General features: G+C 71.7%; 52 protein-coding genes and 2 pseudogenes (2 of these 54 running past the window's edge). 24 read left to right on the top strand and 30 right to left on the bottom strand.

What is annotated here, in order from left to right; all coding sequences use genetic code 11:
- Positions 1-204, bottom strand: partial view of a cupin domain-containing protein gene (locus tag ABZ471_RS16480; protein WP_359066947.1) — the 5' portion only. It extends 171 nt beyond the left edge of the window; the window shows 204 of its 375 coding nt (coding positions 1-204); the start codon lies at positions 202-204; its stop codon lies off the left edge, out of view.
- An 84-nt stretch (positions 205-288) separates the two neighbouring features.
- On the opposite strand from ABZ471_RS16480, the gene ABZ471_RS16475 reads away from it, so the two are divergent.
- Both ABZ471_RS16475 and ABZ471_RS16470 read left to right on the top strand, forming a co-directional pair.
- The gene (locus ABZ471_RS16475) at positions 289-735 is read left to right on the top strand and encodes a MarR family winged helix-turn-helix transcriptional regulator (RefSeq protein ID WP_359066945.1); all 447 of its coding nucleotides are present in this window, start codon (positions 289-291) and stop codon (positions 733-735) included.
- Between the two features lie 170 nt (positions 736-905).
- The gene (locus ABZ471_RS16470; protein WP_359066943.1) at positions 906-1769 is read left to right on the top strand and encodes an alpha/beta fold hydrolase; all 864 of its coding nucleotides are present in this window, start codon (positions 906-908) and stop codon (positions 1767-1769) included.
- A 64-nt stretch (positions 1770-1833) separates the two neighbouring features.
- On the opposite strand, the gene ABZ471_RS16465 is transcribed toward ABZ471_RS16470, so the two are convergent.
- The 5 genes and pseudogenes from ABZ471_RS16465 to ABZ471_RS16445 all read right to left on the bottom strand — a co-directional run bounded on the left by ABZ471_RS16465 (position 1834) and on the right by ABZ471_RS16445 (position 5858).
- Positions 1834-2802 (bottom strand): lytic polysaccharide monooxygenase, encoded by a 969-nt coding sequence (locus ABZ471_RS16465; RefSeq protein ID WP_359066941.1) that lies wholly within the window; start codon positions 2800-2802, stop codon positions 1834-1836.
- 443 nt (positions 2803-3245) lie between these two features.
- Positions 3246-4004 carry a snapalysin gene (snpA, locus tag ABZ471_RS16460; RefSeq protein WP_359066939.1) on the bottom strand — a complete coding sequence of 253 codons (759 nt, stop codon included), beginning with the start codon at positions 4002-4004 and terminating at the stop codon, positions 3246-3248.
- A gap of 510 nt (positions 4005-4514) precedes the next feature.
- A complete protein-coding gene (locus ABZ471_RS16455) occupies positions 4515-4664 on the bottom strand; it encodes a hypothetical protein (RefSeq protein ID WP_359066937.1) in 150 nt (49 codons plus the stop codon).
- Positions 4665-4707: 43 nt separating this feature from the next.
- A pseudogene (locus ABZ471_RS16450) lies at positions 4708-4845 on the bottom strand (VOC family protein); the annotation flags it as partial.
- 602 nt (positions 4846-5447) lie between these two features.
- Positions 5448-5858, bottom strand: coding sequence for a VOC family protein (locus tag ABZ471_RS16445; RefSeq protein WP_359066935.1), 411 nt, complete (start codon positions 5856-5858; stop codon positions 5448-5450).
- A gap of 150 nt (positions 5859-6008) precedes the next feature.
- Between ABZ471_RS16445 and ABZ471_RS16440 the strand changes: the two genes are divergently transcribed.
- Positions 6009-6458, top strand: a complete 450-nt coding sequence (locus ABZ471_RS16440; protein WP_359066933.1) for a GNAT family N-acetyltransferase — start codon at positions 6009-6011, stop codon at positions 6456-6458.
- 20 nt (positions 6459-6478) lie between these two features.
- On the opposite strand, the gene ABZ471_RS16435 is transcribed toward ABZ471_RS16440, so the two are convergent.
- Positions 6479-6613 carry a hypothetical protein gene (locus ABZ471_RS16435; RefSeq protein WP_359066931.1) on the bottom strand — a complete coding sequence of 45 codons (135 nt, stop codon included), beginning with the start codon at positions 6611-6613 and terminating at the stop codon, positions 6479-6481.
- A 138-nt stretch (positions 6614-6751) separates the two neighbouring features.
- Between ABZ471_RS16435 and ABZ471_RS16430 the strand changes: the two genes are divergently transcribed.
- The gene (locus tag ABZ471_RS16430; protein WP_359066929.1) at positions 6752-7372 is read left to right on the top strand and encodes a class I SAM-dependent methyltransferase; all 621 of its coding nucleotides are present in this window, start codon (positions 6752-6754) and stop codon (positions 7370-7372) included.
- Between the two features lie 22 nt (positions 7373-7394).
- Here the strand turns inward: ABZ471_RS16430 and ABZ471_RS16425 are convergent, their stop codons facing one another.
- Positions 7395-7895, bottom strand: coding sequence for a DUF402 domain-containing protein (locus ABZ471_RS16425; RefSeq protein WP_359066927.1), 501 nt, complete (start codon positions 7893-7895; stop codon positions 7395-7397).
- Positions 7876-8805, bottom strand: coding sequence for a GNAT family N-acetyltransferase (locus ABZ471_RS16420; RefSeq protein WP_359066924.1), 930 nt, complete (start codon positions 8803-8805; stop codon positions 7876-7878). Before ABZ471_RS16420 ends, ABZ471_RS16425 begins: the two co-directional genes overlap by 20 nt.
- Positions 8806-8876: 71 nt before the next feature.
- On the opposite strand from ABZ471_RS16420, the gene ABZ471_RS16415 reads away from it, so the two are divergent.
- Positions 8877-9245, top strand: coding sequence for a GntR family transcriptional regulator (locus ABZ471_RS16415; protein ID WP_359066922.1), 369 nt, complete (start codon positions 8877-8879; stop codon positions 9243-9245).
- An 11-nt stretch (positions 9246-9256) separates the two neighbouring features.
- Here ABZ471_RS16415 and ABZ471_RS16410 read toward each other — a convergent pair whose 3' ends face one another.
- Entirely contained in the window at positions 9257-10027 is a 771-nt protein-coding gene (locus ABZ471_RS16410; RefSeq protein ID WP_359066920.1) for a DUF72 domain-containing protein, read from the bottom strand.
- A 29-nt stretch (positions 10028-10056) separates the two neighbouring features.
- Entirely contained in the window at positions 10057-11166 is a 1110-nt protein-coding gene (locus ABZ471_RS16405; RefSeq protein WP_359066918.1) for a DUF5925 domain-containing protein, read from the bottom strand.
- Between the two features lie 110 nt (positions 11167-11276).
- On the opposite strand from ABZ471_RS16405, the gene ABZ471_RS16400 reads away from it, so the two are divergent.
- Positions 11277-12701 (top strand): xylan 1,4-beta-xylosidase, encoded by a 1425-nt coding sequence (locus ABZ471_RS16400; RefSeq protein WP_359066916.1) that lies wholly within the window; start codon positions 11277-11279, stop codon positions 12699-12701.
- A gap of 21 nt (positions 12702-12722) precedes the next feature.
- On the opposite strand, the gene ABZ471_RS16395 is transcribed toward ABZ471_RS16400, so the two are convergent.
- From ABZ471_RS16395 to ABZ471_RS16370, 6 genes and pseudogenes are all read right to left on the bottom strand, one after another.
- The gene (locus ABZ471_RS16395) at positions 12723-16490 is read right to left on the bottom strand and encodes a lipopolysaccharide biosynthesis protein (protein ID WP_359066913.1); all 3768 of its coding nucleotides are present in this window, start codon (positions 16488-16490) and stop codon (positions 12723-12725) included.
- Entirely contained in the window at positions 16483-17283 is an 801-nt protein-coding gene (locus ABZ471_RS16390) for a polysaccharide deacetylase family protein (RefSeq protein ID WP_359066911.1), read from the bottom strand. The genes ABZ471_RS16395 and ABZ471_RS16390 overlap by 8 nt, the downstream gene beginning before the upstream one ends.
- Positions 17284-17525: 242 nt before the next feature.
- A pseudogene (locus ABZ471_RS16385) lies at positions 17526-18506 on the bottom strand (glycosyltransferase family 2 protein); the annotation flags it as partial.
- Entirely contained in the window at positions 18503-19324 is an 822-nt protein-coding gene (locus ABZ471_RS16380; protein WP_359066909.1) for a glycosyltransferase family 2 protein, read from the bottom strand. The pseudogene ABZ471_RS16385 and the gene ABZ471_RS16380, both read right to left, overlap by 4 nt.
- 388 nt (positions 19325-19712) lie before the next feature.
- Complete coding sequence (locus ABZ471_RS16375) at positions 19713-20147, bottom strand: hypothetical protein (RefSeq protein WP_359066907.1); 435 nt, start codon at positions 20145-20147, stop codon at positions 19713-19715.
- A 154-nt stretch (positions 20148-20301) separates the two neighbouring features.
- Entirely contained in the window at positions 20302-21510 is a 1209-nt protein-coding gene (locus ABZ471_RS16370; protein ID WP_359066905.1) for a S8 family peptidase, read from the bottom strand.
- 326 nt (positions 21511-21836) lie between these two features.
- Here ABZ471_RS16370 and ABZ471_RS16365 point away from each other — a divergent pair, with 326 nt between their 5' ends.
- Positions 21837-22646: an SGNH/GDSL hydrolase family protein gene (locus tag ABZ471_RS16365; RefSeq protein ID WP_359066903.1), complete on the top strand. Its 810-nt coding sequence runs from the start codon at positions 21837-21839 to the stop codon at positions 22644-22646.
- Positions 22647-22650: 4 nt separating this feature from the next.
- On the opposite strand, the gene ABZ471_RS16360 is transcribed toward ABZ471_RS16365, so the two are convergent.
- The 4 genes from ABZ471_RS16360 to ABZ471_RS16345 form a co-directional block, all read right to left on the bottom strand.
- The gene (locus tag ABZ471_RS16360; RefSeq protein WP_359066971.1) at positions 22651-24291 is read right to left on the bottom strand and encodes a serine/threonine-protein kinase; all 1641 of its coding nucleotides are present in this window, start codon (positions 24289-24291) and stop codon (positions 22651-22653) included.
- Positions 24292-24318: 27 nt separating this feature from the next.
- Positions 24319-26073 (bottom strand): nickel transporter, encoded by a 1755-nt coding sequence (locus tag ABZ471_RS16355; RefSeq protein ID WP_359066901.1) that lies wholly within the window; start codon positions 26071-26073, stop codon positions 24319-24321.
- The gene (locus ABZ471_RS16350) at positions 26070-27671 is read right to left on the bottom strand and encodes a tetratricopeptide repeat protein (protein ID WP_359066969.1); all 1602 of its coding nucleotides are present in this window, start codon (positions 27669-27671) and stop codon (positions 26070-26072) included. Before ABZ471_RS16350 ends, ABZ471_RS16355 begins: the two co-directional genes overlap by 4 nt.
- Positions 27672-27821: 150 nt before the next feature.
- The gene (locus tag ABZ471_RS16345; protein ID WP_359066899.1) at positions 27822-29360 is read right to left on the bottom strand and encodes a DUF4331 domain-containing protein; all 1539 of its coding nucleotides are present in this window, start codon (positions 29358-29360) and stop codon (positions 27822-27824) included.
- Positions 29361-29568: 208 nt separating this feature from the next.
- On the opposite strand from ABZ471_RS16345, the gene ABZ471_RS16340 reads away from it, so the two are divergent.
- From ABZ471_RS16340 to ABZ471_RS16330, 3 genes are all read left to right on the top strand, one after another.
- Positions 29569-30111: a sigma-70 family RNA polymerase sigma factor gene (locus ABZ471_RS16340; protein WP_359066897.1), complete on the top strand. Its 543-nt coding sequence runs from the start codon at positions 29569-29571 to the stop codon at positions 30109-30111.
- Positions 30108-30926, top strand: coding sequence for an anti-sigma factor (locus ABZ471_RS16335; protein WP_359066895.1), 819 nt, complete (start codon positions 30108-30110; stop codon positions 30924-30926). The genes ABZ471_RS16340 and ABZ471_RS16335 overlap by 4 nt, the downstream gene beginning before the upstream one ends.
- Before the next feature lie 126 nt (positions 30927-31052).
- Positions 31053-31322: a hypothetical protein gene (locus tag ABZ471_RS16330; protein WP_094216730.1), complete on the top strand. Its 270-nt coding sequence runs from the start codon at positions 31053-31055 to the stop codon at positions 31320-31322.
- 53 nt (positions 31323-31375) lie between these two features.
- On the opposite strand, the gene ABZ471_RS16325 is transcribed toward ABZ471_RS16330, so the two are convergent.
- From ABZ471_RS16325 to ABZ471_RS16315, 3 genes are read right to left on the bottom strand one after another with little or no spacing between them, the layout of a single operon-like run.
- Positions 31376-32572, bottom strand: coding sequence for a CaiB/BaiF CoA-transferase family protein (locus tag ABZ471_RS16325; RefSeq protein WP_359066892.1), 1197 nt, complete (start codon positions 32570-32572; stop codon positions 31376-31378).
- A gap of 44 nt (positions 32573-32616) precedes the next feature.
- Positions 32617-33399 (bottom strand): ABC transporter permease, encoded by a 783-nt coding sequence (locus tag ABZ471_RS16320; RefSeq protein WP_359066889.1) that lies wholly within the window; start codon positions 33397-33399, stop codon positions 32617-32619.
- A complete protein-coding gene (locus ABZ471_RS16315) occupies positions 33396-34352 on the bottom strand; it encodes an ATP-binding cassette domain-containing protein (protein WP_359066887.1) in 957 nt (318 codons plus the stop codon). The genes ABZ471_RS16320 and ABZ471_RS16315 overlap by 4 nt, the downstream gene beginning before the upstream one ends.
- A gap of 63 nt (positions 34353-34415) precedes the next feature.
- Between ABZ471_RS16315 and ABZ471_RS16310 the strand changes: the two genes are divergently transcribed.
- Positions 34416-35138 carry a TetR/AcrR family transcriptional regulator gene (locus ABZ471_RS16310; protein WP_359066885.1) on the top strand — a complete coding sequence of 241 codons (723 nt, stop codon included), beginning with the start codon at positions 34416-34418 and terminating at the stop codon, positions 35136-35138.
- A complete protein-coding gene (locus ABZ471_RS16305) occupies positions 35135-35665 on the top strand; it encodes an aminoglycoside adenylyltransferase (protein WP_359066882.1) in 531 nt (176 codons plus the stop codon). The genes ABZ471_RS16310 and ABZ471_RS16305 overlap by 4 nt, the downstream gene beginning before the upstream one ends.
- Here ABZ471_RS16305 and ABZ471_RS16300 read toward each other — a convergent pair.
- The 3 genes from ABZ471_RS16300 to hmgA are packed head-to-tail and all read right to left on the bottom strand — an operon-like array spanning position 35662 to position 38960.
- Entirely contained in the window at positions 35662-36825 is a 1164-nt protein-coding gene (locus ABZ471_RS16300; RefSeq protein ID WP_359066880.1) for a type ISP restriction/modification enzyme, read from the bottom strand. The genes ABZ471_RS16305 and ABZ471_RS16300 overlap by 4 nt on opposite strands.
- A 26-nt stretch (positions 36826-36851) precedes the next feature.
- Positions 36852-37601: a GntR family transcriptional regulator gene (locus ABZ471_RS16295; RefSeq protein WP_359066878.1), complete on the bottom strand. Its 750-nt coding sequence runs from the start codon at positions 37599-37601 to the stop codon at positions 36852-36854.
- 45 nt (positions 37602-37646) lie between these two features.
- The gene (gene hmgA, locus ABZ471_RS16290) at positions 37647-38960 is read right to left on the bottom strand and encodes a homogentisate 1,2-dioxygenase (RefSeq protein ID WP_359066876.1); all 1314 of its coding nucleotides are present in this window, start codon (positions 38958-38960) and stop codon (positions 37647-37649) included.
- Positions 38961-39111: 151 nt separating this feature from the next.
- Here hmgA and ABZ471_RS16285 point away from each other — a divergent pair, with 151 nt between their 5' ends.
- From ABZ471_RS16285 to ABZ471_RS16235, 11 genes are all read left to right on the top strand, one after another.
- Positions 39112-39642 carry a hypothetical protein gene (locus tag ABZ471_RS16285; protein WP_359066874.1) on the top strand — a complete coding sequence of 177 codons (531 nt, stop codon included), beginning with the start codon at positions 39112-39114 and terminating at the stop codon, positions 39640-39642.
- A 64-nt stretch (positions 39643-39706) separates the two neighbouring features.
- On the top strand, positions 39707-40324 hold the full coding sequence (locus ABZ471_RS16280; RefSeq protein ID WP_359066872.1) for a TetR/AcrR family transcriptional regulator: 618 nt from the start codon (positions 39707-39709) through the stop codon (positions 40322-40324).
- A gap of 122 nt (positions 40325-40446) precedes the next feature.
- A complete protein-coding gene (locus ABZ471_RS16275; protein WP_359066870.1) occupies positions 40447-42687 on the top strand; it encodes a molybdopterin oxidoreductase family protein in 2241 nt (746 codons plus the stop codon).
- Positions 42688-42811: 124 nt separating this feature from the next.
- Complete coding sequence (locus ABZ471_RS16270) at positions 42812-44200, top strand: citrate:proton symporter (RefSeq protein ID WP_359066868.1); 1389 nt, start codon at positions 42812-42814, stop codon at positions 44198-44200.
- A gap of 21 nt (positions 44201-44221) precedes the next feature.
- Positions 44222-45466: an MFS transporter gene (locus ABZ471_RS16265; protein ID WP_359066866.1), complete on the top strand. Its 1245-nt coding sequence runs from the start codon at positions 44222-44224 to the stop codon at positions 45464-45466.
- A gap of 101 nt (positions 45467-45567) precedes the next feature.
- Positions 45568-46284, top strand: coding sequence for a hypothetical protein (locus ABZ471_RS16260; protein ID WP_359066864.1), 717 nt, complete (start codon positions 45568-45570; stop codon positions 46282-46284).
- Positions 46271-46903, top strand: a complete 633-nt coding sequence (locus ABZ471_RS16255; protein WP_359066862.1) for a class F sortase — start codon at positions 46271-46273, stop codon at positions 46901-46903. Before ABZ471_RS16260 ends, ABZ471_RS16255 begins: the two co-directional genes overlap by 14 nt.
- A 212-nt stretch (positions 46904-47115) precedes the next feature.
- On the top strand, positions 47116-48468 hold the full coding sequence (locus ABZ471_RS16250) for an ABC transporter ATP-binding protein (protein ID WP_359066860.1): 1353 nt from the start codon (positions 47116-47118) through the stop codon (positions 48466-48468).
- Positions 48469-48520: 52 nt separating this feature from the next.
- Positions 48521-48970 (top strand): DUF3574 domain-containing protein, encoded by a 450-nt coding sequence (locus ABZ471_RS16245; protein ID WP_359066858.1) that lies wholly within the window; start codon positions 48521-48523, stop codon positions 48968-48970.
- Positions 48971-49062: 92 nt separating this feature from the next.
- Positions 49063-50451, top strand: a complete 1389-nt coding sequence (locus ABZ471_RS16240; RefSeq protein WP_359066856.1) for an aldehyde dehydrogenase family protein — start codon at positions 49063-49065, stop codon at positions 50449-50451.
- Positions 50452-50466: 15 nt separating this feature from the next.
- Entirely contained in the window at positions 50467-51549 is a 1083-nt protein-coding gene (locus tag ABZ471_RS16235; RefSeq protein WP_359066854.1) for a zinc-binding dehydrogenase, read from the top strand.
- 85 nt (positions 51550-51634) lie between these two features.
- Here the strand turns inward: ABZ471_RS16235 and ABZ471_RS16230 are convergent, their stop codons facing one another.
- The 3 genes from ABZ471_RS16230 to ABZ471_RS16220 all read right to left on the bottom strand — a co-directional run bounded on the left by ABZ471_RS16230 (position 51635) and on the right by ABZ471_RS16220 (position 54164).
- Complete coding sequence (locus tag ABZ471_RS16230) at positions 51635-52564, bottom strand: DMT family transporter (RefSeq protein ID WP_359066967.1); 930 nt, start codon at positions 52562-52564, stop codon at positions 51635-51637.
- A gap of 201 nt (positions 52565-52765) precedes the next feature.
- The gene (locus ABZ471_RS16225; protein WP_359066851.1) at positions 52766-53476 is read right to left on the bottom strand and encodes a winged helix-turn-helix domain-containing protein; all 711 of its coding nucleotides are present in this window, start codon (positions 53474-53476) and stop codon (positions 52766-52768) included.
- Between the two features lie 46 nt (positions 53477-53522).
- The gene (locus ABZ471_RS16220) at positions 53523-54164 is read right to left on the bottom strand and encodes a TetR/AcrR family transcriptional regulator (RefSeq protein WP_359066849.1); all 642 of its coding nucleotides are present in this window, start codon (positions 54162-54164) and stop codon (positions 53523-53525) included.
- A gap of 90 nt (positions 54165-54254) precedes the next feature.
- Between ABZ471_RS16220 and ABZ471_RS16215 the strand changes: the two genes are divergently transcribed.
- Positions 54255-55241, top strand: partial view of an acyl-CoA dehydrogenase family protein gene (locus tag ABZ471_RS16215; RefSeq protein ID WP_359066965.1) — the 5' portion only. It continues 165 nt past the right edge of the window; only the first 987 of its 1152 coding nucleotides appear in the window; its start codon is at positions 54255-54257; its stop codon lies off the right edge, out of view.

Raw genomic sequence — 55241 nt, 5'->3', positions numbered from 1 at the left:
GTCGAGGGTGATCAGCAGTTCGCCGACGAGCAGATGGAAGATCTCCTCCCGGCTGACGGTGTGCGCGGGGGCCTTGGTTCCTGCGGGGATCTCGCCCCGCCAGGCGCACAGCTCCTTGCTCCCGGTGAGCGGAGTGGCGTACGAGACGAAGCGGGCGCCGTGGATCTCGTGGGTCACGGCCTCGGACGAGCGGACGACGGGCAAGGTGATCTCCGTTCAAGTGGTCAAGTAGATTGACTATATGGTCAAGCAGCTTGACCGGTTCGTCAAGGGTGTTTCAATGCCTCCGTGCAGAACTCCGAAGCCATGGCCCTGTCCGCAGCCCTGCTCGCCGTCGCGGGCGACCTCACGCAGCGCATCCATGAGGGGGTCACGGCCCGCGGCTTCACGGACCTCCGGCCGGCCCACGGCTTCGCCTTCGCGCGGCTCGCGCCGGACGGCGCCACCGTCACCGACCTCGCCGCCCACCTCGGCGTGACCAAGCAGGCGGCCAGCCAGCTGGTGGACGAGATCGTGCGCAAGGGGTACGCCGAACGGCGCCCGCACCCCGAGGACGCGCGGGCGCGGCTCATCGTGCTCACCGGGCGCGGATGGGCCTGCACCCGTGCGGCGGAAGAGGCGGCCGGTGAGGTGGTGGGGCGGTGGGCCGAGTTGCTGGGCGAGGGCGAAGTGGGCGCGCTGCGGGAGCGTTTGGTGCGGATTGCGCCCTACGGCCCGATCAGGCCTGCCTGGTGACGGTCCGCCAGTACTTGAGTGAGTCTCCGGTTATCACTGGAAGTTTTTACTGGCGCGTAACTTCACATCTGCACTACTCGCCCGTAACTTGACGAGTGAACAGCATCCTCGTGATCCGGATCACAGGGTTAGGCCGTCGTACCTCCCTTGAGCCGCAAGGAGATCACCCGATGCTGCCCTGGAAGCGAGTGCTCAGACCCCTCGCCGCGCTGCTCCTGACAGCCGCCGTGGCCGCCGTTCCCGCCGCCACCGCCCATGCCTCCGACGCCGCCCCCACCAGCGGCTGGAACGACTACTCCTGCAAGCCCTCCGCCAGCCACCCCCGCCCCGTCGTCCTGGTCCACGGGACCCTGGGCAACTCCATCGACAACTGGCTGTCCCTCGCCCCGTATCTGAAGGACCGCGGATACTGCGTCTACTCCCTCGACTACGGTCAACTGCCCGGCGTCCCCCTCTTCTACGGCCTCGGCCCCATCGACAAGTCGGCAGAGCAACTGTCCGCCTTCGTCGACAAGGTGCTCGCCGCGACGGGAGCCGCCAAGGCCGACCTGGTCGGCCACTCCCAGGGCGGCATGATGCCCCGTTACTACCTGAAGTTCCTCGGCGGAGCCGCCAAGGTGAACGCCCTCGTCGGCCTAGCCCCCGACAACCACGGCACCGACCTGAACGGCCTCACCAACCTGCTGCCGTACTTCCCCGGCGCCGCGGACCTGATCAAGGCCACCACCCCCGGCCTCGCCGACCAGATCGCCGGCTCCGCCTTCCTCACCAAGCTCAACGCGGGCGGCGACACCGTCCCCGGAGTGCACTACACGGTCATCGCCACCAAGTACGACGAGGTGGCCACACCGTGGCGCAACCAGTACCTGAGTGGCTCGGACGTCCACAACGTCCTGCTCCAGGACCTGTGCCCGCTCGATCTGTCCGAGCACGTGGCGATCGGCCTGTTCGACCGGATCGCCTTCCACGAGGTGGTCAACGCCCTCGACCCGGCCCACGCCAAGGCCACCACCTGCGCGTCGGTCTTCAGCTGACGCGCCGCCGGGGCCTGTCCGACCTGAGCCGCCGGACAGGCCCCGGAGTTCTGCCGGGCGGGGTTCAGCGGCCGTGCCGCCCGCCGCCCGCCGCGCGCCGCCGCACCGAGAGGAACAGTGCCGCCGAGCCGAGCGCCAGCGCCGCGGCGCCGCCGATCGCGACGTACGAGGTGCCGGTGGAGGCGCCGGTCTCGGCGAGGTTCTGCGAAGTCCCGGCGGCCTTCGGCTGGTTGGCCGGGACCGCGGATGCCGCGGTCGACGGCTCCGCGGAGGTGCTCGCATCGTCGTCCCCGTGCCCGTGGTGCTCGATCGTCGACTTGTCGGTACCGTCCGCGATCTGCTCGTCGGAGGGCGCGGAGGCGCTCGGCGCCGGTGCCGTACCGCCGCCCTCCCCGCTGCTTCCGCTGCCGCCGCCGAACTCCACGTCCGAGCAGGAGTAGAAGGCCTCCGGGCTGTCCGAGCGCTGCCACACCGCGTACAGCAGCTGCTTGCCCGTGCGCTCGGGAAGGGCACCCGAGAAGGTGTAGAAGCCACCCGCGGGGACCGGGTCGGTGGCCGTCGCGACCGGGTTCGCCAGGTCCAGGTCGGACCAGGCCAGCGGCTTCGCGGGGTCGTAGCCGGGCTTGGTCAGATAGACCTTGAAGGTGCCCTTGTGCGGGGCGGTCACCCGGTACCTGAAGGTGTACGACCCGCTGTGCACGCTCGTCGCCGGCCAGTCGGCACGGGCCAGGTCCAGCCCCTTGAACTCCTCGTTGCCGGCGCTGCACAGCTTGCCGTCCGGGATCAGCTCCTGGTGCCGTCCGGCGGCGTCGCCGATCCGGATGCCGTTCCAGTCGTACAGCGCCTGGGTGCCGCCGGCCGCCACGGCCGCCTTGCACGCATCCGACCGGGGGCTCTCCGGCCCCTCCGCGTAGCACTGCGAGACCCGGCTGACCGGGTCGCCCATCGAGCCGTGCGCGGAAGCGGGCGAGGCGGAGAGCGCGAGCGCGGCGATACCGAGGCCGGCGACGGCTACCTTGCGGCGTGCGGACATGGGGAACTCCTCGGAACGGTCCTCGGGGGTGGGCTGAATCCCGTGGGGGCGATCAGAAGCTAGCCCCAAGAAACCGTGGAATCGCCTGCTGGGGGCGGGGGGAGGAGATCCTTATGGTGCCGTTAAGGCAGAGCTAACTGGCGGCTCAGGAAGGAGGGTTGGGAAGCCCCGTGCCACCTGCCCGCGAGCGCTGCCGTCGTCCGCTGTAGTCCGCCAAGGTCCGCCGTCGGACGCCTCGGTCGGCTCCCGGAATGGCTCCCAGCGGGGCAGGCTACGTGGCTTGCCCCGCCTGGATGCCACGGTTGCGAAGTCTGATCGACGGAGTATTCGTGGACCTGTACGAGAGACACCGTCACCGGGATTTGCCTGCGCTGTGCGAGCGGTTTCGCCCTCCCGGCTGAAGCCATCCTCGACAGCGGGCCGCTTTCCGCTGAGGAACGCAATCAACTCCAGGGCGCGCTCTGGAGCAGATGCCCCGGACCGTTGCCCGGCACCACGGTCCGTACCGGCGGTGCAGCGCTCAGGGGGTCAGCGGGCCCGGTCGCCGTGCCCGGGGCCTGCGCGAGTCCGGTGGCCCACAGCTGGTCGACACGCGAGCGCTCGGTGACGTTCGGGTAGCGGTTGGTGCAGGACGGGCCGGCGCTGCCGCCCGACATCAGCTCACTGCACGGCCCGCTGTAGTCGTCCGGCAGGCCCAGCACGTGCCCGGTCTCGTGGGTGACGATGCGGACCGAGTCGTACTGCTGGTTCTGGGCGTAGTCGAGGAAGACGTAGCCACTTCCGTGGCCGTTGGTGGAGGTGTAGGACCCGCGCGGGTCGTTGCCCTCCTGGTAGGAGAAGTCGGCACCGCTGGACGCCTCCTGGAGCTTGACGTTGGACTCGGAGCTGTTCCAGATCGAGGCCGCGCTCGATATCTGCGAACGGAAGCTCGGTGCCTGGGAGGCGTTGTAGTAGACAGTCACCGTCTGAGCGTTCGGCTGGGCGGCGCGCTTCTCGGCGACGGACTTGAGCACGGCCTCGAAGAACGCCTTGTTGTTCGCGGCCTCCTCAACCGACCCGGCGTACCGTGCCGCGGAGGTACCGGCGGCAGCGGACGGGGTGGCGGCCGTCTGGGCGCTCGCCGGCACCGCCGCGCCCAGCGCGCTGGAGGCCAGGCCGAGAGCGAGGGCGAGGAGTCTCGCGGACGTTCGGGACGACTTCATGTGGGGGGCTCCTACTCACTCGGTGACGCCGAGCGCCCGGTGCGCGGTCGACTCTGCGTGAACACCGGTTCCGAACTGCGGCGACGTCCTGTGGGTCGTCATTCTTAGAACGGCTCGACAGGGAGCGCAAAGGGTCCCCGCCACTACGTCGCCTCGTAGGTCCCGGGACCTCGCCAGAGCAGTCCACGGGTCTCCGGTCCGCACATGGCGGCAGGGACGGGAAGCTGTCGCGGCGTCAGAAGCCTTACATCAGGGGGCAACGGGCGTGCGGGCCGGCCGGGCAGAATCCCGGGACGCGCGACGGGATCCACATCCGGGCCAAGGCGGACAAATCCTCAGATGTCTGCCATGCCGCATCTACTAAGCGTGCCGGTTTGTTGGTGGGGCGCTGTGACCGACGTCATAGAACATGAGCTTCCGCTTCTTTCGCGCCCCCACCGGCCCCGGGGCACCCCCCAGGGAGTCACCCTCTGCGCTGGGCGGCATCCCTCACCGCTGAGCCGCCGCCGCTCAGTCCCGATCAGGAGGGAGGCCGGGCCCGTCGTGCGGCCCGGCGAGCGGCGTGGCGGAGAGGCCGGTGGGTTCCTCGCCCGCCTCCAGCGGCGTGTCCGCCGCACTCGGTGGCTTCGGGACCATGCGGGCCGGGCTGTTGTCAGCCACGCGAACGAGGTGCGTGCCCGCTCGTAGAGTGCCGGCTGCACTCCGGCCCTTCCGCCGGCACCAGCACCACCCAGTCGTCTTCCATGTCCTTGCCCGGGACGTATACCAGGGCCTGCATCCAGAACGCGGCCGCACGCGGCACATCCGGGACGCCCGGCACGACGGAACCGACTCTCAGCATGCGCCGATTCTGGCGGACGGCAGCGAGCCCAGGCCACCAGTACGCGCGCTACCTTGCTGCCCACGCCGAGGTCCGCACGCAACTGCGGGTCCTCTCCGTCGTCTCCGGCCTGGCCGACGAGGACCGTGGGTACAGAGCGTTCACTGCATACGCCGCCTGCTGCGCCTCCCGCTACGGGCTTGCAGTTCTGGCACCGGAGTCGGTACCAGCGCCAGCGAGGATCCTTCATCGGCACGCTCGGGACCTTCGCGACGTCTTCATCGCAGGCACGGCCACCCGAACCCAAGGCGGTGGACGCATGCAGGGGTACCTGGGCGCCTTGGACCTCGTGCATGCCGCGATCCGGGGCGATCTAGGTGCTGACAACAACAGCTGATCAGGATGTGACCCCACCGTGCGCCGGGCGGAGGGGTGCCGGATGCAGTTTGATTCCGGGGCCATGGCTCCCCGTTCGGCTCCCCACGCGTAGGAGGGCTCTCCAAGGTCTGCCTCTGCACTGCGTGCATGCAGTTCAGAGATGCCTTTGGGCTCTTACGATGCCGCTAGGGCAGAGCTGACTGGCGGCTCAGGAAGAGCGCTGCGGAGGCCGGGCGGGCGAGTGGTCACGTGGTCAGGTTCAATTGCCAGGAGACGCCGAAGCGGTCGTTGACCCAGCCGAACTTGGTGCTGAAGCCATGGTCTCCCAGCGGCATGAGCTCCGCGCCCTGCTCGACGAGGGCCGCGTAGAGACGGTCGATCTCGGCCTCGTTCTCGCATTGCACGAAGAGCGAGATCGCGGGGGTGAAGGTGAAGCCGTGTTGCGCGGGACTGTCGATGCACATGAACTGCTCGCCGGCCAGCGAGAACGTCGCGTGCTGCACGCTCCCGTCCTTGCCGGGACCATCGGCGCCGTAGCGGGTGATGCTGACGACCTCGGCGTCGTCGAAGAGCGAGACGTAGAAGGCCATCGCCTCCTCGGCGTTGCCCTCGAACATCAAGAACGTGGTGATCTTCTGTGACGTCACGATCTCCATGCTGCTTGCTCCTCCGGCGCTGTCAGGTGGTCGACGCGTGGCTACGGTAGCGCCGAGACCCTGCGGATTCCGCGATCCACCGGCTTCGCCGTGGAAGCAGCACGATCGTCGGCATCAGCCGTTCGGCCGGATGCGGATAGCGTTCGCGCCATGACGAACGACGAGATCCGGCCCGCCCGGGCCGCCGACGTACCGGCCGTGAAAGCCGTGACCGACGCGGCGTACCACCACTACATCGAGCGCATCGGGGTGGTGCCGCAGCCCATGGAGGCGGACCACGCGGCGAACGTGGCCGCGGGCAGGGTGGTCGTCCTCGGGGAGCCGGTGATCGGGCTCGTCGTCATCGAGGCGCACGACGACCACCTGTTCCTCGACAGCATCGCCGTCCACCCCGACGCGCACGGCAGGGGAGTGGGGCGGCGCCTGCTGGAGTTCGTGGACGCACGCGCGCGTGCGCTCGGTCTGCCCGAGGTCAGGCTCTACACGAACGCGCTGATGTGGGAGAACCAGCAGATCTATCCGAGGTTCGGCTACGAGGTCGTGGAGCGGCGCGTGAACGGGCCGTACGACCGCATCCACTACCGGAAACGGCTGGTCTGACACCGGAAACGGCCGGCCTGTCAGCCGTCCGGCCACCAGGTGCGTGCGATGTCCTTGCGCACCTCCGGGCGCTCCGCGGGGCGCTCCTCGGCTTTCTCGCGGATCCGGCGGCTGTCGGTCCTCTTCAGGGGCTTCTGCACGGTCATGCGGCGCATGGCTGCCTCCTTCAGTGCCTACCGTGGTCCGTGGTGTCACGGAGGTAGACCCTTTTGGCGAGAGTTCCTCATCGGTGCCCGTCTGTCAGTGGCGGCTGTCACGTCGGGACTGTCAGTGGCGGGTGTCACTCTGAGGGAATGACGAACGAGAGTGAGTCCGTGGTTGCGGAGGATGCCGAAGTGGACTGGGACGCGGAGGCCGCCGCGTTCGACGACGAGCCCGACCACGGCCTGCGCGCGCCCGAGGTGCGTGCGGCCTGGGCGGACAGGCTGCGGTCCTGGCTGCCCGAGCACCCCGCCGATGTCCTGGACCTCGGCTGCGGCACCGGCACCCTGTCGCTCCTCGCGGCGGAACAGGGACACCGGGTGACCGGGGTCGACAGCTCGCCCGCCATGGTCGAGCGGGCCCGGGCCAAGCTCGCCGGACGGGACGCCGTCGTCCTGCACGGGGACGCCGCCGCCCCACCGGTGGGGGAGCAGCGCTACGACGTCGTCCTCGTCCGGCATGTCCTGTGGACGCTGCCCGACCCCGCGCGCGTCCTGCGGAACTGGCGGAGCCTGCTGCGGCCGGGAGGCCGGTTCGTGCTGGTCGAGGGGGTCTGGGGCACTCTCGGCCCGGTCGGCATACCCGTCGACCGCTGCGCCGCGCTGCTGACGCCGGTCACCCGGCAGGTGCACGTGGAGCGACTGTCCGGCGACTCTGTGCTGTGGGGGAGGGCCGTGGACGACGAGCGGTACGCGGTGGTGGCGACGGTGTAGCCGGGCGAGGGAGGTGAAGGCCTCAGGCCAGCAGGTCTTCGAAGCCGCCCTGACGGGCCCGCGTCTCCAGCTCGTCCAGGGCGGCCACGGCGGCCGACGCGGCCTCGGGATCCGTCTCCGCCAGCCCGCTCTCGGCGAACTCGTCCTCGTCCAGGCGCCGTACGTCCCGGCCGTCGGCGGAGCGCCACAGGTCCAGGTCGAGGTCCTCGACGACCAGCTCGGTACCGGACCGGACGGCCGGGCGGGTGATGTCGCAGTACCAGCCCTTGACGGTGCCGTCGCCGGCCCGGACCTCCTTCACCGAGTACCAGCGGTCCCGCCAGTAGTGCTCGGTGAACACGTCGCCCGCCTCGAAGCGCACGAAGCCGAAGTCGCGGACGCCCTCGCCCGCCCACGGGGCGCGGACGCTGATGCGGACACCGTCGTCGGCCAGCAGCTCCGCCGGATAGCGGATCTTCGTGCGGCCGGCCTTGACCAGGACGACCTCCACGCGGGCCGTGGGCTCAGCCGAGTTCGCGGACATAGCGCACCTCCGTCGCACAGAACTCGTACCCGAGCCACTTGTTGATCGCGATCATCGGGTCGTTGCCGGCGTCGTTGCCCGTGAAGGCCTCGGTGATGCCGGCGGCGCGGGCCCGGTACAGGGAGTGGATCTTGGCGAGCTTGGCCAGGCCGCGCCCGCGGTAGGCCCGGGCGGTGCCGGTCATCGCTGTGGTGTAGCGGGTGGTGCCGTCGGTGTAGGCCACGCTGAAGGCGACCGGACGGCCGTCGACGACGGAGGCCACGGTCAGCTCGCGGTTCAGCAGCGGATGCTTCCAGGTCTGCTCCAGCCAGGCCTCGTAGTCCGTGAACTCGATGGTGACCTCCCCGGGTTCGTCGGACACGGTCTCCGCGTCCAGCTCGAACAACGGTCGCGGGTCGTCCGCGTAGTCGGCGGCCGTGCGCAGCTCGACGCCCTGCGGGACCTCCGGGAGCGGCGGGAGGGTGCCGTTCGCCAGGTCGAGGCGGAGGAAGTGGGCGGGGCGGCCCCTGGTGTAGCCGCGGCGCTCGGCGAAGGCACAGTTGGCGGGCTCGTCCAGGACCCAGGAGTAGAGCTTCGTCGCGCCGACCGCGGCGAGGTGCTCCTCGGCGGCCCGGACGAGGAGCCGCCCTGCCCCGCGGTGGATCCGGTCCGGGCGTACGTAGATGTTGAGGTAGCCCTGGCCCGGCTCCGTGCTGTCGTGTGCCAGGGAGACTCCCGCCGTGCCGATCACCTCGCCGTCCTCGACCGCGACGAACTGGCGGAAGTGGGCGTCCGGGTGGCTGTTGGTGATGAGGTGACGGACCGAGTCCGGGGTGAACAGGATGTACGGGAGGGCGAGATGGCGGACCCGGGCGTAGCCCTCGGTGTCGGCCGGGACGTCGGGGTGCAGCTCGCGCACGATCACGGTCATGAGGAGGCACCGTACGGGGAGATGTGCGGGGGATGCCTCTGATTTTCCGTCGGGTACGGGACAATCGGCCTGTGAGCCTGAAGATCCACATCGATGACAGCGCGCCGCCGTACGAGCAGGTGCGGGCGCAGATTTCCGAGCAGGCGCGGTCCGGGGCGCTGCCGGTGGGATACCGGCTGCCGACCGTGCGGGGGCTGGCCGAGTCGCTGGGACTCGCGGTGAACACGGTGGCCAAGGCCTACCGGGCGCTGGAGAGCGACGGGGTGATCGAGACGCGGGGGCGCAACGGAACGTTCGTGGCTGCCGCCGGCTCGGCCGCCGTGCGTGAGGCGTCCTTGGCTGCCCAGGCGTACGTGGAGCGGGTGCGGCGGCTGGGGTTGGCGGAGGAGGAGGCCCTGGCCGCGGTGCGGGATGCCCTGCGGGCGGCCTACGAGGATTAGGGGGCTTTCGGTCAACGAGTTCTCAGGGGTTCCGGTGTTCGTGTCGCCGTCACCCCCGCCCTTCCTGCCGACCGCGCGAACGTCACCGCGTCGGCCACCGCCGCGCCGCCGGGATCGTTGTTGAAGTACGTGTACACGTCATGGTCGTCGGACCAGGTGGTCGCGATGCGGTCCACCCAGGTCTCCAGAGAGCGTCGGCCGTAGCGCGGCCACGGGTGGGCCCGGCCTTCGTGGAAGCGGACGTAGCCCCAGTCGGTGGTGCGCCACAGCGGGGTCACCGGGTGGGCCTGGACGTCCGCCCAGCACAGGGCAGCGCCCCGGGACTCCAGCACCTCGCGCACCTCCGGCGTCCACCAGGAGTCGTGGCGCGGCTCGACCGCGACCCGCGTACCCGGAGGGAAGCAGGCCAGGCAGGCGTCCAGCAGGGGCGGGTCCGCGCGCAGGGTCGGCGGGAGCTGGACGAGGACCGGGCCCAGCCGGTCGCCGAGGCCCGCCGCGTGCGTCATCAGGCGGTGGACCGGTTCCCCTGGATCCTTCAGGCGCTTGATGTGCGTCAGGTAGCGGCTGGCCTTGACCGCGACCACGAAGTCCGCGGGCACCCGGTCCCGCCAGGCCTCGAAGTTCTCCCGGGAGGGGAGACGGTAGAACGCGTTGTTGATCTCCACCGTCGCGAAGAGCCGGGTGTACTCCTCCAGCCACAGCCGGGCCGGAACCCCCGCCGGGTACACGACGTCCCGCCAGTCCTTGTACTGCCACCCCGACGTGCCGACGAACAGGGTCATACATCCATCAAAGCACCCGGAGGTGGCTTCTACAGATACAGGCCCGCGTCCGCGCCGTCCCGCGCCCCCGGCACCGAGGTCGGCGCCGTGCCCCGGCGCAGCGCGTACAGCTCGGCCAGGGTCGCGCCCTCCCGGCCGATGGCACCCTCCCGGTTGGGTGCCTCCTCGCCGAGCCAGTTCACCGCCTCGTGGCGGGTCAGCGGGCCCACCTCGATGCGGGCCAGGCAGCGGCCGGGACGGACCACGGCCGGGTGCAGACGCTCCAGGTCCTCGTTGGTGGTCACGCCGACCAGGACGTTGCGGCCCTGGCCGAGCAGGCCGTCGGTGAGGTTGAGCAGCCGGGACAGGGCCTGGCCCGCGGTGTGCTTGGCCTCGCCGCGGATCAGCTCGTCACAGTCCTCCAGGAGGAGCAGACGCCAGCGGCCCTTGCCCGTGGTGTCCTCCTCGCCGATCGCGATGTCCATCAGATAGCCGACGTCGGAGAACAGCCGCTCGGGATCGAGGACGCAGTCCACCTGGCACCAGTCCCGCCAGGAGCGGGCGAGCGTGCGCAGCGCGGAGGTCTTGCCCGTGCCGGGCGGGCCGTGCAGCAGGAGCAGCCGGCCCGCGATGTCCTCCGGGGTCGTCTTCATCAGGCGGTCCATCGCCTCCGCCACGGGGGCCGTGTAGTTGGGCCGCACCTCGTCCCAGGTGCCCGCGGAGATCTGGCGGGTGGTGCGGTGCGGGCCGCGCCGCGGGGACACGTACCAGAAGCCCATGGTCACGTTCTCCGGCTGCGGTTCCGGCTCGTCGGCCGCTCCGTCCGTTGCCTGGTCGAGGATCTTCTTCGCCAGCTCGGCGGTGGTCGCGGTCACCGTCACGTCCGCGCCGCGGTTCCAGCGGGAGACCAGCAGGGTCCAGCCGTCTCCCTCCGCGAGGGTCGCGCTGCGGTCGTCGTCGCGGGCGACCCGCAGCACCCGGGCGCCGTCCGGCACCAGGGTCGCGCCGGAACGCACCCGGTCGATGTTCGCCGCGTGCGAGTACGGCTGCTCGCCCGTCGCGAAGCGGCCGAGGAACAGCGCGTCGACGACGTCGGACGGCGAGTCGGAGTCGTCGACGTGGAGCCGGATCGGCAGAGCATCGTGCGGGTTGGCAGACATGCCGCCATGATCCGGCACCGATGCGCTCCGCGCACGGCATTTCCGCCGCTTGTTCCGGGTGTCCCCAAGAGCTGCCCCCTGGGCGGGTTCCGCCCTTACTGTTGTCCTTGATGGGACGTCATGGGTGGTATATGAGGGCAGGGCGATGGCGGCTCACCGCCCTGCTCGGTGTGGGTGTGGCCGCTCTGGCCCTGGTGGTGACCCTGGTCAACACGCTGCCCGGGGGCGGTGCGAGCACCGCCGGCACCTCACGCGACGGCGACAAGGTGCACGGCACGCCCGCCACCCCCACCGATCGCCCGGAGCCGTCCGTGGGCTGGGGGTTCACCCACACCCAGTACAGCGCCGACGAGGGCAGCGGCACGGCCGTCGAGCGGGTCGAGCAACTGCTGGCCAAGGACGGCGGGCTGCCACAGGACCAGGCCCTCATGGGCTGGGGTGCCGACAACCCCGAGCCGGTGAAGGGCCATTACGACTTCGGTGCGATGGACCGCCGCATCGACTTCATCCGCAGGTCGGGCGGCACCCCCGTGGTCACGCTGTGCTGCTCGCCGGACTGGATGAAGGGCGGCCGGGCCGGCGTCGGCAACACCGACTGGAGCCGGACGGCGCTGGAGACGGCGCCCACCGCGGACCACTACCAGGACTTCGCCGACCTTGCCGCGACCGTCGCCCGGCGCTATCCCGACGTGCGCCACTTCATCGTGTGGAACGAGTTCAAGGGCTTCTGGAACAACGCCGAGGGCCGCTGGGACTACGAGGGCTACACGGCGATGTACAACCTCGTCTACCAGGCGTTGAAGAAGGTCGACAAGGACATCATGGTCGGCGGCCCGTACCTCGTCATGGACAGCGTCGACCCGCGCCAGCAGGAGAACGCCTCGACCACGTTCCGGGGCGTCTGGGGGGCCATGGACCAGCGGGTCCTCGACGCCTTCGACTACTGGAACAGTCACAAGGCCGGCGCCGACTTCGTGGTCGTCGACGGCTCCAGCTACACCAACGACGACGACCTGCTGCCCGACGAGTTCGCGGCCGCCGACAAGCTCACCGCGGTCGGTGAGTGGGTACGGCGGCGGACCCATGACCTGCCCCTGTGGTGGGCCGAGTACTACGTCGAGCCCGCCGACGGCAACGACGAACGCAGGGGCTGGTCCGAGGCCCATCGCCTCGCCGTCCACGCCACCGCGCTGATCGCCATGGCCAGGGGCGGCGCCGACTCCGGCTTCTACTGGAACCCGGAGGAGGAGAAGGGCACCGACTGCCCCGGCTGCCTGTGGACCCCGACCGACGGCGCCGACGGGGGCAAGGCACTTCCCCTGTACGCCCTGCTGTCCCGGTTCGGCCAGGCGTTCCCGCCGGGCACCAGGTACGAGACCGTGTCCGTCGCCCGGGACGACCTGCCCAACGTGCGCGTGCTGGCCGGCGGCAAGAAGGTCCTCGTGGTCAACACCCGCGACCGGCCGATCAGCGCGCAGGTCGACGGGAAGCGGTTCGACATGCACGCCTACGAGGTGAGGTGGCTCGACCGCTGAGCCACCGCCACCCCGCACCCGTCACTTCATCGTCAGGAACCGCTGCACCAGCGAGGCCAGCAGCACCGCCAGCAGCGGCAGCGAGAACCAGAAACTGCCCTGCAGCCGGCGCAGTTGCCGTACGCCCGGCCGGACTGCGACCCGCACCACCTCGCGGGCGCCGAGCAGCAGGATCAGCGCGACGGCGGCCAGCGCGCCGACCACCGACCACGGAGTCCACGTCACCTGCGGCCCGATCGGCCCCGGGTTCGGCTTCGCCACCGGGCCCGCCGGCTGCTTGCGCAGCGCGTACACGGTGACGTCGTCGTTGACCAGGACCTTCGTCAGTTCCTGCCGGTTGTCCAGGTTGTGGATCAGCCGGGACTCCCAGGCCGGTGAGTAGCCCGCGTCCAGCTCCAGATACGTGACCTGACTCTCGTTGATCATCAGGTACGAGTGCGGACCCGCGTCCTTGAGCGCCTTGACCAGGCCCGACACCAGCACCGGGTCGACGGGGGCCTGCGTCGGCACATAGTTCACCCGCTCCATGTCCCGGGCGCCCCACGGGAGCGCCGGGGTCACGTCGTTGACCGGGTCCTGGCTCAGCCACAGCAGCCGCACCGTCGGCCGGTCGTGGGCGTACACCCAGTCCATGGCCGCGACCTCGCCGGGCCGGGTCCGCTCGAACGTCTCGTTGCCCCAGCGGGCCACCAGGAAGCCGCCCATCAGCAGCAGCCCGGCCAGCAACGCGGCCAGCGGGGCGAGGCTGACCCGCTCCTTCGCGCGCTCCTGCGCGGTGGCACCGGTGCGCGGGAACAGGGCGAGGGCGCCGAGCAGGGCCGCGCCCGGCAGGGCGAACATGAAGACGCGCAGCGCCATCTCGCCGCCGTACGACTGCATGCCGAAGCCCAGGAACGGGACGAAGGTGAGCACCACCAGCGACCGCTCGCGGTACTTGTGCAAGCGCCGCCGCCACCAGCCCCAGCAGGCGAACGTCATCACCGAACCGGCCAGCAGCACCCTGGTGTACAGGACCAGCTTGTGGGTCGAACTCCCGCCCTGGATACGACCGGAGACGGAGGTCGAGACATTGTTGCCGACCCCGCCGACCCCGCCGAAGAGGTCGTCGAAGTGCCCGGACCAGTACGGCTCCGCCATGAAACCGACCCAGACCGCGACCAGCACCGCGAACAGCAGCGGCAGGCCGCGCAGTTCGGACCGGCCGAGCAGCACCAGGGCCGCGAGAACCCCGAGCATCACGAACGGGGTGAGCTGGTGCGCCGGGACGCTCGCCGCGTACAGGCCGATCAATACCAACAGCAGCACGGCCCGTTGGCTCCGGTCGGTGGGTTCCACCTCGGCTTCGCCGGGGCGGAACTTCGCCCAGATCACGTGCGGAGCACGGAACCAGACCAGCAGGATCGCCACGAAGACGAGGTAGAGGAGGTAGGTGAAGCCCTGCGGGGAGAAGTAGTCCTGGCCGACCCAGCCGCTCAGCACGAAGATCCACACGCCGGTCCACTTGGCCCGCCAGCTCGCCCGCAGAGACCGGGTGAGCAGGAACATGGGCGCCAGATAGGCGAGCTGGACGGCCGTCGGCCACCAGCGGATGATCTCCGTGAAGTCGTCGACGCCGCACGCTCTGGCGACGAACGCGGCCGCCGCGAAGAAGCCCGGCCAGCTCCAGCGGGCGTCCAGGTCCGGCACGGCGGACCCGGTGCGGTCGATGTAGTCGATGAATCCCAGGTGCTGCCAGGCCGTCGGGAACCGCGGCTCGGTCTCCAGCACCGCGGGCAGCGCGTGCAGGGACACCACGGTCGCCAGCAGCGTGACCAGCAACAGGGCCCGGTGCTCGCGGCGCAGCCAGAGCAGTGAGGCGAACACCGTGATCAGCAGGGCGGCCCCGACCAGCGTCGGCAGCGGCAGCACGGAGACCAGACCGAGCCCGCCCATCCCGTCCAGGTCGGCCTCGTCGAGGCGCAGCGCGGGCACCCAGTACAGCAGCAGCGCGGCGGTCAGCAGACAGCCGAGGACGACTCCGGAACGAGTGGGCGTCGGACGGGCCGGCGGTGCGGGTGGCTCTTCTTCTACGGCTTCCTCCGGCACGGCGTCCTCGGGCGCCGCCTCCTCGAACGGCGCGTCGACCTCCGCCTCCCTCAGCAGCGCCGCCTCGGCCGGACCCAGCGACGCCTCGGCACCCGGTTCCGGCTCCTCGACCGGTCGCGGCACGGGCGTACCCGCGGGCGGGGTGCCGGGGCCCGGGCGGACGTCCGGCCGGCGTTCGACGTGGTCGAAGTCGACGTGGATGCCCAGGGCCAGGGTGTCGTTGTCCAGCGCCCACGCCGGGCCGTGCCGGTGCGCCGGGTCCGGGGCGGTGGGTGTCCCACCGCTGGAGCGTGGCCGAGCGTGGGGGAGCGCCCCCAGGTCGGAGAGGTCCCCGTCCGGTGCCGCCGTCTCCGGCAGGGCAGGGGGTGCGGACCGGATGGTCCGCCACAGTCTCGGCGCGGCGATCGCCACGATCACCGCGAGGCTGGAGATCTCGGCGACGCCCGCGCCGGTCAGCCCCATCCGGGGCAGGAGCAGCAGCGTCAGACCCAGCACCAGTGCGCACAACAGGCCCTGCAGCCAGGCGAGTCCGGCGGTACGGCTCTGTGCGCGCAGCACCGCGAAGTACGTCTCCATGACGACCCGCACCACCGCGCCCACCGCGAACCAGCGCAGCAGCGGGGTCGCCGCGTCCGCGTAGCCGTCGCCGAAGACGCCCAGGATCCAGGGCGCGCCGACGAACAGCCCGCCCGCGATCGGCAGCATGATCCGGGTCATCCGCTTCAGCGCGGCGCGGGTGTCGGCGGCGAGCCGCCCCGGGTCGTGCGAGCCCTCGACCGTCAGGGACGCGCCCATGTTGATGGCGAGCAGGTTGGTCGTGCCGCCGATGGTCGTGGTGATGTAGAAGTACGCGTTGTCCTCGGAACTGACCTGTGAGGCGATGATCACCGGGACCAGGTAGACCACGGCGAGCGAGAACAGGGAGCCGGTGTAGTCACCGGCGAGGAACCGTCCGATCTCCCTGGGCGTCGGTGGTTCGGCGTGGTTCTCGGTCGCCTTGACGTGTTTGGGCACCAGCCGCCGGAAGACCAGCAAGCCCAGCGGCACCACCGAGGTGGCGATCGCGGCGACCCAGGACACGAAGACGCCGGTGGCCGGTATCGCCACGGCGAAGGCGACCAGCAGCCCCAGCTTCACCGCCGAGAACACGGTGTTGCCCACCGGCACCCAGGGCGCGCTGCGCAGTCCGGTCAGCACACCGTCCTGGAGGGTGAGCAGGTTCCAGGCGACGACGGCCGCGATGAAGCCGAGTCCGTTGACCGGCCCGTGCAGGAAGCGGTACGAGGGCCCCCACGCGTCCAGGGTCAGCAGGAACACGCCGGCCGCACACGCCACGATCATCGAACTGCCGGCGTAGGTACGGAAGATGAGCCGCCCGGTGCGCTGCCCGGCCACCGGGATGAAGCGGGCCAGGGCGCCGGTCAGGGTCACCGCGGTCAGCCCGGCGAGCAGCTTCATCGCGGCGATGGCGGCGGAGCCCTGGCCGACCGCCGACTCGGAGTAGTAGCGCGCCGCGGCCAGCCAGAAGCCGAGCCCGAGGACGGCGGAGATGCCGGTGTTCAGCATCAGCGCGTAGGCGTTGCGGAACAGCGGGCTGCCGCCGGACGTCCGGCCCGTCCCCGGCAGGCGCAGGCGGCGCCCGGACGGTGCGGGCGCCTCCGGCTCGGACGTCGCGGCCTCGGTCGTGGTGGTCGTGTCAGACACGGGAACGGATGGCCTTCCGGCGGACCTGGCGTGCTCTGCGGACGAGGGCGTACCCCTTGGTGAGGGCGCGGTCCCTGGCGAAGTTACGGGCGATCGCGCGGCCCTGGAGCAGCCGCTCGAACTCCTCGACGCCCGTGCTGCGCCGGACCGTGACGCGTTGCAGGGCGTAGGGACCCTGGCGGCGGCCGGCGAGCCCGTTGCCGACGGCGAGGGCCTGGGCGTAACCGGCCGCCCGCACCGCCTGGCGGACGCGGCGGCTGGAGTAGCCGTACGGGTAGGCGAACGACACCGGGCGCGCGCCGAGTTCGCCCGTGACGATCTCCGTGCTGCGGACCAGCTCCGCGCGCAGGGCGGCGTCGTCGAGCTGGTCGAGCTGCGGGTGGGTGTGGCTGTGCCCGCCGATCTCGGTCCCGGTGTCCGCGAGGTCGCGCACCTGCTGCCAGTCGAGCATGACGTCCAGGCCGCCTCCGGTGTCGTAGGCGCCCTTGATCCAGCCGGTGGAGACGAACAGTGTGGCCGGGAAGCCGTGCTTGGCGAGCACGGGCAGGGCATGCCGGTGGACGCCCTCGTAGCCGTCGTCGAAGGTGATCAGCACCGGCCGCTCGGGCAGCGGGCGGCCGGACCGCCAGCGCGCCGCCAGCTCGGCGGTGGTGACCGGGGTCAGGCCCAGGTCAACGATGACCGCCATCTGCTCGGCGAACGCCTCCGGCGCGACCGACAGGGCTCGGGTGGCGTCGTTGGGCGCGGTCGCCACCGCGTGGTACATGAGGATCGGCACGACCGCGTCGCTCATGAGCGTTCCCCCTCGATCGACAGGACGGCATCGCCAGGGGCGTCCGTCTCGACCTGTACGGCCGTGTCGGCGGGGTCGTCCCGCTCGATCGGCACGACTGTGTCGCTCGGGGCGTCCGTCTCGACCAGTACAGCGGTGTTGCTCGGGTCGTCCGCCTCGACCCGCACGGCGGTGTTGCTCGGGTCGTCCGTCCCGACCCGTACGGCCGGGTCGTTCGGGTCGTCCGTTTCGATCGGTCCGGCGGAGAACGTCGTTCCGCCTCGGCGTGCCCGTACACTGCCCACCGCATAGCCGCCTGCCGCGGTGAGCACCCCCGCGACGATCGCGCCCGCGCGTGCGGCGCCGCCCGGGCGGGCGAGCAGGGCGTCCCGCAGGCCGCGGGCGACTCCGGCGGGCAGGACCCGGGTGGTGTAGCGGCGTTCGGACTCCAGCCCCTTGCCCGCGCCGACGCTGCGGGCCACCAGCGCCTTCGACAGGCCCTCGGCGTAGGCGCGGGTGCGGAAGTACGCGAAGTGCTCACGGCTCTCGGGCACCCGGTGGTGGATCACCGCGCGGTCGTCGATGAGCAGGACCGCGTCGGGGCGGGCCCGGGTGAGGCGGATGCACAGTTCCGTCTCCTCGCAGCCCAGCGGGCGCCGGTCGCCGTCGCGTCCGATGCCGGTCGCGAAGCCGCCCGCCGCCTCGAACGCCGTACGCCGGAAAGAAGCGTTTCCGCCCAGGACGTTGCGGACCCTGACCCGGCCCGGCGGCAGCCCCCGGTAGGTGCAGCCCACCACCCAGTCGAACTCCTCCGGGAACCAGGCGGGGCGCCGGCCCGACACCCAGACCGGCTCCGTACGGCCGCCGACCGCCATCACGCGCGGGTCGGCGTACCCCTCGGCGAAGCGACGCAGCCAGTCCCGCTCGGCCACGGCGTCGTCGTCCAGGAAGGCGATCACCTCGCCGCGGGAGGCGGCGATACCGGTGTTGCGGCCGGCCGAGAGGCCGCGCGGCCCGGCGTTGGCGAGTACCCGGAGGCCGCCGGCCGCGGTGCCGACGCCGTCGACGGACTCCTTGTACTCGCGGGCCAGCCGGTCCAGCAGAGCCTGGTTGTGATCCACGACCAGGAGCGTCTCCAGCGCCGGGTACGACTGCGCGCGCACCGAGGAGACCGCCGCGAGGATGTCCTCCCAGCGGTCCTCGGTGTACACACAGATCACGACGGAGATGTCGGGATCTCTCAAGACACCTCTCCCTGCCCGGTGTTCAGCAGTCGTGCCTGGTGGGCCTGGCGGCGCAGGGCACGCCGGTTGGAGCGCTCCCCGAGGATGACCTTCAGCACCCGGAACCCGTCCCGCACGGCCCGCAGGTTGCTCGTGCCGTGGATGCGGAGGTACTCGTGGCTGGGGATCTCCTGCACCTTCAGCCCCGCCTTGACCACTCTGATGTTCATCAGCGTCTCGACCTCGAAGCCGGTGCAGTCCAGTTCGATCTTGTCGAGGCAGTGCCGCCAGAACGCGTTGTAGCCGTAGCAGAGATCGGTGTAGCGGGCGCCGAACTTGCGGTTGACGATCGTGCACAGCGCCCAGTTGCCGAGCTTGCGGATGAAGGTCATGTCGTCGGTGCCGCCGCCGTTGGCGAAGCGCGAGCCCTTGGCGAAGTCGGCGCCCGAGACCAGAGCGGAGACGTACGACACGATCTCGTTGCCGTCGGCCGAGCCGTCCGCGTCGACCATCACGATGATGTCGCCGGTGCACGCCTCGAACCCGGTGATCAGGGCATCCCCCTTGCCCCTGCCCTGCTGTTCGACGACCCGCACCCCGGGCCACAGCGAGCGTGCCACCTCGACGGTGTCGTCGGCGGAATTGCCGTCCACAAGGACCACTTCGTGTATCCAGTCCGGAAGGGTCTTGAAGACGTAGGGCAGATTCTCCGCCTCATTCATGGCGGGAATCACCACGCTCACCGGCGGAGTGATCGCCAGGTGAGAGGAGATCGGCCGGTAGTGGGCGGCCAGTAACGGATCTCGGCCCGAACTGGGCGGATGCAGAACGGAACTCATGAGTGTGGTCCCTCTCGTCCGGTGGACCGCCCGCCCCTGGGCGGCCCGGCTCTGTGTCCGGTTCGAAAGGGGGGTTCTCATCTTCGGCACGGCGAATTGATCTCCGTGCATTCGGACGAGCTGGCAAAGCTGGCCGACCTGCCGGAAAAGACGGCAGCCGGTCGCGCGGCACGACTCGGTCACAAGTGCGGTCACCGAGCACGGCACCCCCCTACCGCGCCCCGCGCCGGAACGTCACGGCCCTGAGCCCTCCCCTGAACCGTGTGCTGACGGACCGATGCGGGTGAGATGTACGACGGTATTGACGATTGAAGCAGAATGGCAAGACCTGGAAGGGCGTCTCACGTTTTTGTTGGTTTGGCCGTTATATAGCTTTGGCCTGGGTTGTTCACTCTTGCGGTGGTTTCCTCGAACGGAGTTTCTCCCGGCCGAGGGCGAGCAGGAACAGCGACAGGCTGAGCGCGGTCACTGCGACGACCCCGCCCCGGATCGACCAGCGGTGCACCGCCAACATGCCCTGGGCAACGAGCATGTTCAGTACGACCGCGCCCGCAAGGGCGGCGAGCAGCCGGCCGAAGGGTTCCAGCCCGCGCAGCATCATTCCGACCGCCACGGCCGGTGCCGTGAGCAGGAAGAACAGCGTGCACGGTGCGCGCAGCGGTGAGCCGGCGTCGGTGAGCGCGAGCAGTGCGCCGACCGCGCCGACGGCGGTGGCCGCCCCTGCGAGCAGCGGTGACAGGTCCCTCCCCGGTCCTGACCCGGCCCGCTCGGTGTCGTCCCCGGCGCCGTCTGATGAAGGTGTCTTGATACCTAAGGTCTGCATTGGCGACTTTGCCCCCCGACGCGCCGGATGCCGGGCTTCAATGTCGCGCAGGGCGATGCGGGCCGTCAAGACGACGGCCCTTGTTCAAACATGTGTTCCCCGGAGGCTTTCGAGGCCTCCGGGGAACGGGGTGTTCAGGGGGTGTGGACGGCCGTTACGGCACGAGGTTCAGAAGCTTGTTCGGCGAGCCGCTGCCCGGGCTGGTGACCTTGCCGGAGGTGGCGCCGTTGACCAGCGCCGAGGCGACCTGGGCCGGGGTGGCCGAGGTGTGGCCCGCCAGGTAGACCGCGGCGGCGCCCGCCACGTGCGGGGTCGCCATCGACGTGCCCGAGATGGTGTTGGTCGCGGTGTCGCTGGTGTTCCAGCCGGCCGTGATCGAGGACCCCGGAGCGAACAGGTCGAGCACCGAGCCGTAGTTGGAGTAGCTCGCCTTGGCGTCGGAGCTGGTGGTGGCGCCGACCGTGATCGCCTCGGTCACCCGGGCCGGGGAGTACGAGGAGGCGTTGGCGCTGTCGTTGCCGGCCGCGACGGCGTAGGTGACGCCGCTCGCTATGGAGTTGCGTACCGCCGTGTCCAGCGAGGTGGAGGCACCGCCGCCGAGCGAGAGGTTGGCGACGGACGGCCCGCTGTGGTTCGCGGTCACCCAGTCGACACCGGCGATCACCCCGGCCGTCGTACCCGAGCCGTCGTCGTCGAGCACGCGGACGGCGACGATCTTCGCCTTCTTGGCCACGCCGTAGGTGGAGCCCGCGATGGTGGTGGCCACATGGGTGCCGTGGCCGTTGCCGTCCTGGGCGGTGGTGTCGTTGTCCACCTCGTCGTAGCCGTACGAGGCACGGCCGCTGATCTGGGAGTGCGTGATGCGGACCCCGGTGTCGATGACGTACGCCGTCACACCGCTGCCCGCGCTGTCGGGATACGTGTAGGTGCCGGAGAGCGGCAGGCTCGTCTGGTCGATGCGGTCCAGGCCCCAGGGGGCGCTGGACTGCGTGGTGTCGGCCAGGCGGACCCGCTGGTCCTGCTCCACGGAGGCCACCGCCGGGTCGGCGGCGAGTCTGGCGGCCTCGGCCGCGGAGAGGTGGGCGGTGTAGCCGTTCAGGGCCGCACGGAAGGTCTTTCGCACCGTGCCGCCGTAGTGCTGGATCAGGTTCTTGCCGGTGTTCGACGAGGCCGTGAAGCCGGCGGTCTTCTTCAGGGTGACGATGTAGCTGCCCTTGACGGCGGTGGGGGAGTTCGCCGCCAGCACCTTGCCGGTGGCCGGAGCGGCCTGTGCGGGCAGTGCGGTGAGTGAGCCGACGAGCGCGGCGGAGGCGAGGCCGGTGAGGGCGGCCGTACGGAGCGTCCTGGTACGCAGGTGTGCCATTGCGGGGGAGTCCTCCTCCTGGCGGCGCGCGCCCGGGTCGGGCGCGCGTCTGTGGGGGGTGCGCACGGGATCGCGCGCACGGCCCTGGAGCGGTGCGTTCCGCTCCCGAGCCAGGTAAAGCCTCGGTCGTCCACGGGCGTGGAACAAGGTAGTTGACGGTCTGTCAACGAACCTGACATGCACACGCAACAGCTGGGGCGTGAACGTCCTGAATCGATCCAGTCGAGACGTCGTTGAGGCATGAAAAGTCTTGGCATGAACACTTCCCGTCAACACGCGTAGTTGCTACGACAGTTGTGGCAGAGATCCTGCTAAAGGGAGGTTCCATGAGACGTTCCCGATTTACGGCATACGTGACCTCACTTCTCCTCGCTGCCGGCCTCGCCCTCACCGGGGCAGCCACGGCGCAGGCCTCCTCGACCGCCGCGACCGGCGGCTATGTGGCACTCGGCGACTCCTACTCCTCCGGAGTCGGAGCGGGCAGCTACATCAGTTCCAGCGGCAGCTGCGACCGCAGCACCAAGGCGTACCCGTACCTGTGGAACGCCGCGCACAGCCCGTCCTCGTTCGCCTTCAACGCCTGCTCGGGCGCCACGACGGACGACGTGCTCGCGGGCCAGCTCGGCTCGCTCAACTCCTCGACCGCCCTGGTCTCCCTCTCCATCGGCGGCAACGACGCCGGATTCGCCGACGTCATGACGACCTGTGTCACCTCGTCCGACAGCGGCTGCCTGTCCCGGATCAACACCGCCAAGGCGTACGTCGACTCGACGCTCCCCGGCAAGCTCGACGCCGTCTACAACGCGATCAGCGCCAAGGCCCCGTCCGCCCGGGTGGTCGTCCTCGGCTACCCCCGCTTCTACCTGCTCGGCCAGTCCTGCCTCGGCCTCTCCGAGACCAAGCGGTCCGCGATCAACGGCGCCGCCGACTACATCGACGCCGCGATCCAGAAGCGTGCCCTGGACCACGACTTCGTCTTCGGGGACGTCCGCACCACGTTCTCCGGCCACCAGATCTGCTCCGGCAGCTCCTGGCTGCACAGCGTCAACTGGCTCAACATCGGCGAGTCGTACCATCCGACCGCGGCCGGCCAGTCCGGCGGCTATCTGCCCGTGTTCACGAACGCGGCGGCCTGAGCCGTCAGGAGGCTGACGGCGAAGGGGAGGCCCCGTCCGACGGGGTCTCCGTCGCCGTCGTCGCGCAGGTCACCGAGAACGGCACCGCGTTCGACGTGGTCCGCACCGGACTGCGCACGTCCACGCTGATCTCGTTCTCGATCGTCCCGCTGTCGGAGTAGGCGTTCACCACCACCTGCACCTGCTTGGTCCTCCCGCCGTCCGCCGGGAACGACAGCGTCTTCCACCCCGGGTCCGAGACCGACCCGTGCGCAAGTACCCACCGGAACTCCACCTGTGCGGGCAGCCGCCCCACCGTGAACGTCGCCGTGAACGCGGGCGCCTGCGCGGTCGGCGGCGGGCACGTTCCGTCGTACTCCGTGTGCGACCCCGCCAGCGTGACCCGCACGGACTGGGCGGGCTGACTGCTCGCGGCACCGCTGCTGCTCGGCGCGGGCGGCGGCGCCCCGGTGTCCGTGTCGGTCCGGGTGCTCGGGGAGGCGGAGCGCGCGGTGCCGCTCGCCGGGCCGGTGGATGCGCCGGCGTTCCCGTGGCCGCCGCCGTTGTCCCGGTTGAGCAGCGCGTACGTCAGACCGGCCACCGCCAGGACGACCGCGAGGAGACCTGCCACCAGCACCACGCCGGCCCGCCGGCTGCGCTCCGGCTCGACAGCCGTGGTCCGCCGCTCCGGATACCCGCCGGCGAGGGGCATCGGCGGTGTGGGGGACGGCGGTTGCGACGGGGCCGCGACCGTAGGGGCGTACGGCGAGACCGGCGTCGCCTCCGTGCGGGGAGCTCCGGCCGCCTCTCCGCGGGGCGTGCCGCCCGCCGCGACGAGCCGCAGATCCCGCTCGGCCCGTTCGGCGGACAGCCGCTCGGCCGGGTCCTTGCGCAGCAGGCCCTCGATGACCGGACCGAGCGGCCCGGCCCGGTACGGCGGCGGCAGCTCCTCGTCCACCACGGCCCGCAGGGTGCTCAGCGGGGTGTCCTGCCGGAAGGGGGTGTTGCCCTCGACGGCCGCGTACAGCAGCACGCCCAGCGACCACAGGTCCGACTCCGGGCCCGGTGTACGCCCGAGCGCCCGCTCCGGCGCGAGGAACTCGGGGGAGCCGACCACCTCTCCGGTCATGGTCAGCGCCGAGCTGCCCTCGACCGTCGCGATGCCGAAGTCGGTGAGGACCACCCGGCCGTCGTTCGCCAGCAGCACGTTGGCCGGCTTCACGTCCCGGTGCAGCACCCCGGCGGCGTGCGCGGCGCGCAGCGCGGCCAGCACCTCGGCACCGATCTGCGCGGCCCGCTGCGGCGGCAGCGGACCCTCGGACTCCAGCTGGTCGGCGAGGGACAGCCCGCGGACCAGCTCCATCACGATCCAGGGGCGGCCGCCCTCCATCGCCACGTCGTACACCGTGACGACGTTGCGGTTGGCGACCCGGGCCGCCGCCCACGCCTCGCGCTCCAGGCGCGCGTACATCCGCTCCACGTCCGAAACGGCCAGGCCGGCCGGGGCCCGCACCTCCTTGACGGCCACCTCGCGGTGCAGCACCTCGTCGCGGGCGCGCCACACGGTGCCCATGCCGCCCTCGCCGAGCGGGGACAGCAGGCGGTAGCGGCCGGCGATCACACGTTCACGGCCCGGCTCTTCGGACACGGGCGCCCCCCACGGCATCTCACGTGATTTCTCCACAAAAGTAGCTCAGCCGAGGGCGGATGCGGCCCCCTTGAGCACCAATCCGGTACCCAGGGCGACGACGACCAACGCGGAGGCGAGCGGCAGGGTCCGGCGCACCAGGGCGGCCACCGGATGGGCGGTCCAGCGCGGACGCCGGTCCAGCACCCGGTTGACGCCCGAGCCCAGCCTGACGACGGCGAACCCGGCCGCCGTGAGCGTCAACGCAAGGCCGGCGCCGTACGCGACGACGAGCAGCAGCCCGAACCAGGCTTTGTCGAGCGCCGCGGCGCCGACCAGCACGACGACCGCGGAGGGGCTGGGCACCAGACCACCGGCGAACCCGAGCAGGATCGTGCCGCGAAGGGTGGGGGCGGTGGGGTGGGTGTGGGTGTGGCCGCCGTGAGTGTGTTCGACGGCGTGTCCGTGTCCGTGCCCGTGCCCGTGTCCGTGCCCGTGTCCGTGTCCGTGCCCGTGCCCGTGTCCGTGCCCGTGCCCGTGTCCGTGCCCGTGTCCGTGTCCGTGTCCGTGCCCGTGCCCGTGCCCGTGTCCGTGCCCGTGTCCGTGTCCGTGTCCGTGTCCGTGCCCGTGCCCGTGCCCGTGCCCGTGCCCGTGCCCGTGCCCGTGATCGTGATCGTGGTGGTGATGGTCATGGCCATGGTCGTGGGCTGTTGCGTGGTGAGCGCCCACAGTGGCCAACTGACGCTCCTCCACCTCCTCATGGACATGTGTATGCGTGGGTGCGTGCGCTCGGTTGCGCCAGGCCCGTCGTACGAGGTTCGCGCCCGCCACGAGCACCAGAACGCCGCTGGCGATGCCCAGCCAGGCGATCACCGAGGGCGTGGCGGCGGAACCCGCCGTGACGAGCAGGCCCAGCGTGACCACACCGAGGGTGTGGGTCACCGTGACCGAGGCGGCCAGGGGCAGTACGTCCCGCAGCCGGGCCCGGCCCCCGCGCGCGGCAGCCGTCGCGGCCATCAGCGTCTTGCCGTGGCCCGGTGCGAGGGCATGCATCGCGCCGAGGACGACGGCGATGAGCAGGGCGAGCGCGGCGAAGCCCACGGTGAGGTCGTGGCGGGCGACCAGGTCGTCCAGGGCCCGGGTCCACCGGTCGGCACCTCGGGGCAGCACGGAGGCGCCCGGTGCGTCCTGCCGCTCCGCCGCGAGGGCAGGCCCGCCGGGGCGCACGCGCAGGGAGGCTTCGGCGGTGTCCGCTGGAGAGGACAGCAAGTCCTTGGGATAGGTGGTGAGTTCACGCGACACGGACTTCTGCGGTACGTCCGTCGCGGTCAGCGTCATACGGTCACCGCGCGCGGTGATCTCCCGCCAGCCGGGCCCGCTGGTGGTGCCCGCACTGTGAAAGCCGAGGATGACGGACTTCCCCTGGGGGAGCGACGCGGTGAACCGGCACTCGACGCGCAGCGTGTCCAACCCGGCCTGCCCCGGCCGCAGCCGGGCGTGGGCGGAGCCGGGGGTCAGCGCGGCGGAGCGTCCCTCGACCGTGAGCCTGCTGCCCAGCGCGGCCGTGGCGCACCGCCGCTCGGCCCATGTGGACAGGCCCAGCCGGCGGATGTCCGGCTTGGCCTGGGTGGCCGGGATCTCGGCGAGGTCCTCGACATGGTCGACGCGGAGCTGCCCGGGGGCGGCGACGAGACCGTCGTAGCGGTTGACGGTGAAATTGCCGAGGGGGTGCGCGCCGGCGGCGGTGGCCGGGGTGAGCACGAGGGCGCAGGCGGCGGTGAGAACGGCCGCGGCGGAGGCGAGCGGGCGGCGGAGGTTCACTTGGCGGTCTCCAGTGCCGTGCGGGCCCGCTCCGCGCCCAGGGGCGAGAAGCCGGGGTTCAGCTTCAGGGCGGCCCGCAGGGAGGCGCGGCCGTCCGTGCCGTGGCCCGTGGCCAGCTCGATCATGCCGCGGTGATACAGGAAGGCGGCACTGCGGTAGCCGGTCGCCGCGGCCCGGCGGGCGTACGAAAGGGCTTCCCCGTCACGGCCGTTGACGTGCAGCGCCCAGGCGAGGGCGTCCGCGGTGTGCACCGTGTGGCGGCGGGCCCATTCGGCGCGGGCCGCGCGCAGGGCGGAGGCCTTGTCGCCGTGGTCGGCGGCGGCCAGCGCGGTGTCGAGGTCGGCGTTCACGCCGTTGGCGCGGGCCAGGGCGATCCAGGCGTCCACGAGCGCGTACTGGTCGCGGGCCCTGGCCCGGTCGCCGGCCGCGCCGCGGGCCTCGTACAGCTCGCCGAGTTCGACGAGCGGTCCGGGCAGCGGAGAGCGGGAGACCACGGCCTGCAGTCCCTTGATCGCCTCGTCCCGGTCACCGCCGGCCGCCTGGGCGCGGGCCCGGCCCTCCAGCGCGGGGAGGTAGTTCTCGTCGGCGGCCAACGCTCGGGCGTAGTAAGTGAGCGCGGAGTCGTAGTCGCCCTGGTTCCAGGCGAGCTGGCCGAGCTGAGCGGCCACGTAGGCCACGTCGCCCGGTGAGGTGGCGGCGGCGAAGGCCTGCTTGAGGACGCGCCGGGCGGTCGTCACGTCGCCGCGCAGCTCGTGCACGTACGCGTACCGCGTGAAGACCGGTACGCCCGGCTTGCGTGCGTCCGCGGTCTCGGCGGCACGGGACGCCTCGGCGTACCGGCCCAGTTCGACCAGGGCGTCGATGCGGGAGGACAGGGCGCGCTCGCTGTACGGGTTCTGCTTCAGGGCCTGGTCCGCGTAGGTGAGGGCGTTCTTGAAGTCGTGCCGGGCGGCGGCGAGGGCGGCCCGGCCGGCCAGGGCCTGGTCGTTGCCGGGAGCCAGCGCCAGCGACCGCTTCAGGGCCTTCTCGGCCTGCGGGTACCGGGCCGGGTCGCCCTTGGTCCGCGCCTGCTCGACGTAGGCCAGACCGAGGGTGGCCCAGCTGTCGAAGTCCCTCGGCTGGGACCGCAGATGCGACTGGAGGGCGGCGATGCCCGCGTCCAGAGAGCCGTTGCCCAGCACCCCGGGGTCGACGGCGCTCGAGGCGGCCGCCACGGACACCGGCCCGCTGTCCCGTGCGGCCCCGACGGCGATCGCCCCGCCGGTCATCGCGACGGCCAACAGGGCTGCACAGCCGAGCAGTTGAGCAGCCCGCCACCGCCGCCCGGCGGCGGCCACCCGACGGACGGCCACCACGCGCTGCTCGGCCCCGACCTGCTCCGCCCCTGGCACGCCAGGCTCCGGCTGCGAGGTGGCGGGTTCTGGCTCCGACTCGGTGGATGCCGTGGCTGTCGTGGCGGGTTCTGGGGCTGACTTGGTCGGTTCCTGCTCCGCTGCCGTGGCGGGCTTGTGTCCTGTGGAGGTGGTTCGCGGCGGCTCGTCCGGCCGTGGGCCGGCCCCGGGCGGCGGTCCGGCTTCGGAGGTCGCGGGCGGCGGCACAGCCCTGTTCACCGTGCGCCCACCGGTTTCCTCGTCATTGGTACGCGGGGCCATGCCCTCTCCTAGGTCGCCTGGTCATGGTCGGAAGGGGAAGGGCGCGGCCCGCCGTGGGGGAGGGGGATACGGGCCGCGCCGGTCGGTGGGTGAGGGTCAGTACGGGCGCTGCATCCGACGGCGCCACCAGGCGAAGGCGGTGCCGATCAGCAGGATCCCGGCCGCGCCCGAGGCCGCCGAGGCGGCGATCAGCATGGTGTCGCCGGAGCCGCTGGAGGACCCGGCCGGCTGCAGGGCGTCGCCGAGCTGGCTGCGCACGTCCGTGCCCGCGGTCGTGCCCTTGGCGAGCGGTCCGCGCGAACCCGAGGTGGGCTGGGCGACGTACGGGAAGTACTTCTCGAACTTCTTGTCGTTCTTGTCGACCGCGTCGCCCAGGTCGTTCTTGGAGCCGACCAGTTCGCCCTCGACCACCTGGAGTGCCTCGTCCACCACGTCGTCGGTGAGCCGGCGGCCGTTCGGGAAGCCCGCGTTGTCGCCGTCCAGGACGCCCAGACGCTTGGGATGCATGGCCGGCTTGATGGAGGTGTTCAGCCGCAGCTCCTCCGAAGGCTTCACGTTCGGCGGCTGGTTGAGACCCTTGACGCCCTTGAGGAAGACGTCGACCAGGTCGTTGCGCGGCTCGGCGGGTGCCTTGATCTTGTAGATGCCCTCGATGAGCTTGGGCAGCTCGGGGTTGGTGACGTTCTTCAGGAACTGCCCGTCGTACCAGGGCTGGGACGCGTTGAACTTGTCCTTGTCCTTCTGCGGGTTGACGACCTCGTTGACCAGCGGGTTGCCGAGGCGCGAGACCTGCGAGTAGTAGCCCTGCGCGTTGCGGCGCTGGGTGGTCGACCAGATGCCGACGATCGGCTGGTGCGACGACTCGCGGATCAGGTCGTTGGGGACCTGGAGCGCGATCGTGTTGACGTTGTAGCCCTTGAGCGTGTCCCGGCCGACCTCGGTGAGATTGCCGCCGTAGAGCAGGTCGAAGACACGCAGGTCCAGGAAGAAGGGGTCGTCGGCCTGGCCGGCGAAGGTCGCGGCACCGCCCGCCGTCTTGTACACGGCCTGGGCGCGCAGCTTGCCGTAGTCCGGCATGGACGCCTTGCCCACGTTCGACGGTGCCACCGGTACGTCGTCCGCGAGCTTCGTCTTCGACATCACGTGCTGGTTCTTCAGCCGGATCAGGTCGATGTCGTACGTCTGCGTGACGTTGAGGTCCGGGTCGTCCAGGCTGGTGACCGCACCCGTGTTGTAGAGGAAGGTGTTGCCGTTCTTGGTGTGCGTCTTGAAGGTGTAGCGGAACAGCAGCTCGCCCTGCGCGTCACCGTTGTTGTCGACGTGGATGTCGTACTGGGCGTCGTCCGCGAAGGTGAAGAAGTTCGGTCCGCCGGCCGGTTCCTCGAACGGGATCCAGTTGGCCACGATCGTCGTGGTGTCGGGCTTGTCCGGGCTGACGAACGCGTAGAGGTCCGTGTTGTCGTACTGCGGGGTCCCCGAGATCAGCGGGGCCTCCCGGTGGGAGGAGGCGGAGGCCGCCCCGGGTTCCAGCGTGGCGACACCGGCGGCTGCGAGCCCTCCGGCGGCCAGCGCACCACAGATGAGCGTGACCAGGCCCTTGCGTCCCGTGCCGCTCCTGGAGATGAGAGGTGTCATGCCGTCCGTCCTCAGTGCCAACTTGCCTTGACGGACGGGTATACGGAGCGGAGGAGCCGATCGGATTGGTCCGACGGAAAAAATCTTTCCGGTGTTTCGGACCCGCGTTTTCGGTCCGCGGATCCGTATCACCCGCCGGAGGTGTGCGTTCGTGCGGATGCGTGGAGTCAGAGGCAGGGCCGGATGCGGCCACAGAAGGGGGACCGGGGTGGAGGCGGACGAGCTTCTGGTACTCGTGGCGGGCGGTGACCAGAAGGCATTCGAGGATCTCTACGGACTGGTGTCGGGACCGGTGTTCGGTCTCGTACGCCGGGTCGTACGCGATCCCGCCCAGTCCGAGGAGGTCGCCCAGGAGGTGCTGCTCGAACTGTGGCGCTCCGCCGCCCGGTTCGACCCCGGCCGGGGAAGCGCCCTGTCCTGGGTACTCACCCTCGCCCACCGCAGGGCCGTCGACCGGGTGCGCAGCGCCCGCGCGGCCGGCGAACGCGAGCAGCGCGAGGCCCTGCGCGCCGGGGAACCCGCCTTCGACCAGGTCGCCGAGGAGGTCGAGGCCGGCCTCGAACGCGAATGGGTGCGCCGCTGCCTGGACCGGCTCACCGCGCTGCAACGCCAGTCCGTGACCCTCGCCTACTACGACGGCTACACGTACCGTGAGGTGGCCGAGCGGCTCTCGTTGCCGCTGGGCACGGTCAAGACGCGGATGCGCGACGGACTCACCCGGCTGCGCGAGTGCCTGGGAGGTGCCGCATGAGCATCCTCGGCCGCCTGCTGGGCCGCGAGGCCCTGCACTCCCTCGCCGCGCCCTACGCGCTGGACGCCCTCGAACCCGGCGAGCGGCGCCGCTTCGAGAAACACCTCAAGGGCTGCGACCGCTGTGCCGCCGAGGTCCGGGCCCTGTCCGAGGACGCGGTGCGCCTCGCCTGGTCCACAGCCGCGCCCGCGCCGGCCGCCCTGCGCAACCGGGTCCTGGCCGCCGTCCGCACCACCCCACAGGAACAGGCGTCCCTGCCCGTACGGGAGCGTGCAGCCCAGCTGCCGCCGCACGTCTGGGGCACCCAGCCTCCGCCGTCGCGTGCCCGTACACCCCGGACGCGCCCTCTCTTCGTGCCCTTCGCCACGGCGACCGCCGCCGCGGCCCTCGTCGTCGCCTCCCTGTTCGCGGTCCAGGCGAACCGCGCCGAGGACCGGCTCGACGCCGAGCGGGCCCGGGCACGTGAGATCGCCCACGTTCTCGCAGCTCCCGACGCCCGCGCCGTCGGCAGCAAGGACGACCGGGGCCGCAGTATCGGAGTAATCGCCTCCGCATCGGAACGCCAGGCCGTCGTCACGCTCAGCGGATACGGCACCCCGTCCGGCGGCCACGTGCACCAGCTCTGGCTGATGCGCCCCCATGTGCAACCACGCTCCCTCGGGCTCTTCGCGGGCGACACGCCCTTGGTCGCCAAGGGTCTCGACACGTCCTCGACGTCACTCGCCGTAACCGTCGAGCCGGACGGCGGCTCGGTGCAGCCCACCAGTCAGCCCGTTGTCCAACTCACCCTGAAATCGGTCGGATTCGGAGAGTAGTCATCGAGGGATGGTCAACCGCCTTGCTGGGAAGGTGAATCCTGTGGCCGAGATACACGCGTGCCCCACCGGGGCGATAGGGTTACCCTGCCCGGGCCGGGTGGACTCGTACGGGTGGGGAGTGACATGGAGCAGATAACAGTGCGCAGCAGGGCCAGGGTCCCTGCGATCACTTGCGGGAGCAGCGCGACCAGTTCGCGCCTCGACCGCCATCTTTCGGTGCTGGCGGGTCCCGCCATACCGCAGCAGAAGGCCGCCGAGGCGACGTCGCTGATGCTTGAGCTGACGGCACGTGACACGGCGCACGAGCGCAGCGACCGGGGTGCGCGGGTCAGCCGCGTCTCCCTCTTCGCGCCCCTGCGTCGGCTGCGCCGCTCGCTGTTCGGCGGACGCTGAGCGGTCACCGAGCCAACCGGCAGTACCTGGAGTCTCCTCCAGGAGGCCCGCGCTCAGGCCGTCACACCGTCCCGGCGCAACGCTGCGATCTCGTCGTCCGTCATCCCCACGGCATGCAGCAGCGCCCCGGTGTGCTGTCCGAGCGCGGGCACGTCGCCCATCCGTGCCTCATCCCCGCCCGGCAGCGTGATGGGAGGCAGCAGCGCCTTCAGTGGTCCGACCGGCGAACCCACCTGACGCCACCGCTCCCGGGCCGCCAGCTGCGGGTGCTCCGCCAGTTCGTGCAGATCCCGGAGCCGGGCGCAGGCGATGCCCGCCCGCTCCAGCCGGGCCAGCGCCTCGTCCGCGTCCAGCGCGCCCAGCGCCCGCGCGACCAGCTCGTCGGTCCGCTCCCGGTGCGCCACCCGCGCCGCGTTCGTCGCGTAGGCTGGATCCGTCCCCAGGTCCGGCCGTCCTATGACCTGTTCGGCCAGCCGCCGCCACTCCCGGTCGTTCTGCACCGACAACAGCACCCGACCGCCGTCCGCCGTCGCATAGGCGTCGTAGGGGGCGATGACGGCGTGCGCGAGCCCGGTACGGGCGGGGGGCTCGCCTCCGTGCATGGCGTGGTGCAGCGGATGTCCCATCCACTCGGCGAGCGACTCCAGCATCGACACCTCCACCGGCCCGCCCCGGCCGGTCGTGCCACGCCGCACCAGCGCGGCCAGCACGCCCGAGAAGGCGTACATGGCCGCCGCGATGTCCGCCGCCGGGATGCCCGCCTTGACCGGCCGGCCGGGCGTCCCGGTCACCGACACCAGCCCCGCCTCGCACTGCACGAGCATGTCGTACGCCCGCTTGTCCGCATACGGCCCCGAACTGCCGTAGCCGGAGATGTCCACGGCGATCAGCCGCGGGTGCGCCGCGCACAGCGTGGCCGCGTCCAGTCCGAGCCGGGCCGCGGCTCCCTGGGCGAGGTTCTGCACGAACACGTCCGCGTCCGCGACCAGCCGCCGTACGACGTCCAGGCCGCGCGGGTCCTTGAGGTCCAGGGCGATGGACTCCTTGCCGCGGTTGCACCACACGAAGTGCGAGGCGAGGCCGCCGGCCGCGGTGTCGTAGCCGCGCGCGAAGTCGCCGCCGTCGATCCGCTCCACCTTGATGACCCGGGCGCCCAGGTCGGCGAGCTGCCGGGTCGCGAAAGGCGCGGACACGGCCTGTTCGACGGCGACGACGGTGATGCCCTCCAGGGGCAGCGGGAGAAGATCCATGGGGTGGATGATCCCCCCTGACCGGCGGCTTTGTCAGTAGCCGGTCAGCGTTCGCCGTGTGCGTACCGGTGCACGGCGAGGGGCAGGAACAGTGCGGTCAGGGCGAGACTCCACAGGAGTGACCCGGCGACGGGATGGGCCACGGGCCACGCGGAGTTCGCCGGGACCGCCGCGTTGCCGAACAGGTCCCGCAGGGCGGTCGTCACCGCGCTGATCGGGTTCCACTCGGCGAGCGTGCGCAGCCAGCCAGGCAGGTTGCCGGTGGGGATGTAGGCGTTGGACAGCAGCGGCAGCACGAAGGAGGAGGCGCCGAGCTGTCCGGCGGCGTCCTCGCTGCGGGTGAGCAGCCCGAGGAAGATCCCGGCGCAGGTGCAGGCGAACCGGAAGAGCAGCAGCAGTCCCACCGCACCGGCGGCCGCGGGCGCGGACCCCTCGATCCGCCAGCCCACCGCGAGCCCCACCAGCAGCAGGGGCACGGTGCCGAGGGTCGTGACGACGAGGTCCGCCACCGCCTGCCCGAGCGGTACGGCGGCCCGGCTCACCGGCATCGTCCGGAAGCGGTCCGTCACGCCCCGGTGGGTGTCCGCGGCGGCCTGGAACATTCCCGTCATGAGCCCGCCGGCGGCGGTCGCGACCAGCAGCCCCGGCACGAGGAAGGAACGGTACTCGCGGCCGGGCATCGCCAGCGCGCTGCCGAACACATACCCGAAGAACAGCAGCATGTTGACCGGCATCATCTGGGTCAGGATCGCCAGGCCCGGATTGTTGCGGACCCGACGCAGCTGCCGGCCCGTCATGGCCAGGCCGTCGTAGGCCAACGCGCTCATGCGGCAAGCTCCTTGCTGTTGCCGGGCTCACCGGTGAGCCGCAGGAAGACGTCGTCGAGGGTGGGCGGGCGCAGGCTCGCGTCCAGCAGTGGCACGCCCGCCGCGTCGAGCTCGCGCACCAGGCGCGGCAGGGTCAGGGTCGGGTCGGTGGTGACAACGCCGACGGCATTGCGTTCGCGGTCGAAGACGGGCCGGCTGCCGGTGAGTTGGTCGAGCACGCCCGCCGCCACCGACAGCGCGTCCCCGTCCGCGACCACGGCCTCCGCGTACGACCCGATGAGCGCCTTGAGGTCGGCGGGAGAGCCGGTGTGCGCGACCCGTCCCCGGTCCATCAGGGCGATGTCGTCGGCGAGTTGGTCGGCCTCCTCCAGGTACTGGGTGGTCAGCAGCACGGTCGTACCGTCCGCCTTCAGCTCGCGTACCGCCTGCCAGATGTGGTTGCGGCTGGACGGGTCGAGTCCGGTCGTCGGCTCGTCGAGGAAGAGCACATCGGGCCGGCGGATCAGGCTCGCCGCGAGGTCCAGCCGGCGTCGCATGCCGCCCGAGTAGGTCGACGCCTTCCGGCCGGCCGCCTCGGTCAGTCCGAAGCGCTCCAGCAGTTCGTCGGTCCGGCCGGCCGGGCCCCGCACCCGGTGCAGCCGCGCGAACAGGCGGAGGTTCTGCCGGCCGGTGAGGTCCCCGTCGACCGAGGCGTACTGCCCGGTGACCCCGATGCGGCGGCGCACCGCGGCCGGGTCCCGGACGAGGTCGTGCCCGGCGACGCGCGCCGAGCCCCCGTCGGGCCGAAGCAGCGTGGTGAGCAGCCGTACGGCGGTCGTCTTCCCCGCCCCGTTCGGCCCGAGCAGCCCGCAGACCGTGCCCTGTGCGACGGCCAGGTCCAGCCCGCGCAAGGCGTGCACGGTGCCGAAGTGCTTCTCCAGTCCCTCGCTAAGTACAGCGTACGTAGTAATCATGCGTCGACGATACCGCACTGCGTACGATGTACGTAACTAAGATGGTGATCGAGGTGATGATCGATGGCAGTCCGAGGGGCCGTCCCCGAGGTGATCTGGGCGCGCCCCGAGCGCACGGGCCGGGGCCCGAAGCCCGCGTATACGCGCGACGACATCGCGGCGGCGGCCGTCCGGATCGCCGATGCGCAGGGGCTCGACGGGGTGTCGATGCGGCACGTCGCGGCCGAGCTGGGCTGCGGCACGATGTCGCTGTACAACTACGTCCCCCGCAAGGAGGACCTGTACGAGCTGATGATGGACGCGGTCAGTGCGGAGCACGAGCCGTGGGAGCCGAGCGGGGACTGGCGGGGCGACCTGCTCCGGGTGGCGCATGACACGCGCGCGCTGATGCACCGGCATCCGTGGGTGCCGCGGCTGATGTCCCCGGTGTACGGCTTCAGTCCGCACGCCTTGCGGTATCTGGAGCACTGCCTGGCCTGCCTGGATCCGCTGGAGGCGTCGTACGGCACCAAGCTCGAACTCGTGGGCATGCTGAACGGCGTGGTGACCGCCTATGTCCGCAACGAACTCGACACCGCGGAGCGGGTGCGGGCCCTGCCGTGGTCGGAGGACGAGGAGAACGCGGCCCGCAGCGCCTACCTGGGCGGCCGGATCGCCTCCGGTGTGTACCCGAGGATGGCGGCGGCGTTCGCGGAGGACGCGGGACCGATCGATCTGGAGGCGGTGTTCCAGCGGGCGTTGGAGCGGGTGCTCGACAGCTTCGATCCGGGCCGCGGCAGCCGGTGAACCGGGAGCGCGCCGAGCGTCAACTCGTCCTGATCGACGAGGTCTTGGGGGCTGCACGGGACGACGGCATCACGCTGTGGCTGCGCGGCGGCTGGGCGATGGACTTCTTCCTCGGCGAGGTCACGCGCGAACACGGGGACATCGACTGGTTCGCCTGGGCGTGGGATGCGCCGCGCCTCGCCGAGGTCCTGACCCGGCTCGGTCACCGGCCGGTGCCCGGCCCGCCCGCGGATCTCCAGCTGGACGTCGTGAAGGACGGCCTGGACGGCAGCTTCACCCTGCTGGACCGGGACACGCAGGGCCGGATCACGGTCGCGGGCGGGCCCTGGGCCGGTACCCCCTGGCCCGACGGCCTGCTCGACGCCGAGCCGGGGCGCATCGGCGTGCTGGAGGCCCCGATCGTCAGCCCGCGCGCGCAGATCGAGATCAAGCGCATGATGCCTGTCTGGGACCCGTCCCGGCCTCGCCGTGCCAAGGATGCCGAGGACGTCGCACGACTGGAGGCCGCCCTGCACGGCAGGCCCTAGAGCAGGGCGAACTGGCCCTCCGGGCCCTCCTCGTGGTGGTCCAGGACCGAGGCGGGGCGGCGGGACGAGTCCGGTGCCGGGAGGATGTCCGCCCGGCGGAGGTCGGTCGCCGTGATCGTCGAGGTCGCCTTCAACGCGTCCCGCTGTGGGCGGAGTTCCGCCAGCAGGGCCAGGACCGTGATCAGCTCCAGCAGTTCCGACGTCCGGGGCTGCGGCCAGGTCGGCGGGCGGATCGCGGCCAGGGTGCCCGGCTCGGCCGGGTCCGTGCGGGTCGCGAACCAGGTCTCCAGGACGCGGACTCCGGACTGCTCGTAGTCCCAAGCCTCCGGCGGGACCGGGGAGATGCGGCCCTCGTCCAGGTGGAGGGCCTCCTCGTCGCGGTCGTAGTGCAGGGTCAGGGGGCGGGCGGGCAAGGGTGCGCGGACGTAGGGGCGGCGGCCGCCGGGGAGTTTGGGGCGTGCGCCGTCGCGGCGCATCAGCCACAGAATGCGGTGGCCCGACTCGACGCCCCGGGACCAGAGTTCCCTGTCCTCGGTGAGCGGGACGGTGAGGTCCGGGCGGATCGTCGCCAGGATCCACGCCAGCACGTCGGGCGGGGTGGGGCGGGTGTCCAGGCGGGCGGCGAGATGGTCCAGAAGGCCCGGCGTCAGGTTCGGTTCCGTGCCGCCCGGACGGCGGTACAGCGGGCGGATGCGGCCGGCGCGGAGAGTGGGCAGGAGCGAGGTCGCCAGGAGCGGGATGCCGTCGGCCGGCTCCACGCCCGTCTCCACCGCGAAGACCTGATGCTCGTCCGCCACCCGCCACAACTCCGGGCGGGCCGCGTCGATCAGCCGGTGGTCCGGGATCAGCCACTGCTCGTCGAAGGGCGCCGCCAGGACCTGTACCGGCTCGGCACAGGGACCCTCGGCCCGCGCCAGCCGCTCCGTGCCGGTGGACTGGCCGGGCAGCTGCCCCACCGCGGACTGCAGGGTGCGGGAGCGGGTCGGCTCGAACAGGACCTCCCGGTCCGGCCCTTCGGCCTTCAGCAGGGCGTCCCAGCGGGCCTTCAAGGAAGCCGGATCGGGTGCCGTCGGCCAGGCGCGGCCCGGCCGCAACGGTGCGACGGACCACGGCATGAGGTCCGCCAGCAGCGGAGCGTCGTCGTGCGTCACGCTCGGCATGGTACGGGCTCGCCCCGCCGGCCGGGTCAGGTCGCGTCCAAGGTCACCGTGAAGGAGAAACGGTCGCCCCGGTAGTGGATGACCGCCACGTCCAGCACCCGGCCGTCGGCGTCGTACGTCACGCCCGTGTAGTGCAGGATCGGGCTGAGCAGCGGCACCTGGAGGAGCCGTGCGGTCTCCGGGTCGGCGAGCCTCGCCTCCACGGTGTCCGTGATGCGGCTGATGTCCGCCCCGACAGCGTCCCGCAGCACCTTGGTCATCGGCCAGCGGACCAGGTCCTCCCGGTCGATGCGCGCGGCCAGTTCGGGGCGGACGTGGTTGCGGGCGTGGTTGGTCGGCTCGCCGGTCTTCTCGTCGCTGCGCAGGCGGTGGTACGTCGCCACCTCCGCGAGGTCCGGGAAGTACTCGGCGAGTTCGCCGGTCACCGGCGCCGTGCCGTGGTCCAGCAGCTCGGTCGTCATGCCGGACTGCTGGGCCACGATCGCGTCCACCGAGCCCAGCAGCCGCACCGGAGCCCCGCGCCGGACCCCCGGCTCGATGAACGTGCCGCGCCGCCGGTGCCGGCTGATCAGCCCCTCGTCCTCCAGCTCCTTCAGCGCCTGCCGCATGGTCAGCACGCTGACCCCGTAGTGCCCGGCCAGCTGCTCCTCGGTGGGCAGCCGCAGCGGGTCCCGCGGCGAGCGGCCGAGTATCGAGGCGCGCAGCGACTGCGACACCTGGTACCACAGCGGCAGCTTGCGGTTCAGGACGATCGAATCCGGAGCGAAGGAGGTCACATGGCTATCCGTACCTGTTGAAGAACGTTCAGTGCAACGGAGGCGTCACAGCGCGCGGAAGTGACGCTCCAGCCCCAGCCAGACGTCGTCGTACCGCTGCTGGAGGTGGTCCGCCTGTGCCGCGTGCGGGGTGAGCGTCACCGGCCAGCGCGTCTCGAACATGAACGCAAGACCGTCGTCGATCTTCTGCGGCTTCAGCTCGGCCGCGCTCGCCCGGTCGAAGGTCTCCCGGTCCGGACCGTGCGCCGACATCATGTTGTGCAGCGAGCCGCCGCCCGGCACGAAGCCCTCCGCCTTGGCGTCGTAGGCGCCCTCGACGAGGCCCATGTACTCGCTCATCACGTTGCGGTGGAAGTACGGCGGCCGGAAGGTGTCCTCGCCCACCAGCCACCGGGGGGCGAAGACCACGAAGTCGACGCCGGCCAGGCCCGGGGTGTCGGACGGGGAGGTGAGGACCGTGAAGATGGAGGGGTCCGGGTGGTCGTACGAGATGGTGCCGATCACATTGAAACGGCGCAGATCGTAGACGTAGGGCACATGGTTGCCGTGCCAGGCGACCACATCGAGCGGGGAGTGGCCGTAGGTGGCCGTCCAGAGGTTGCCGCAGAACTTGTTCACCACCTCCACCGGGCCCTCCACGTCCTCGTACGCGGCGACCGGCGCCTGGAAGTCCCGGGCGTTGGCGAGACCGTTGGCGCCGATGGGGCCGAGGTCGGGGAGCTGGAAGGGCGCCCCGTAGTTCTCGCACACATAACCCCGGGCGGACTCGTCCAGCAGCTCCACACGGAAGCGCACCCCACGCGGAACCAGCGCCACATGGGCCGGTTCCACATGAAGCCGGCCGAACTCGGTGTGCAGCAGCAGCCCGCCGCGCTCCGGCACGATCAGCAGCTCACCGTCCGCGTCGGAGAAGACCCGCTCCATCGAGGAGTTGGCGTGGTACAGGTGCACAGCCATGCCGGTGCGCTGGGTCGCATCGCCGTTGCCGCCCAGGGTCCACAGGCCCGCAAGGAAGTCCGTGCCCACCGGCGGCTCGGGCAGCGGGTTCCAGCGCAGCCGGTTGGGGTCGGGGACCGTCTCGGCGAAGGGGGCCGTACGGATCGCGCCGTTGTCGGTGCGGGTGAAGGCCGGGTGCGCGGCCGACGGGCGGACGCGGTACAGCCAGGAGCGGCGGTTGTGCGCCCGCGGCTCGGTGAACGCCGTACCGCTCAGCTGCTCCGCGTACAGGCCGAGCGGCGCGCGCTGCGGCGAGTTGCGGCCCTCGGGCAGGGCGCCCGGCACCGCCTCCGAGGCGTGTTCGTTGCCGAACCCGGAGAGATACGACAGTCCCTCGGCGGTCTTCCGTGCGTCCCCGCTCATGATCGCTCCCTTGTGCTCCTGATTCCTATGCATCACCGTAGGAATGCGTGAGGGCGGACGCAAGAGGGTCTTGGGTCCTCCCTCCGGGGGAGGGCCGGAACCAGACCTCAGGGGGATCCGGGTGGCGGAGCGTTGTTCTAGTCTCCCCGGCATGTCGTGGACGTCGTGGAGGCGCGCAACTCCTGCCGTGCTCGCGGTCTGTGTCCTGTTGCCGTTCGGGGTGCAGGGCTGCGGGACCGGCGAGGCGCACGGGCAGGGCGACACCGTCTCGCCCTCGCCGGTGGGCAAGGTCCTGGACAACACGGACGAGACCGGCCGGCACCTGCGCGAGGTCGCGACGAAGAGCGCGCCCGAGGTCGGCGTCGAGGTGGCCCCGGACGCCGCCGGCGGCTGGGACGTCCTGTTGCGGCCGCGCCACTTCCGCTTCTCGCCGGCCGGCACCAAGCCGAAGGCGGTCCCCGGGCGCGGGCTCGCGTACCTCTTCGTCGACGGCCGTCTGGTGACCCGGCTGCGCAAGCCCGCCCACCATCTGGCCGGACGTCTCGTCCCGCACGGCACCCACCACGTCACCGCCCGCCTGTACGCCGACGACGGCACGGTGTGGGCCGTGCACGGCAAGCCGGTCGAGAGCACCGCCGACATCACGGCGTCCGGCGCGGAGACGGGCACAGCCGGCCGGTGAGTGGAGCAGCCACCCTTTTCCGTACTGGGGGGCGAGGTTCACCTGACCCCGGCGGAAAGGCATCATGAAGTCCGTGCCCCACGCGACCTCGCTTCGCCGCGCGCCCGTCCAGCGGCGCAGCGCCGAACGGCTGACCAGGATCCTCGACGCCTGCGCCGACCTCCTCGACGAGGTGGGCTACGACGCGCTGAGCACCCGCGCGGTGGCCCTGCGCGCCGGCGTGCCCATCGGCTCGGTCTACCGGTTCTTCGGCAACAAGCGGCAGATGGCCGACGCCCTCGCCCAGCGCAACCTGGAGCGGTACACCGAGCGTGTCACCGAGCGGCTGAAGCAGGCGCAGCGCGGAGACTGGCGGGCCGCCATGGACGCCGTGCTGGACGAGTACCTGAGCATGAAACGCACCGCGCCCGGCTTCTCCCTCGTGGACTTCGGCAACCAGATCCCGGTGGGCGCCCGGCAGGCGGAGCCCAACACCCGCGTCGCCGACCGCCTCACCGCCCTGCTCTCCGGATATCTCGGCCGTACCCCGGACGAGGAGCTGCGGCGCGTCTTCCTGGTCGCCGTGGAGAGCGCCGACGCCCTGGTGCAGCTGGCCTTCCGGGTCGATCCCGAGGGGGACGAGGCGATCATCGTCGAGACGCGGGAGCTGCTCCGGGCGTACCTGGGGCGCGTGCTCGACTGAGCCTCGTCAAGACATCGGCACCCGTACGGGGCTCCCCTCCATGCCTACCGGTCGGTATGCTCGGCCCAGATCCCGCCCGTGCTTGCGCGGCACCGACGCCGCCGACCCCCTGGGGAGGACCCGTGTCCCGCACCGCCCTGCGAATCTGCCCCCTGTGCGAGGCCACCTGCGGGCTGACCCTCACCATCGAGGGCACCCGTGTCACCGGCGCCCGCGGCGACCGCGAGGACGTCTTCAGCAAGGGGTTCATCTGTCCCAAGGGTGCCTCCTTCGGCGCCGTCGACGGCGACCCCGACCGGCTGCGCACCCCGCTCGTCCGCACGGACGGTGCCCTGCGCGAGGCCACCTGGGAGGAGGCCTTCGACGCGGTCGCCGCCGGCCTTCGCCCGGTCGTGGAGCGGTACGGACCCGACGCCCTCGGCGTCGTCCTCGGCAACCCCAACGTGCACACCATGGCCGGCGCGCTCTACCCGCCGGTGCTGCTCGGCGCCCTGCGCACCCGCAGCCTGTTCACCGCCTCCACGGTCGACCAGATGCCCAAGCACGTCTCCAGCGGGCTGCTCTTCGGGGACGCCCACGCCATCCCGGTGCCGGACCTCGACCACACCGACCATCTGCTGCTCATCGGCGCCAACCCCCTGGAGTCCAACGGGAGTCTGTGCACCGCCCCCGACTTCCCCGGCAAGCTCAAGGCCCTCAAGGCCCGCGGCGGCCGGCTCACCGTGGTGGACCCGCGCCGCACCCGGACCGCGCGGCTCGCCGACCGGCACCTCGCGCTCCGCCCCGGCACCGACGCCCTGCTGCTCGCCGCGATGGCCACCGTGCTGTTCGAGGAGGACCTGGTCGACCTCAAGGACCTCGCCCCGCACGTCCAGGGCGTCGAGGACGTGCGGGACGCCCTGCGGGAGTTCACCCCCGAAGCCGTCGCCGGGGCCTGTGACGTCGACGCGGCCGTCATCCGCACCCTCGCCCGCGAACTCGCCGCCGCCCCCACGGCCGCCGTCTACGCGCGCATCGGCAGCTGCACCGTCCCGCACGGCACCCTGGCCAGCTGGCTGGTCGACGTCCTCAACGTCCTGACCGGCAACCTGGACCGGCCGGGCGGCGCCCTGTTCCCGCAGGCCGCCACCGACAGGACGCCCCGCCCGGCGGGCCCCGGCCGCGGCTTCGCGCTCGGCCGCTGGCACTCCCGGGTCCGTCGCCTGCCGGAGGCCAAGGGCGAGTTGCCGCTCTCCGCGCTCGCCGAGGAGATCGACACCGCCACCGACGAGGGCGAGCCCGTCCGCGCGCTCCTCGTGGTCGCGGCCAACCCGGTGCTCTCCGCCCCCGACGGCGACCGCCTCGACAAGGCCCTGGGCGCGCTGGACTTCATGGTCAGCGTCGACCCCTACCTCAACGAGACCTCCCGGCACGCCGATGTCGTGCTGCCCCCGCCCCCGCCCTCGCAGAGCCCCCACCACGACTTCGCCTTCAATACCTTCGCCGTCCGCAACCAGGTCCGCTACAGCCGCCCCGCCGTCCCCCTCGAACCCGGCCGCATGGCCGAGACCGAGATCCTCGCCCGGCTGGTCCTGGCCGTCACCGGCATGCACGGTGCCGACCCGGCCGCCGTCGACGCGATGGTGATCGAGCAGACCCTCGCCAAGGCCGTGCAGGAGTCCCACTCCCCGGTGCACGGCCGCGACCCGCGCGAACTCGCCGGCCTGCTGACCGGCGACACCGGCCCCGAGCGCCGGCTCGACCTGATGCTGCGCCTCGGCCCCTACGGCGACGGTTTCGGCGTACGACCCGACGGACTGACCCTGGCCCGGCTGCTGGACCACCCGCACGGCATCGACCTCGGCCCGCTGCGGCCCCGCCTGCCGCAGCCGCTGAAGACCGTGAGCGGCAAGGTCGAGCTGCTGCCCGAGCCGATCGCCGGTGATCTGCCCCGGCTCCGGGCAGCCCTGCGCGAGCGCCCCGCGGGGCTCGTCCTCGTCGGCCGTCGCCATCTGCGCTCCAACAACAGCTGGATGCACAACGTGCCCGCCCTCACCGGCGGCAGCAACCGCTGCACCCTGCAGATCCACCCCGAGGACGCGGAACGCCTCGGCGTGCGCGACGGCGCCGGCACACGCGTGAAGGGAGCCGGGGGAGAGGTGGTCGCCCTCGCCGAGGTCACCGACGGCGTCCGGCCGGGTGTGGTGAGCCTGCCGCACGGCTGGGGCCACGACCGCCCCGGCACCCGTATGAGCCATGCGGTCCGGGAGCCCGGCGTCAACGTCAACCAGCTCCTCGACGGCAGCCTGCTCGACCCGCTGTCGGGCAACGCGGTCCTCAACGGAGTGCCCGTTGAGGTCGCCGCACTCATCACAACCTTGTGACCTGGAGTTTTGCGCTTATTGCTCGCGTGTCAACGTCTTGTTAACGCCGTTTGACGGGACCTAACGTCATCGCACCGCCAGCCCCCGGTGGGATGTTCAAGGGCGAACGTTAGGTATCCATTTCATGCTGACCATCCTCGGCTTCGCCATGATCGCGACCTTCCTGGTCCTGATCATGCTGAAGAAGATGTCGCCGATCGCGGCGCTCGTGCTGATCCCGGCACTGTTCTGCGTCTTCGTCGGCAAGGGCGCCAAGCTCGGCGACTACGTCATCGACGGCGTCACCAGCCTCGCCCCCACCGCGGCGATGCTCATGTTCGCGATCGTCTACTTCGGTGTGATGATCGACGTCGGTCTCTTCGACCCGATCGTCCGGGCGATCCTGAGGTTCTGCAAGGCCGACCCGCTGCGGATCGTCGTCGGCACCGCCGTCCTCGCCGCGATCGTGTCGCTCGACGGCGACGGCTCGACCACCTTCATGATCACGGTCTCGGCGATGTACCCGCTGTACAAGCGCCTGAAGATGAGCCTGGTCGTGATGACGGGCGTGGCCGCCATGGCCAACGGTGTCATGAACACGCTTCCCTGGGGCGGTCCGACCGCCCGTGCCGCGACCGCGCTGAAGCTGGACGCCAGCGACATCTTCGTGCCGATGATCCCGGCCCTCGCCGTGGGCCTGCTGTTCGTCTTCTCCCTCGCGTACGTCCTCGGCCGCCGCGAGCGCAAGCGGCTCGGTGTGCTGACGCTGGACGAGGTGCTGGTGGAGGAGACGGAGCCGGTGCTGGTGGGCGCCGGATCCGGCAAGGACACCCGGCGCACCGGAGGCGCCGGCGGCGGCACCGGCCTGCCGCAGGAGCCCGAGGAGGACGGTTTCCAGGGTCTCGACCCGAACCGCGAGACCCTGCGCCCCAGGCTCTACTGGTTCAACGCCCTGCTCACGGTCACCCTGCTCACTGCCATGATCATGGAGTGGCTGCCGATCCCGGTGCTGTTCCTGCTCGGCGCCGCGCTCGCGCTCACCGTCAACTTCCCGCAGATGCCCGCCCAGAAGGCCCGCATCGCCGCGCACGCCGAGAACGTCCTCAACGTCTCCGGCATGGTCTTCGCCGCCGCCGTCTTCACCGGCGTCCTCCAGGGCACCGGCATGGTCGACCACATGGCGAAGTGGCTGGTGGAGAACATCCCCGACGGCATGGGCCCGCACATGGCCTTCGTCACCGGCGTGCTGAGCATCCCGCTCACGTACTTCATGTCCAACGACGGCTTCTACTTCGGCATCCTGCCGGTGCTCGCCGAGGCGGGCCAGGCGCACGGGGTGTCCTCGGTGGAGATCGCCCGCGCCTCCCTCGTCGGCCAGCCGCTGCACATGTCCAGCCCGCTCGTCCCGGCCGTGTACGTCCTCGTCGGCATGGCCAAGGTCGAGTTCGGCGACCACACCAGGTTCGTGGTGAAGTGGGCCGCCCTGACATCCCTCGTGGTGCTCGGGGCGGGGATCCTCTTCGGCATCATCTGACCTCCCGGAGAGGACACCTCCATGGCGCCCGGTGGGAACCGCGGCTGGCTGCTCCGCCTCGTCATCGCCTTCGGCCTCGCGCAGGGGGCGGTGTCGATGGCCCGGCCCGCCGTCTCCTACCGGGCCCTCGCGCTGGGCGCCGACGAGCGGGCCGTCGGCGTCATCGCAGGTGTGTACGCCCTGCTCCCGCTCTTCGCGGCCGTACCGCTCGGCCGCCGTACCGACCACGGTCGCTGCGCACCCCTGCTGCCGGTGGGCGTGGTCCTCGTCTCCGGTGGCTGCGTCCTCAGCGGACTCGTCAACTCCCTCTGGGCGACGGCCCTGTGGAGCGGAGTGATGGGGCTCGGCCACCTCAGCTTCGTGATCGGCGCCCAGTCACTGGTGGCCCGCCAGTCCGCGCCGCACGAACAGGACCGCAACTTCGGGCACTTCACGATCGGCGCCTCCCTCGGCCAGCTCATCGGTCCGGTCGCCGCGGGCGCCCTGATCGGCGGCCCCGACATGGCGGGCAGCAGCGCGCTGGCCCTCGTCGTGGCGGGCGCGGGCGGCGCGGCGGCGCTCACCTCGCTGTGGCGCATCGAGGACCGTACGGCCGCAGGCTCCCGTTCCCCGCAGGGCGACCGGGTGCCCGTCGGCGGGATCCTGCGGGCCCGGGGCGTGCCCGCGGGCATGCTCATCAGTCTCTCCGTGCTCTCCGCCACCGACATCCTCACCGCCTACCTCCCGGTGGTCGGCGAGCACCGGGGCATCGCCCCCTCGGTGGTCGGTGTCCTGCTCAGCCTGCGCGCCGGGGCCACCATCGCCTGCCGTCTCGTGCTGACCCCGCTGCTGCGTCTGCTCGGCCGGCCCGCGCTGCTCACCGTGACCTGTTTCCTGGCCGCCGTGCTGTGCGCCGGGGTGGCGCTGCCCGTGCCGGTGTGGGTGCTCGGCCTCATGCTGACCGTCCTCGGCTTCTGCCTCGGCGTCGGGCAGCCGCTCTCCATGACGACGGTCGTCCAGGCCGCCCCCGAAGGCGCCCGTTCCACCGCGCTCGCCCTGCGGCTGACCGGAAACCGGCTCGGCCAGGTCGCCGCACCGGCCGCCGCGGGTCTGGTCGCGGGGGTGGCGGGCGTGGCCGCGCCGTTCGTGTTGCTCGGGGGTTTGCTGCTGCTGTCGTCGGGTGTGGCCGTGCGGTCACCGGGAGCCGAAAGGCCGGCCGAGGGGCCTGGACGGGTGACGCGGGCCCGGCGGAAGGGCTCGGCATTGCGCCGCACGAGCGATATCTGACGGCGTGTCCGGCGTTGGTGCCGCGGGCCGTGGAGTACATGCGTGACAGTCCCAACGAAAGGTCGATTTGTATGAAAATCGTCTAACTCGGAGGAGCTGGCATGCCCACCCTGACACTTCCACGGACCTTCTCCCGCGCGGGCGCCACGATCGTCCTCACCACCCTGGCCGCGGGAGGCGCGTCGTGGGTGGCGGCGCCCCCCGCGGCAGCCCAAGGGGAGAACGGCGACATCAGGGTCCACCGGGCCTTCGCGCTTCCCGGATCGGGGAAGGACGAGTCGCAGGTCTGCAGGTTCTACCTCGACGCGGTCAACTTCGACGTCCTGCCGGTCATCGCCTACACCATCACGCCACAGCCTCCGCTGCCCTCCGCAGCCACCGTCACCGGGACGATCCAGCTCGCCGGCGGCGCCGGGCACACCGACCCGCTGGGGCTGGCGGACGGACAGTACCGGATCACCTGGGTGGTTGCGGGTGCCACCAAGGAGAAGGTCTTCCGCGTCAACTGCCGCGACCTCCACGACGGGGAGCAGGGCCCGGGCCAGATCGAGGATCATCAGCAGGGCAACCAGCAGGGCAACCAGCAGGGCAACCAGCAGGGCAACCAGCAGGGCGACCAGCACGGTGACACGGCCTGGTCGCAGGGCGGCGACCACGACGATGGCCCGAAGGGCGGCGTGCACGCGGGTGGCGGTGGCCTCGTCGACACGACGGGTGCGTTCTCGCCGGTGGCCGCCGCCGCGGCCGTGGGACTGGTCGCGGTCAGCGGTGCGGTGTACGTCCGGCTGATCCGCCGTCGGCCGCATGGTGCCGCGTAGGCGCAGACGCAGGCCGTGGTACCGGACCCGCGCCTACCGCCTCGTCAGAACGGCCCTGCTCGCGGCCGTCCTGGTGACGGTGGGGGTCCGGTGCGGCGGAGACGACCGGCCGGACACCCCCGTCCGGGCGAGCCACGAGAACTCCGGTCCGCCCCGCCCGCTGCCCCGGTCCCGCCCGACGTCCTTCCGTATCCCGTACCTGGGGATCGACGCGCCGATCATCGGTCTACGGCTCGACCGGGAACGGCAGTTGGAGACGCCACCGCTCGACAGGCCGAAGGAGGTCGGCTGGTACCAGGGCGGACCCACGCCGGGGGAGTCCGGCACCGCGGTCGCCGTCGGCCACCGCGACACCAGGACCGGAGCCGCCGTCTTCGCCGCGCTCGCCCAGGTGGTGCCCGGCAAGCTGATCGAGGCCAAGCGCGCGGACGGCCGTACCGCCGTCTACACCGTGGACCGGGTGAAGGTCTTCGACAAGGCCGACTTCCCCGACCAGGAGGTCTACGGCTCGACAGGCCGCCCGGAGCTGCGCGTACTCACCTGCGGCGGCCTGTTCAGCCGGCGCACCGGCTACACGAGCAACGTGGTGGTCTTCGCCCATCTGACCGCCACGAAGTGACCGCCGGTGCGGAGTGTGGCGCCCGCTCCTGCGGCCCGAACCCCGGAGTCCGCTTCCGCCGCTGCCTGCGGCGCACCGTCCGATACCGCAATCCGTCTTCCCCGGCCGGGCACATTCCGTTAACTTCCGTGACTCACAGGCCCCGTACGACCCGACGGGACCTTAGGACCACGGAGCAGCGGCGCTCCGGACAGGCCCCGGGGGCAGCAGCCATGACACGCGCCATCTCTCTGCACGACGTGAGCAAGTCCTACGCGCGCGGCGCCCGCGTCGTGGACGGGCTCTCGCTGGACATCGCGCCCGGCGAGTTCCTGGTGCTGCTGGGTCCCTCCGGCTGCGGGAAGTCCACCGTGCTGCGCATGATCGCCGGTCTGGAGGAGATCGACGAGGGTGAACTGTTCCTCGACGGCGAGCACGCCAACGACTGGGAGCCGTCCGAGCGGCGCATCGCCATGGTCTTCCAGAACTTCGCCCTCTACCCGAGCATGACCAGCCGCGACAACATCGGCTTCCCGCTGCGCATCGAGGCCCCCGGCGCCGACCCCCGCCCGCGGGTGGACGCGACCGCCCGCATGCTCGGCATCGAGGACCTGCTCGACCGCTTCCCCGGCCAGCTCTCCGGCGGCGAACGCCAGCGGGTCGCCATGGGCCGGGCCATCGCCCGCCACCCCTCCGCCTTCCTGATGGACGAGCCGCTGTCCAACCTCGACGCCAAGCTCCGCAGCCATCTGCGGGCCGAGATATCCCGGCTCACCCGCGAGTTGGGCGTCACCACGGTCTACGTCACCCACGACCAGGCCGAGGCCATGTCCCTCGGCGACCGGGTTGCCGTGCTGCGCGGCGGGGTGCTCCAGCAGGTCGGCCGCCCGCGCGAGGTGTACGCGCTGCCCCGCAACGTCTTCGTCGCCGCCTTCATCGGCACCCCGCGCATCAACCTGCTGCGCGGGGTGGTCCGCGCCCCGCTGGACGGCGCCATGACCATCAGCCTCGGCAAGCAGTACCTGCGGCTGCCCGAACCCCTCAGCCCGGACCACCGGTTGCTGCGGGTGCAGCAGGGCCGCGAGGTCATCGTCGGGCTGCGCTCGGAGGCGGTGCGCATCGCCAAGCGCAGCGTCGCCCGGCCCGGCGAGGTGCCGCTCACCGGGCTGGTGGAGCACATGGAGTTCCAGGGGCACGAGACCCTCGTCCACTTCACCACCGGATCCCGCCCCGCCGTCGTACCCGAGCTGGAGGCCCCGCGCCCCGCCGCCCGGCCCGCGCGCCGGCGCCGCCGGGAGAGGCCGGGCGTGCTGGACCGGCTGCGGGAGCGGGCCGGGTCGCTGCGCGCCGGTCCGGTGGTGGTCCTGGAGCATCCGCCGGGGCAGGAAGGGGACGCCGGACCCGAGCCGGCGCCCCCGGAGGGCCGGCTCCCCGGCGACCTGGTCGTCCGCACCACCCCCGACCTCCGGCTGCACCACCGGATGCAGGTCCCCCTCCTCGTCGACCTCGCCCACCTGTTCGTCTTCGACCAGTACGGCGACCGCATCTGCCCGTCCCCGGCCCGGCTGCCGGACCTGGACGAGTGACGTCCGCGCGGAACGCGCGCACGCAGGAGTGAGCTCCGCTAGAGATGCGTGCATGAACATGCACTTCACCCGCAGCCGGGCCGCCCTCACCGCGGCCGGTCTGCTGCTTGCGGCCGCCCCGACCACGTACGCCACGCTCGCCACCGCGGACTCCTCCGCACCGGCGCGCGGAAAGCCGTACATCGAGACCCGGCTCCTCTTCGGCACCGCGCGCCCGGACGGCGGTCCGGCCGTCACCGACCGGCAGTTCACGGCCTTCGTCGACAAGGAGGTCACGCCCGACTTCCCGGAGGGGCTCACCGTGCAGAACGGGCGCGGACAGTGGCGCGACGCGAACGGCACCATCGAGAAGGAGCGGTCCTACGAGCTGATCCTGCTGTATCCGGAGGGGCAGGCACAGGCGCGCGACCGGAGCATCGAGGACATCCGCCGGGCCTACGAGAAGGCTTTCGGCCAGGAAGCCGTGGGCAGGGTGGACGAAAGGGCGCAGGTCGACTTCTGATATCCCGGGGACGTCCGGTTACGTATGGCGCATAAAAACTATCGCCGCTAGTTTGTGTGCCGGACGACGGAGACCCGCCGGGAGGAAGCACCATGAAGGCACACGACGGCCTGTACATCGACGGCGCCTGGCGCCCTGCCGAGAACCAGGACGTGATCGAGGTCGTGAACCCGGCCGACGAGCAGGTCATCGGCCGGGTCCCGGCCGGAGGCGCCCTCGACGTCGACACCGCCGTACGCGCCGCCCGTGCCGCCCTCCCGGCCTGGGCGGCCACGCCTCCGGCCGAGCGCGCCGCGCGCCTGGCCGCGCTGCGGGACGTCCTGGTGGCCCGCAAGGACGAGATCGCCGAGACGATCACCGCCGAACTGGGCGCCCCGCTCGCGTTCTCGCAGACCGTGCACGCCGGCGTGCCGATCGCGGTCGCCGGCTCCTACGCCGAGCTGGCCGCGACCCACTCCTTCGAGGAGAAGGTCGGCAACTCCACCGTCCTGCACGAGCCGATCGGCGTCGTCGGCGCGATCACCCCCTGGAACTACCCGCTCCACCAGATCGTCGCCAAGGTCGCCCCGGCGCTCGCCGCGGGCTGCACGATCGTCCTCAAGCCCGCCGAGGACACCCCCCTCACCGCCCAGCTCTTCGCCGAGGCGGTCCATGAGGCGGGCGTCCCGGCCGGCGTGTTCAACCTCGTCACCGGCCTCGGCCCGGTCGCCGGGCAGGCCCTCGCCGAGCACCCGGGCGTCGACCTCGTCTCCTTCACCGGCTCCACCGCGGTCGGCCGGCAGATCGGCGCGGTGGCCGGCGCCGCCGTCAAGAAGGTGGCACTGGAACTGGGCGGCAAGTCCGCCAACGTCATCCTGCCGAGCGCCGACCTCGCCAAGGCGGTGGCCGTCGGCGTCGCCAACGTGATGTCCAACTCCGGCCAGACGTGCAGCGCCTGGACCCGGATGCTGGTCCACCGCGACCAGTACGACGAGGCCGTCGAACTGGCCGCCGCGGCCGCCGCCAAGTACGACGACCGTATCGGCCCGGTCGTCAGCGCCAAGCAGCAGGACCGGGTGCGCGGCTACATCGAGCAGGGCATCGCCGAAGGCGCCCGCCCGGTCGCCGGCGGACCCGGATCCCCGCGCGAGAAGGGCTACTTCGTGAGCCCGACGGTCTTCGCGGACGTCACCGCGGAGATGACGATCGCGCAGGAGGAGATCTTCGGCCCGGTCCTCACGATCCTCCGCTACGAGGACGAGGAGGACGCCCTGCGTATCGCCAACGGCACCGTCTACGGCCTGGCCGGGGCCGTCTGGGCCGGTGACGAGGCCGAGGCTGTCGCCTTCGCCCGCCGCATGGACACCGGCCAGGTCGACATCAACGGCGGGCGGTTCAATCCCCTCGCCCCCTTCGGCGGCTACAAGCAGTCCGGGGTCGGCCGGGAACTCGGCAGCCACGGACTCGCCGAGTACCTCCAGACCAAGTCCCTCCAGTTCTAAGGAAGTCCGCGAGCCATGGCCGTTCGAGCCGCCGTCCTGCCCGCCATCGGTGCCCCTCTGGAGATCACCGACATCGAGCTGCCCGAGCCGGGCCCCGGTCAGATCCGGGTCCGCCTCGCCGCCGCCGGTGTCTGCCACTCCGACCTGTCCCTGTCCGACGGCACCATGCGGGTACCGGTACCGGCGGTCCTCGGCCACGAGGGCGCCGGCACGGTCGTGGCCGTGGGTGAGGGCGTCACCCATGTGGCACCCGGCGCCCCCGTTGTCCTCAACTGGGCCCCGTCCTGCGGTACTTGCCACGCCTGCACCCTCGGCGAGGTCTGGCTGTGCGCCAACGCGCTGAACGGCGCCGCCGACGTCTACGCCCGCACCGCCGACGGCACCGACCTGCATCCCGGCCTGAACGTCGCCGCGTTCGCCGAGGAGACGGTGGTCTCCGCGTCCTGCGTGCTGCCCCTCCCGGAGGGCATCCCGCTCACCGAGGCGGCCCTCCTCGGCTGCGCCGTCCTCACCGGCTACGGTGCCGTCCACCACTCGGCACGGGTCCAGCCGGGCGAGACGGTCGCTGTGTTCGGCGTCGGCGGAGTCGGCCTGGCCGCCCTCCAGGCGGCCCGGATAGCGGGCGCCGCCCGGATCATCGCCGTGGACGTCTCCCCGCAGAAGGAGGAACTGGCCCGCGCCGCCGGCGCCACCGACTACGTCCTTGCCTCCGACACCACCCCCCGCGAGATCCGCGCCCTCACCGGCAAGCAGGGCGTCGACGTCTCCGTGGAGTGCGTGGGCCGCGCGGTCACCATCCGCGCCGCCTGGGAGTCCACCCGCCGGGGCGGCCGCACGACGGTCGTCGGTATCGGCGGCAAGGACCAGGAGGTCACCTTCAACGCCCTGGAGATCTTCCACTGGGGCCGCACCCTGTCCGGCTGCGTCTACGGCAACACCGACCCGGCTCGCGATGTGCCGCTGCTCGCCGAGCACGTACGCGCGGGCCGACTGGACCTCTCGACGCTGGTCACCGAGCGCATCGCCCTGGAGGGCATCCCGGCGGCCTTCGACAACATGCTCGCGGGCAAGGGCGGCCGGGCGCTGGTGGTGTTCTAGGGTCTGTCCGGCGGATCAGGTCGGCTTCAGCCCACGGTGCCTCATCAGCGCGATTCCGGCATGATCCGCCGGACGGGCCCCAGGTTCAGCCGACCTTCTCGGGTCGCGGCTCCCGGGCCGCGACCCGCCTGCTCCGCCCGCGCACCCGGGACCGCGAGACCGCCACGCCCGCAAGACACAGCACGCCGCCCGCCAGCGTGAGCAGACCCGGCACCTCCCCGAGCACCAGCCAGGACATGAGGACGACCAGGGCCGGAACCGCGTACGTCGTCGCGCCCATCCGGCTGGCGGTGGTCCGGGCGAGGGCGTAGGCCCAGGTGGTGAAGGCGAGAGCGGTCGGGAAGACGCCCAGATACACCACGTCGAGGGTCGCCGACACGGGGGCGTGGGCGGCCTCGCTCACCAACTGACTGGCGAACGGCAGACACACCACGGCACCGACGAGGCACCCGAAGGTCGTCACCTGCAGGACACCTGCCTGCCCGAGGGCGGGCTTCTGCGCGACCACCCCGAAGGCGTATCCCACCGCCGCCAGCAGGCACAGCACCACCCCGAGCACCGAGGACCCACCCTCTGCCGACGACAGCCCCACGGTCACGGCACCGGCGAACGACACGGCCAGCCCCGCCAGCAGCCGGGGCGGCATCGGGTCACCGAGCAGCCGGGCGCCGAGCAGGGCTATCAGCAGCGGGCCGACGTTCACGACGAGGGCGGCGGTACCGGCGTCCACCTGCTGCTCGCCCCAGTTCAGGGCGACCATGTAGAACCCGAACCACAGCACCCCCGACACCGCGATGCCCCGCCAGGCGGACCTCGGCGGCCACCCCTCGCGCCGTACGACGCACAGGAGCCCCAGCACCACGACCCCCGAGAGCAGCCGCCCGAGCGCCAGCGCGCCCGGCGAGTAGGAGTCTCCGGCCTCGCGGATCGCCACGAAGGCGGAGGCCCACAGCACGACGGTGACGACGGCCGCGGCGGTCGCGAGCAGTTGGGTCCGGGACGGGGTGGTGTTCATCATGTTTCCCGAGGCTAGGCAGCGGTTGAGGGGTCAGCTGGCGGAAATCGGACGGTGAGCCGGGTCACCCGGTGCTGTTGCCGGCCCGGGGTGGGAGTCGCTAGCCGGCTACGACGCTCCAGGGGGCGCGGGGAACGGCGCGACCAGCCACGGACGACCCGCACCCGGCCCACCACACCGCCCCCACCCCCGTGGCCGCACTCAGCACAACCCGGCCGTCTCGATGCCGAGCAACTCGGACAGCGCCCGCGACCCCGACGGAGTCACCTTCACGGCCCGCTCGGAGCCGATCCGCACGCACCACCCCGCGTCGAGGGCGTACCGGCACAGCGCAGCCCCCGCCGCCCCCGCGAGGTGAGGGCGCCGCTCGGTCCAGTCGAGGCAGGCGCGGGCCAGCGGACGCCGGGTCGAACGGTCGAGAGCGATACCCACCGTGCCGAACCACTCCAGCCCCGCGTCCGTCAGGGCGAAGCCGGTGTCCTGCCGAAGAAGCCTGCGCTCGGTCAGGGCGTCCGTGACCGCGATGCCGAGCCGCCCGGCGAGATGGTCGTAGCAGGTGCGGCCGCGGGCCATCGCGGAGCCCGCGCTCGACTCCCGCAGCGTGCGCGGGCGTACGGCCTTCGCGGGCTCCACCTGCGCGGCGAGGTCCTCGACCAGTTGTGCCACCCGCGCGCCCGCCAGCCGCACATACCGGTGCCGCCCCTGCCGCTCCTCGGCGAGCAGTCCCCCCGCGACCAGCTTGCCCAGGTGTTCGCTCAGCGTGGACGCGGCGACCCCGGCGTGCCGGGCCAGCTCGCCGGCGGTCCAGGCCCGCCCGTCCAGCAGCGCGAGCAGGCATGCGGCCCGGGTCTCGTCGGCGACCAGCGAGGCGAGTGCGGCGAGGCCGGCGGCCCGGGAGTCCTTGGAGGTCATGCCCCCAGCATGCGGCACCGATACTTCGGCCCTCGCCGAAGTGTCCTCACACGCTCTGGCGCACCTGCTCGTACTGCTGCGCCAGCCCGTCCAGCAGCGCGGTCAGCCCCGTCTCGAAGGCCCGCTCGTCGATCTTCTCCTGCTGCTCGGCGAGGAGGTGTGCCTGCCCGAGGTGGGGATAGTCGGCGGGGTCGTACGCGCTCGCGTCGTCCACGAAGCCCCCGGCGAAGGAACCGAGCGCGGAGCCCATGATGAAGTACCGCATCAGCGCACCGATGGAGGTCGCCTGCGCCGGGGGCCAGCCCGCTTCCACCATCGCGCCGTAGACCGCGTCGGCCAGGCGCAGGGCGGCGGGGCGGCGGCCGGGCCCGCGGGCGAGGACCGGGACGATGTTCGGGTGGTCGCGCAGGGCCGCCCGGTAGGAGACCGCCCAGTCGTGCAGCGCGGTCCGCCACTCCCGGCCGTCCTCGAACATCGACAGGTCGACCAGCCCGCTCACCGAGTCCGCGACCGCCTCCAGGATCTCGTCCTTGGTGCGGAAGTGGTTGTAGAGCGAGGGCCCGCTCACCCCCAGCTCGGCGGCGAGCCGCCGCGTGGAGACGGCCGCCAGACCCTCCGTGTCCACGAGTTCCCGGGCCGTCTCGACGATCCGGTCGGTGCTGAGGAGGGGCTTGCGTGGTCGGGCCATGGCGCACATAGTAGGGCTGCAACAGGAAACTAGCAGTGCTAATTTAAATGTACGGGTTTCAATATTCGTCTGATGTGAGGTGATCTCGTGGTGAACCTGGGGCTCAGCGAGGAGCAGGTCGCCGTACGGCAGCTCGCCCGGGACTTCGTGGAGCGCGAGATCGCCCCGCACGTGGTCGCCTGGGACCGCGCCGAGGAGGTCGACCGCGGCATCGTGAAGAAGCTCGGCGACGTCGGGTTCCTGGGTCTGACCATCGACGAGGGGTACGGCGGCTCGGGCGGCGACCACCTCGCGTACTGCCTGGTCACCGAGGAACTGGGCCGCGGCGACTCCTCGGTCCGCGGAATCGTCTCCGTGTCCCTGGGCCTGGTCGCCAAGTCGGTCGCGGCCTGGGGGAGCGAGGAGCAGAAGCGGCGCTGGCTGCCGGGGCTGACCGCCGGCGAGTACGTCGGCTGTTTCGGCCTCACCGAGCCCGGCACCGGCTCCGACGCGGGCAACCTGACCACCCGCGCGGTGCGCGAGGGCGACGAGTACGTCCTGAACGGCACCAAGATGTTCATCACGAACGGCACCTGGGCCGACGTCGTCCTGCTCTTCGCCCGCTCCACGGACGCCCCCGGGCACAAGGGCGTCTCCGCCTTCCTGGTCCACACCGACACCCCCGGCCTGACCCGCCGCACCATCCACGGCAAGCTCGGCCTGCGCGGCCAGGCCACCGCCGAACTGGTCCTTCAGGATGTCCGGGTGCCCGCCTCCGCGCTGCTCGGCGAGGAGGGCAAGGGCTTCTCGGTCGCCATGTCCGCGTTGGCCAAGGGGCGGATGTCGGTCGCCGCGGGCTGCGTCGGCATAGCCCAGGCCGCGTTGGACGCGGCTGTGAAGTACTCCGGTGAGCGCGAGCAGTTCGGCAAGCCCATCGCCCGCCACCAGCTGGTGCAGGAGCTGATCAGCGACATCGCCGTCGACGTGGACGCGGCCCGGCTGCTCACCTGGCGGGTCGCCGACCTCGTCGACCGCGGGCAGCCGTTCGCGGTCGAATCCTCCAAGGCCAAGCTGTTCGCCTCCGAGGCCGCCGTCCGC

Source organism: Streptomyces sp. NPDC005728, assembly GCF_040630895.1.
Lineage (GTDB): Bacteria > Actinomycetota > Actinomycetes > Streptomycetales > Streptomycetaceae > Streptomyces.
Note: the sequence above shows the minus strand (reverse complement) of the source record. Positions and strands in the feature narration are given on the sequence as shown.

Bases quoted from the DNA above. Each gene is read 5' to 3' on its own strand.
- ABZ471_RS16470 (WP_359066943.1), top strand. From the start codon at position 906: ATGCTGCCCTGGAAGCGAGTGCTCAGACCCCTCGCCGCGCTGCTCCTG.
- ABZ471_RS16315 (WP_359066887.1), bottom strand. From the start codon at position 34,352: ATGATTACTACGTACGCTGTACTTAGCGAGGGACTGGAGAAGCACTTC.
- ABZ471_RS16345 (WP_359066899.1), bottom strand. From the start codon at position 29,360: ATGACACCTCTCATCTCCAGGAGCGGCACGGGACGCAAGGGCCTGGTC.
- snpA (WP_359066939.1), bottom strand. From the start codon at position 4,004: ATGAAGTCGTCCCGAACGTCCGCGAGACTCCTCGCCCTCGCTCTCGGC.
- ABZ471_RS16375 (WP_359066907.1), bottom strand. From the start codon at position 20,147: ATGCAGACCTTAGGTATCAAGACACCTTCATCAGACGGCGCCGGGGAC.
- ABZ471_RS16325 (WP_359066892.1), bottom strand. From the start codon at position 32,572: ATGGATCTTCTCCCGCTGCCCCTGGAGGGCATCACCGTCGTCGCCGTC.
- ABZ471_RS16265 (WP_359066866.1), top strand. From the start codon at position 44,222: ATGGCGCCCGGTGGGAACCGCGGCTGGCTGCTCCGCCTCGTCATCGCC.
- ABZ471_RS16445 (WP_359066935.1), bottom strand. From the start codon at position 5,858: ATGGAGATCGTGACGTCACAGAAGATCACCACGTTCTTGATGTTCGAG.
- ABZ471_RS16240 (WP_359066856.1), top strand. From the start codon at position 49,063: ATGAAGGCACACGACGGCCTGTACATCGACGGCGCCTGGCGCCCTGCC.
- ABZ471_RS16260 (WP_359066864.1), top strand. From the start codon at position 45,568: ATGCCCACCCTGACACTTCCACGGACCTTCTCCCGCGCGGGCGCCACG.
- ABZ471_RS16405 (WP_359066918.1), bottom strand. From the start codon at position 11,166: ATGTCTGCCAACCCGCACGATGCTCTGCCGATCCGGCTCCACGTCGAC.
- ABZ471_RS16255 (WP_359066862.1), top strand. From the start codon at position 46,271: ATGGTGCCGCGTAGGCGCAGACGCAGGCCGTGGTACCGGACCCGCGCC.
- ABZ471_RS16465 (WP_359066941.1), bottom strand. From the start codon at position 2,802: ATGTCCGCACGCCGCAAGGTAGCCGTCGCCGGCCTCGGTATCGCCGCG.
- ABZ471_RS16250 (WP_359066860.1), top strand. From the start codon at position 47,116: ATGACACGCGCCATCTCTCTGCACGACGTGAGCAAGTCCTACGCGCGC.
- ABZ471_RS16420 (WP_359066924.1), bottom strand. From the start codon at position 8,805: ATGACCGTGATCGTGCGCGAGCTGCACCCCGACGTCCCGGCCGACACC.
- ABZ471_RS16235 (WP_359066854.1), top strand. From the start codon at position 50,467: ATGGCCGTTCGAGCCGCCGTCCTGCCCGCCATCGGTGCCCCTCTGGAG.
- ABZ471_RS16285 (WP_359066874.1), top strand. From the start codon at position 39,112: ATGTCGTGGACGTCGTGGAGGCGCGCAACTCCTGCCGTGCTCGCGGTC.
- ABZ471_RS16400 (WP_359066916.1), top strand. From the start codon at position 11,277: ATGGGACGTCATGGGTGGTATATGAGGGCAGGGCGATGGCGGCTCACC.
- ABZ471_RS16270 (WP_359066868.1), top strand. From the start codon at position 42,812: ATGCTGACCATCCTCGGCTTCGCCATGATCGCGACCTTCCTGGTCCTG.
- ABZ471_RS16300 (WP_359066880.1), bottom strand. From the start codon at position 36,825: ATGCCGAGCGTGACGCACGACGACGCTCCGCTGCTGGCGGACCTCATG.
- ABZ471_RS16330 (WP_094216730.1), top strand. From the start codon at position 31,053: ATGGAGCAGATAACAGTGCGCAGCAGGGCCAGGGTCCCTGCGATCACT.
- ABZ471_RS16435 (WP_359066931.1), bottom strand. From the start codon at position 6,613: ATGCGCCGCATGACCGTGCAGAAGCCCCTGAAGAGGACCGACAGCCGC.
- ABZ471_RS16430 (WP_359066929.1), top strand. From the start codon at position 6,752: ATGACGAACGAGAGTGAGTCCGTGGTTGCGGAGGATGCCGAAGTGGAC.
- ABZ471_RS16310 (WP_359066885.1), top strand. From the start codon at position 34,416: ATGGCAGTCCGAGGGGCCGTCCCCGAGGTGATCTGGGCGCGCCCCGAG.
- ABZ471_RS16320 (WP_359066889.1), bottom strand. From the start codon at position 33,399: ATGAGCGCGTTGGCCTACGACGGCCTGGCCATGACGGGCCGGCAGCTG.
- ABZ471_RS16380 (WP_359066909.1), bottom strand. From the start codon at position 19,324: ATGAGTTCCGTTCTGCATCCGCCCAGTTCGGGCCGAGATCCGTTACTG.
- ABZ471_RS16410 (WP_359066920.1), bottom strand. From the start codon at position 10,027: ATGACCCTGTTCGTCGGCACGTCGGGGTGGCAGTACAAGGACTGGCGG.
- ABZ471_RS16440 (WP_359066933.1), top strand. From the start codon at position 6,009: ATGACGAACGACGAGATCCGGCCCGCCCGGGCCGCCGACGTACCGGCC.
- ABZ471_RS16360 (WP_359066971.1), bottom strand. From the start codon at position 24,291: ATGCCGTGGGGGGCGCCCGTGTCCGAAGAGCCGGGCCGTGAACGTGTG.
- ABZ471_RS16230 (WP_359066967.1), bottom strand. From the start codon at position 52,564: ATGAACACCACCCCGTCCCGGACCCAACTGCTCGCGACCGCCGCGGCC.
- ABZ471_RS16425 (WP_359066927.1), bottom strand. From the start codon at position 7,895: ATGTCCGCGAACTCGGCTGAGCCCACGGCCCGCGTGGAGGTCGTCCTG.
- hmgA (WP_359066876.1), bottom strand. From the start codon at position 38,960: ATGAGCGGGGACGCACGGAAGACCGCCGAGGGACTGTCGTATCTCTCC.
- ABZ471_RS16390 (WP_359066911.1), bottom strand. From the start codon at position 17,283: ATGAGCGACGCGGTCGTGCCGATCCTCATGTACCACGCGGTGGCGACC.
- ABZ471_RS16335 (WP_359066895.1), top strand. From the start codon at position 30,108: ATGAGCATCCTCGGCCGCCTGCTGGGCCGCGAGGCCCTGCACTCCCTC.
- ABZ471_RS16220 (WP_359066849.1), bottom strand. From the start codon at position 54,164: ATGGCCCGACCACGCAAGCCCCTCCTCAGCACCGACCGGATCGTCGAG.
- ABZ471_RS16370 (WP_359066905.1), bottom strand. From the start codon at position 21,510: ATGGCACACCTGCGTACCAGGACGCTCCGTACGGCCGCCCTCACCGGC.
- ABZ471_RS16245 (WP_359066858.1), top strand. From the start codon at position 48,521: ATGAACATGCACTTCACCCGCAGCCGGGCCGCCCTCACCGCGGCCGGT.
- ABZ471_RS16280 (WP_359066872.1), top strand. From the start codon at position 39,707: ATGAAGTCCGTGCCCCACGCGACCTCGCTTCGCCGCGCGCCCGTCCAG.
- ABZ471_RS16225 (WP_359066851.1), bottom strand. From the start codon at position 53,476: ATGACCTCCAAGGACTCCCGGGCCGCCGGCCTCGCCGCACTCGCCTCG.
- ABZ471_RS16365 (WP_359066903.1), top strand. From the start codon at position 21,837: ATGAGACGTTCCCGATTTACGGCATACGTGACCTCACTTCTCCTCGCT.